Annotated in this window: 55 protein-coding genes and 1 pseudogene (2 of these 56 running past the window's edge); 7 read left to right on the forward strand and 49 right to left on the reverse strand. The window is 44.1% G+C overall.

The annotated features are described in order from the left end of the window. From MHB82_RS16275 to MHB82_RS16310, 8 genes are all read right to left on the reverse strand, one after another. Positions 1 to 122 carry the beginning of an ABC transporter substrate-binding protein gene (locus MHB82_RS16275; RefSeq protein ID WP_341175287.1) on the reverse strand. Its footprint begins 895 nt before the window's first position, so 122 of the gene's 1017 nt are visible here — the first part of the coding sequence; its start codon is at positions 120 to 122; the stop codon falls past the left edge of the window. Between the two features lie 35 nt (positions 123 to 157). Further along, the gene (locus MHB82_RS16280; protein ID WP_341175288.1) at positions 158 to 1024 is read right to left on the reverse strand and encodes a fumarylacetoacetate hydrolase family protein; all 867 of its coding nucleotides are present in this window, start codon (positions 1022 to 1024) and stop codon (positions 158 to 160) included. Further along, positions 1021 to 1863 (reverse strand): creatininase family protein, encoded by an 843-nt coding sequence (locus tag MHB82_RS16285; protein WP_341175289.1) that lies wholly within the window; start codon positions 1861 to 1863, stop codon positions 1021 to 1023. Before MHB82_RS16285 ends, MHB82_RS16280 begins: the two co-directional genes overlap by 4 nt. 72 nt (positions 1864 to 1935) lie before the next feature. Further along, positions 1936 to 3123 (reverse strand): amidase, encoded by a 1188-nt coding sequence (locus MHB82_RS16290; protein WP_341175290.1) that lies wholly within the window; start codon positions 3121 to 3123, stop codon positions 1936 to 1938. Positions 3124 to 3144: 21 nt separating this feature from the next. Further along, a complete protein-coding gene (locus MHB82_RS16295) occupies positions 3145 to 3957 on the reverse strand; it encodes a cysteine hydrolase family protein (protein WP_110822783.1) in 813 nt (270 codons plus the stop codon). Between the two features lie 63 nt (positions 3958 to 4020). Then, entirely contained in the window at positions 4021 to 5049 is a 1029-nt protein-coding gene (locus tag MHB82_RS16300) for an ABC transporter substrate-binding protein (RefSeq protein WP_341175291.1), read from the reverse strand. A 26-nt stretch (positions 5050 to 5075) separates the two neighbouring features. Next, complete coding sequence (locus MHB82_RS16305) at positions 5076 to 5954, reverse strand: ABC transporter permease (protein WP_110822781.1); 879 nt, start codon at positions 5952 to 5954, stop codon at positions 5076 to 5078. A 30-nt stretch (positions 5955 to 5984) separates the two neighbouring features. Then, the gene (locus MHB82_RS16310) at positions 5985 to 6782 is read right to left on the reverse strand and encodes an ABC transporter ATP-binding protein (RefSeq protein WP_341175292.1); all 798 of its coding nucleotides are present in this window, start codon (positions 6780 to 6782) and stop codon (positions 5985 to 5987) included. Between the two features lie 273 nt (positions 6783 to 7055). Here MHB82_RS16310 and MHB82_RS16315 point away from each other — a divergent pair, with 273 nt between their 5' ends. Further along, entirely contained in the window at positions 7056 to 8654 is a 1599-nt protein-coding gene (locus MHB82_RS16315) for a PucR family transcriptional regulator (protein ID WP_341175293.1), read from the forward strand. A 204-nt stretch (positions 8655 to 8858) separates the two neighbouring features. On the opposite strand, the gene MHB82_RS16320 is transcribed toward MHB82_RS16315, so the two are convergent. The 4 genes from MHB82_RS16320 to MHB82_RS16335 form a co-directional block, all read right to left on the reverse strand. Then, positions 8859 to 9005, reverse strand: coding sequence for a hypothetical protein (locus MHB82_RS16320; RefSeq protein ID WP_341175294.1), 147 nt, complete (start codon positions 9003 to 9005; stop codon positions 8859 to 8861). Between the two features lie 324 nt (positions 9006 to 9329). After that, a complete protein-coding gene (locus MHB82_RS16325) occupies positions 9330 to 9596 on the reverse strand; it encodes a hypothetical protein (protein WP_341175295.1) in 267 nt (88 codons plus the stop codon). Positions 9597 to 9710: 114 nt separating this feature from the next. Beyond that, positions 9711 to 9992, reverse strand: coding sequence for a hypothetical protein (locus MHB82_RS16330; protein ID WP_341175296.1), 282 nt, complete (start codon positions 9990 to 9992; stop codon positions 9711 to 9713). Then, entirely contained in the window at positions 9989 to 10441 is a 453-nt protein-coding gene (locus tag MHB82_RS16335) for a MerR family transcriptional regulator (protein ID WP_095357790.1), read from the reverse strand. Before MHB82_RS16335 ends, MHB82_RS16330 begins: the two co-directional genes overlap by 4 nt. Positions 10442 to 10609: 168 nt before the next feature. Here MHB82_RS16335 and MHB82_RS16340 point away from each other — a divergent pair, with 168 nt between their 5' ends. Continuing rightward, positions 10610 to 11461, forward strand: coding sequence for an aldo/keto reductase (locus MHB82_RS16340; protein WP_341175297.1), 852 nt, complete (start codon positions 10610 to 10612; stop codon positions 11459 to 11461). A gap of 213 nt (positions 11462 to 11674) precedes the next feature. Here the strand turns inward: MHB82_RS16340 and MHB82_RS16345 are convergent, their stop codons facing one another. The 6 genes from MHB82_RS16345 to MHB82_RS16370 all read right to left on the reverse strand — a co-directional run bounded on the left by MHB82_RS16345 (position 11675) and on the right by MHB82_RS16370 (position 17730). Further along, positions 11675 to 12043, reverse strand: a complete 369-nt coding sequence (locus MHB82_RS16345; protein ID WP_341175298.1) for a MarR family winged helix-turn-helix transcriptional regulator — start codon at positions 12041 to 12043, stop codon at positions 11675 to 11677. Between the two features lie 278 nt (positions 12044 to 12321). Continuing rightward, the gene (locus tag MHB82_RS16350; protein ID WP_341175299.1) at positions 12322 to 13338 is read right to left on the reverse strand and encodes a hypothetical protein; all 1017 of its coding nucleotides are present in this window, start codon (positions 13336 to 13338) and stop codon (positions 12322 to 12324) included. A gap of 18 nt (positions 13339 to 13356) precedes the next feature. Continuing rightward, positions 13357 to 14355 carry a hypothetical protein gene (locus MHB82_RS16355; RefSeq protein ID WP_341175300.1) on the reverse strand — a complete coding sequence of 333 codons (999 nt, stop codon included), beginning with the start codon at positions 14353 to 14355 and terminating at the stop codon, positions 13357 to 13359. A gap of 23 nt (positions 14356 to 14378) precedes the next feature. After that, positions 14379 to 15299 (reverse strand): helix-turn-helix transcriptional regulator, encoded by a 921-nt coding sequence (locus tag MHB82_RS16360; protein ID WP_110822772.1) that lies wholly within the window; start codon positions 15297 to 15299, stop codon positions 14379 to 14381. Positions 15300 to 15389: 90 nt separating this feature from the next. After that, positions 15390 to 15578, reverse strand: a complete 189-nt coding sequence (locus tag MHB82_RS16365; RefSeq protein ID WP_095286843.1) for a hypothetical protein — start codon at positions 15576 to 15578, stop codon at positions 15390 to 15392. Between the two features lie 220 nt (positions 15579 to 15798). Beyond that, entirely contained in the window at positions 15799 to 17730 is a 1932-nt protein-coding gene (locus MHB82_RS16370; protein ID WP_341175301.1) for a fructose-1,6-bisphosphatase, read from the reverse strand. Positions 17731 to 18084: 354 nt separating this feature from the next. Between MHB82_RS16370 and MHB82_RS16375 the strand changes: the two genes are divergently transcribed. Next, entirely contained in the window at positions 18085 to 19248 is a 1164-nt protein-coding gene (locus MHB82_RS16375; protein ID WP_341175302.1) for a glycoside hydrolase family 27 protein, read from the forward strand. After that, a complete protein-coding gene (locus MHB82_RS16380; protein WP_110822769.1) occupies positions 19249 to 19452 on the forward strand; it encodes a hypothetical protein in 204 nt (67 codons plus the stop codon). A gap of 47 nt (positions 19453 to 19499) precedes the next feature. On the opposite strand, the gene MHB82_RS16385 is transcribed toward MHB82_RS16380, so the two are convergent. Then, positions 19500 to 20315, reverse strand: a complete 816-nt coding sequence (locus tag MHB82_RS16385) for an AraC family transcriptional regulator (protein WP_095357781.1) — start codon at positions 20313 to 20315, stop codon at positions 19500 to 19502. A 201-nt stretch (positions 20316 to 20516) separates the two neighbouring features. On the opposite strand from MHB82_RS16385, the gene MHB82_RS16390 reads away from it, so the two are divergent. After that, positions 20517 to 22052: a carboxylesterase/lipase family protein gene (locus tag MHB82_RS16390; RefSeq protein WP_341175303.1), complete on the forward strand. Its 1536-nt coding sequence runs from the start codon at positions 20517 to 20519 to the stop codon at positions 22050 to 22052. A gap of 145 nt (positions 22053 to 22197) precedes the next feature. Here MHB82_RS16390 and MHB82_RS16395 read toward each other — a convergent pair whose 3' ends face one another. Both MHB82_RS16395 and MHB82_RS16400 read right to left on the reverse strand, forming a co-directional pair. Beyond that, positions 22198 to 23508 (reverse strand): MFS transporter, encoded by a 1311-nt coding sequence (locus tag MHB82_RS16395; protein ID WP_341175304.1) that lies wholly within the window; start codon positions 23506 to 23508, stop codon positions 22198 to 22200. Positions 23509 to 23680: 172 nt separating this feature from the next. Beyond that, the gene (locus tag MHB82_RS16400; protein WP_341175305.1) at positions 23681 to 23968 is read right to left on the reverse strand and encodes a hypothetical protein; all 288 of its coding nucleotides are present in this window, start codon (positions 23966 to 23968) and stop codon (positions 23681 to 23683) included. A 250-nt stretch (positions 23969 to 24218) separates the two neighbouring features. On the opposite strand from MHB82_RS16400, the gene MHB82_RS16405 reads away from it, so the two are divergent. Beyond that, positions 24219 to 24884: an ArsR/SmtB family transcription factor gene (locus MHB82_RS16405; protein WP_095357777.1), complete on the forward strand. Its 666-nt coding sequence runs from the start codon at positions 24219 to 24221 to the stop codon at positions 24882 to 24884. A 78-nt stretch (positions 24885 to 24962) separates the two neighbouring features. Here MHB82_RS16405 and MHB82_RS16410 read toward each other — a convergent pair whose 3' ends face one another. The 6 genes from MHB82_RS16410 to MHB82_RS16435 form a co-directional block, all read right to left on the reverse strand. Then, entirely contained in the window at positions 24963 to 25538 is a 576-nt protein-coding gene (locus MHB82_RS16410) for a TetR/AcrR family transcriptional regulator (RefSeq protein ID WP_341175306.1), read from the reverse strand. Between the two features lie 21 nt (positions 25539 to 25559). Then, on the reverse strand, positions 25560 to 26666 hold the full coding sequence (locus MHB82_RS16415) for a flavin monoamine oxidase family protein (RefSeq protein WP_341175307.1): 1107 nt from the start codon (positions 26664 to 26666) through the stop codon (positions 25560 to 25562). A 50-nt stretch (positions 26667 to 26716) separates the two neighbouring features. Further along, entirely contained in the window at positions 26717 to 27487 is a 771-nt protein-coding gene (locus MHB82_RS16420) for an SDR family NAD(P)-dependent oxidoreductase (RefSeq protein WP_095357774.1), read from the reverse strand. 122 nt (positions 27488 to 27609) lie between these two features. Continuing rightward, a complete protein-coding gene (gene trxA / locus MHB82_RS16425; RefSeq protein ID WP_341175308.1) occupies positions 27610 to 27927 on the reverse strand; it encodes a thioredoxin in 318 nt (105 codons plus the stop codon). Between the two features lie 216 nt (positions 27928 to 28143). After that, positions 28144 to 29106, reverse strand: coding sequence for a zinc-binding dehydrogenase (locus MHB82_RS16430; protein ID WP_176475951.1), 963 nt, complete (start codon positions 29104 to 29106; stop codon positions 28144 to 28146). A gap of 181 nt (positions 29107 to 29287) precedes the next feature. Next, positions 29288 to 30181: a LysR family transcriptional regulator gene (locus tag MHB82_RS16435; RefSeq protein ID WP_095357772.1), complete on the reverse strand. Its 894-nt coding sequence runs from the start codon at positions 30179 to 30181 to the stop codon at positions 29288 to 29290. 151 nt (positions 30182 to 30332) lie between these two features. On the opposite strand from MHB82_RS16435, the gene MHB82_RS16440 reads away from it, so the two are divergent. Next, positions 30333 to 31382, forward strand: a complete 1050-nt coding sequence (locus MHB82_RS16440) for a YeiH family protein (RefSeq protein ID WP_341175309.1) — start codon at positions 30333 to 30335, stop codon at positions 31380 to 31382. Positions 31383 to 31505: 123 nt separating this feature from the next. Here the strand turns inward: MHB82_RS16440 and MHB82_RS16445 are convergent, their stop codons facing one another. From MHB82_RS16445 to MHB82_RS16550, 22 genes and pseudogenes are all read right to left on the reverse strand, one after another. Then, positions 31506 to 32468: a glycosyl hydrolase gene (locus MHB82_RS16445; protein WP_341175310.1), complete on the reverse strand. Its 963-nt coding sequence runs from the start codon at positions 32466 to 32468 to the stop codon at positions 31506 to 31508. Between the two features lie 29 nt (positions 32469 to 32497). Further along, a complete protein-coding gene (locus MHB82_RS16450; RefSeq protein ID WP_445671232.1) occupies positions 32498 to 34177 on the reverse strand; it encodes an ABC transporter substrate-binding protein in 1680 nt (559 codons plus the stop codon). 93 nt (positions 34178 to 34270) lie between these two features. Then, positions 34271 to 35209 carry a carbohydrate ABC transporter permease gene (locus MHB82_RS16455; RefSeq protein ID WP_341175311.1) on the reverse strand — a complete coding sequence of 313 codons (939 nt, stop codon included), beginning with the start codon at positions 35207 to 35209 and terminating at the stop codon, positions 34271 to 34273. Between the two features lie 14 nt (positions 35210 to 35223). Beyond that, complete coding sequence (locus MHB82_RS16460; protein WP_095357767.1) at positions 35224 to 36183, reverse strand: ABC transporter permease; 960 nt, start codon at positions 36181 to 36183, stop codon at positions 35224 to 35226. A 220-nt stretch (positions 36184 to 36403) separates the two neighbouring features. Further along, positions 36404 to 38566 carry an alpha-galactosidase gene (locus MHB82_RS16465; RefSeq protein WP_341175312.1) on the reverse strand — a complete coding sequence of 721 codons (2163 nt, stop codon included), beginning with the start codon at positions 38564 to 38566 and terminating at the stop codon, positions 36404 to 36406. Positions 38567 to 38620: 54 nt separating this feature from the next. Beyond that, positions 38621 to 40222 carry a glycosyl hydrolase gene (locus MHB82_RS16470; RefSeq protein WP_255247792.1) on the reverse strand — a complete coding sequence of 534 codons (1602 nt, stop codon included), beginning with the start codon at positions 40220 to 40222 and terminating at the stop codon, positions 38621 to 38623. Positions 40223 to 40450: 228 nt separating this feature from the next. Beyond that, entirely contained in the window at positions 40451 to 41998 is a 1548-nt protein-coding gene (locus MHB82_RS16475) for a response regulator transcription factor (protein ID WP_341175313.1), read from the reverse strand. Then, positions 41998 to 43776: a sensor histidine kinase gene (locus MHB82_RS16480; RefSeq protein WP_341175314.1), complete on the reverse strand. Its 1779-nt coding sequence runs from the start codon at positions 43774 to 43776 to the stop codon at positions 41998 to 42000. Before MHB82_RS16480 ends, MHB82_RS16475 begins: the two co-directional genes overlap by 1 nt. A 282-nt stretch (positions 43777 to 44058) precedes the next feature. Further along, positions 44059 to 44964, reverse strand: coding sequence for a shikimate dehydrogenase (aroE, locus tag MHB82_RS16485; RefSeq protein WP_341175315.1), 906 nt, complete (start codon positions 44962 to 44964; stop codon positions 44059 to 44061). Between the two features lie 28 nt (positions 44965 to 44992). Further along, positions 44993 to 46180, reverse strand: a complete 1188-nt coding sequence (locus MHB82_RS16490) for an MFS transporter (RefSeq protein WP_095357762.1) — start codon at positions 46178 to 46180, stop codon at positions 44993 to 44995. 45 nt (positions 46181 to 46225) lie between these two features. Continuing rightward, positions 46226 to 47416 (reverse strand): MFS transporter, encoded by a 1191-nt coding sequence (locus MHB82_RS16495; RefSeq protein ID WP_095357761.1) that lies wholly within the window; start codon positions 47414 to 47416, stop codon positions 46226 to 46228. Positions 47417 to 47849: 433 nt separating this feature from the next. Continuing rightward, positions 47850 to 48869: a LacI family DNA-binding transcriptional regulator gene (locus MHB82_RS16500; protein ID WP_341175316.1), complete on the reverse strand. Its 1020-nt coding sequence runs from the start codon at positions 48867 to 48869 to the stop codon at positions 47850 to 47852. Between the two features lie 236 nt (positions 48870 to 49105). Then, complete coding sequence (locus MHB82_RS16505; RefSeq protein ID WP_341176650.1) at positions 49106 to 49444, reverse strand: HAD family hydrolase; 339 nt, start codon at positions 49442 to 49444, stop codon at positions 49106 to 49108. Further along, positions 49425 to 49901 carry an HAD family hydrolase gene (locus MHB82_RS16510; RefSeq protein WP_341175317.1) on the reverse strand — a complete coding sequence of 159 codons (477 nt, stop codon included), beginning with the start codon at positions 49899 to 49901 and terminating at the stop codon, positions 49425 to 49427. Before MHB82_RS16510 ends, MHB82_RS16505 begins: the two co-directional genes overlap by 20 nt. Before the next feature lie 286 nt (positions 49902 to 50187). Continuing rightward, positions 50188 to 51150 (reverse strand): hypothetical protein, encoded by a 963-nt coding sequence (locus MHB82_RS16515; protein ID WP_341175318.1) that lies wholly within the window; start codon positions 51148 to 51150, stop codon positions 50188 to 50190. Next, positions 51119 to 51640, reverse strand: a complete 522-nt coding sequence (locus tag MHB82_RS16520; protein WP_110822761.1) for an RNA polymerase sigma factor — start codon at positions 51638 to 51640, stop codon at positions 51119 to 51121. Before MHB82_RS16520 ends, MHB82_RS16515 begins: the two co-directional genes overlap by 32 nt. A 239-nt stretch (positions 51641 to 51879) precedes the next feature. Further along, the gene (locus MHB82_RS16525; protein ID WP_095357757.1) at positions 51880 to 52248 is read right to left on the reverse strand and encodes a hypothetical protein; all 369 of its coding nucleotides are present in this window, start codon (positions 52246 to 52248) and stop codon (positions 51880 to 51882) included. Beyond that, positions 52232 to 52597, reverse strand: a complete 366-nt coding sequence (locus MHB82_RS16530; RefSeq protein WP_095357756.1) for a YolD-like family protein — start codon at positions 52595 to 52597, stop codon at positions 52232 to 52234. The genes MHB82_RS16525 and MHB82_RS16530 overlap by 17 nt, the downstream gene beginning before the upstream one ends. Beyond that, positions 52594 to 53811 carry a DNA polymerase IV gene (locus MHB82_RS16535; RefSeq protein WP_181429983.1) on the reverse strand — a complete coding sequence of 406 codons (1218 nt, stop codon included), beginning with the start codon at positions 53809 to 53811 and terminating at the stop codon, positions 52594 to 52596. Before MHB82_RS16535 ends, MHB82_RS16530 begins: the two co-directional genes overlap by 4 nt. A gap of 246 nt (positions 53812 to 54057) precedes the next feature. Further along, positions 54058 to 56559 carry an FAD-dependent oxidoreductase gene (locus MHB82_RS16540; protein WP_341175319.1) on the reverse strand — a complete coding sequence of 834 codons (2502 nt, stop codon included), beginning with the start codon at positions 56557 to 56559 and terminating at the stop codon, positions 54058 to 54060. Then, positions 56556 to 56873, reverse strand: coding sequence for an ArsR/SmtB family transcription factor (locus MHB82_RS16545; RefSeq protein ID WP_227779475.1), 318 nt, complete (start codon positions 56871 to 56873; stop codon positions 56556 to 56558). The genes MHB82_RS16540 and MHB82_RS16545 overlap by 4 nt, the downstream gene beginning before the upstream one ends. Before the next feature lie 186 nt (positions 56874 to 57059). After that, positions 57060 to 57671: pseudogene (locus MHB82_RS16550) on the reverse strand (Type 1 glutamine amidotransferase-like domain-containing protein); it runs 54 nt beyond the window's last position.

A 57671-nucleotide genomic window follows, 5' to 3' on the forward strand; every position in this document is an offset into this window, starting at 1 on the left:
CTTCCCCCTGTAGCAGAGGCATTCTCAGCAGTTGGCTGATTCCCGCAAGCCGCCAACAATGTGGATAAGGAAAACAATGCTGCCAGTAAAGCTAAAGTTCCTTTTTGTCTGTATTTGTTCATCTCATTACCACTCCCCAAGAGAAATTACGGATGATTTACTCTACTACTGCTACCGGATTTCGAAGCGTCATAAAGCCACTGATTCTACACTCGGCGACATCTCCTTGCTGAATCCGGGCGGACCCGGGTGTGCCTGTCATGATCACATCTCCCGGATAGAGAGTCATCATCTGTGAAAAATACGAGACAATGAACCATGGATGATACATCATGTGAGACACCGTATTGCTATGAATAACCTCATCATTCAACACAGTTTCAACGACGAGGCTCTGCAGATCGCCTATTTCGTCAGGTGTTATGAGTTGTGGTCCAAGACTGAAAAATGTATCGAATACCTTGGATCGCTGCAGGAATCTGGGGTTCCGTGCGTGAATGTCCTGGTTAGTCATATCCAGCGTTGCAGCAAAACCTGCAATGACCTCCTTCGCACGTTCTTCCGGCACATTTTTGCAGGTTCGGCCGATGATAATGCCAAGCTCTGCTTCTGATGTCACATTCACATCCTGAGCCGTCAGCTGGATATACTCTTCCGGCCCGATCAGGCTTGAGTCCGGCTTCATGAAGCAGACTGGCTCACGCTCTGGAGGAGTAGATGCGAGATCGATCGCTTTTTGCACATAATTCATGCCAATTCCCCATATTTTACGAGGGTGGCGGAAGAGAGGAGCGGATATGGCTCCTTCTAAAGGTATGAAAGGGATTGATGAAACTGCTCTATCCCCGTGCCTCTGATACCACTGGATTAGCTCCTCTAGCTGGCCTTGCTGCAAAATCTCCATAACCGAGGTGCCCCATGAGCTTCCTTCCGCCCTGTTGATCTCCTCCAGAAGAAAGAATCGTTCCGCATGTTCAATTGCGGCCTGTTCACCATCGCCGTGTTTCAGACTGACGAGCTTCACGGGGTGCTTCCTGCTGGCTGTTGAACCGGTTCAGTCCCGCGGACATCGGTGATTTCAAAATCACACAGTTCCTCCAGCGCCTCTGACAAAATCGTTGAGATTCTATCCTGAATAATACTGCCTTTCTCCGGCGTGGCCGTCGTAGCATCACCGGCAATGCCGGTAGTAGAGATATCAGCCATCTTCCAGGCGAAACGAATTTTCCCTTCTAATGTAAGAAAGCGGTATGAGGACATATCAGGAAGCTCCTTGACAAGGAACTCCTCCTTCACCCAGTCCGGTTTGATGGACATTACGAGAGAAGTCTCATAATCACCACCATGAATACCGAATTCCAGTTCCTCGGAAGTGAGGAGATCCTCCGCCACATTCAGACTGCTGGGACTGAGATAGAAAACCATCATCCCCGTTCTGATCCGTATTTCTCGTGATACTGTATTTAGCAAATCCACGTTGCCGCCATGGGTATTAAACAACAACAGCTTGCGAAAACCACTGGCCTTCAGACTTTCTGCAATGTCCAGCATGATGGCATGCAGTGTGCTCGCCGATAAGGAAATGGTGCCAGGAAGCCCGATATGTTCATTGCTTTTGCCGTACGAGATCGGAGGCAGCAGCCAGATCTCCTTATCCGCCCGCACCCGCTCCAGCGTTTGTGTTAATGTCGCTTCCCCAATCAAAGTGTCCGTATATACGGGCAGATGGGGGCCATGCTGCTCCACAGCTCCGACTGGGAGAATAACCAGCGCCTTATCCTTTGGCAGTTCTTTGACCTGTTTGCTTGTCAGACGGGGCAAAAATCGTTCCTCCCACGCTGTTCCTTCATATCGTTGAAACATAACTGACACCCTTTCTCCTGCGGCTTTAATGTTTTTACGCGTAGCTCCATGTCCATATATCGAATGATGCTCTTATCCTTTTACTTCTGAATTTACTGCTGAAAGAAAGGATCTGGCCCATTCCAGCAGACGTTGATCCTGTCCCGGACCGACAATGATCGAAATACCGACCGGGCAGCCCAGTACCTCCGCAGCCGGAATCGTAAGCTGCGGCAGACCCGACAAGCCGGAAATGCAGGTTAAACGCATCGTTTTCACTCTTCGTTCTTCAATTAAAGGCCCGCCCAAGCCCAGCTTCGGGGCCGCTCCAGTCGTCGTCGGAATCACAAGCACCGTATCCGTTCTGAGCAGGTCAGCCATGTGCTTGCACACCTCAACCCGGCGTTTGGCTGCCTTCTCCTGATCGGCAAGTTCAACAGTGCTTGCCCAGGAGAATCGCCCGGCCGTATCTGGTCCGAAGGTCGGCTGCTCACGTTCAATCCACGCCCCGTGCTCCTGCCATATTTCATAGCCCTGGATCGTCCTGAACATGGTCATCCATTCAGGTAGACCCTGCGGGGCGATGCGAACCGTTTCATGGTTCGCAGCCATGCCGCAAAGCAACTTCAGGTAAGGGGTAAGTGCCTCTTTGCTCTCCGTATCAGCAAGCTCCCACGCATCCTCACCGATGAGCACCCGGCTGAAGCCTGTACCCGAGTCTGTCTGCGGCAAAAGCACTTCTCCTACCCGGCACAGCGTCTCGAGATCACGTGCCATCCAGCCGACGGTGTCGAAGCTGGGAGCGAGTGGGATAACACCTTTCTCGGAGACAATGCCATGCGATGGACGCATTCCATAAATTCCACAGTACGAGGATGGAACACGGACCGATCCTCCCGTATCCGTTCCAAGGGAGAAGTCAGCAAGCCCAGCGGCGACAGCAACCGCCGATCCGCTAGATGAACCGCCAGGGATACGATCGGGTGCCCTTGGATTCACTGGTGTTCCATAATGAACATTTTCACCATTCAAGCTGAACATCAGCTCATCCGTATGCGTCATCCCCGTTAGCCTAGCTCCTTGCTGCAATAGCAGGTTGAGCGTTTCCGCGTGTTCCGTTGCTGGCCCGTGCGTCTGGAGCCAACGTGGATTACCCGCGCCATTTGTATTGCCACGGACGGCAAATACATCCTTGACCATAAAGCTGAGTCCTTTCAGCCTACCCTGTCCTGTGGGTTCAACGATCACCTGGTTGACAATGGCGTTCCATTGGTCCTTCATTGCTTCATCCCATCCTTCCGCTCAGCCTTCTAAAGATGCCAGCTCTTCCGAGGTGTTTCTTTCTATAGGAGTCGCTGCCCCGCTAAGCTCTTGTACCAACCAGGTGGAATCCGTAACGAAGCCATAACATTGCTTGATATTGTACAATGTCGCTTCTATGCAGAAATCCGGGGAGCTTGTTGCTGAGCAATCCTCCAGAAGTATGCCATCATATCCGAGACAAGCCGCGTCCTGCAGTGTATGCATGACACACTGATCGAGATTTACCCCGGCAAACAACACCGTTTGAATATTGAGATTGCGTAGAATACTGTCCAGTGGTGTATCCCAAAACCCGCTCATGCGATATTTATCCACATAGATATCATCGGGGGACGAATCCAGACCATCGACAATTGCCGTTCCCCAACTGCCTTTCTCCAGCACTTTGGAGCCGTTCCCCGGCAGCGGGTCCCCGATGCCGTTGCCCCGACCATCCGAATTGTACACGTGGAGCACGGATGGCGGCACGTTCATTCGGTCTTCCCGGTTGCCCCAGTTCACCCAAATAACAGGCACTCCCGCTTTGCGCAGCTCGGGCATCAGTCGGTTCAGCCGGCTGACCGGGTTTAGGAGCGGAGAGGTATCGACCCCAATGGAATCCAGCCATCCACCCGGTGTACAGAAATCATTCTGCATATCGATGACAATAACTGCCGTATGCTCGAGATCAAATATGACTTCCTGCGGCTGTGCAGGGAGGGTTACTGACTTGCCGTACTTTTGCGTTCGCCTCAGATCCACCAGCGTTTCGGACACTTGCCAATAGCTCTTTCGATTTCCAAGTTTGAACATATTAAGTCCCCTCATTTTTTCTGAAATTTCTGATTTGAAGCTTTACATACTTTTGGTTCAGGTTTATGGCTTCATCAGATACTCCGTTGTAAACGCCTGGGTAACATCTAGTGCCTTCGTCAATCCTTCACCCTTGATCATCTGATCCTGGAGGGTACTCCAGCGTTCCTTTGTCATGTAACCAATACCATTTGCCTCAGATTCCTTGTTAAGAATAAAGGGCTTTTCCTGCACTGCTTCATAATTCATTGCTTCTACCGTCATATCGGGATTGTAGGTTTGAATAAACGGGTTTACCTTTTCATAGTTGTCTAGATAATAGCTCCAACCTTTCTGACTTGCCTGCACGACAGCTTCAACAACATCAGGGTGCTCTTTAAGGTAATCTTCCGTCGTAAAAAGAACGTCTGCATAGTTCGCATAACCGGAATCGGCGATTTTCAGATAGTCCACCTCAACCCCCTGCTGAGAAAGTGCGTAAGGCTCATTCGTGATGTAACCCTGATTGAGCGATCTGGGGTCATTGATAAAATTGACCAGCTGCCCGTTATACTTCATTTCTTTTACATCTGTCAGATTGTATTGGCTCTTGATATATTCCCAGTAAGGCACCGCTGTACCGATGTATACGGTTTTGCCGTTCAGGTCTGTGAAATCCTGAATGTTCTCCCCCTTGTGGTACATCAGAACCTGCGGTGTGCTTTGAAAACCGGCAAGGATACCGACAACAGGGATTCCCTGTTCCCGCGCCTTCAAGATTTCATCCGCATAAGAGATACCGAATTCAGCTTTGCCTGCAGCGACAAGCTGCATGGTTGACACCTCGGGGCCTCCTGGCTGAATCGTCATGTCGATTCCTTTTTCCTTATAAAAGTTCTGCTGCAATGCCGCAAAATAGCCTCCATCTTCCCCTTTGGCGTACCAGCCCTCGATCAGTTTTACCTGCTTCAAATCTGTTCCGGCCTCCCCTCCCGCCTGGGCGGCGGATTCTAGAGCGGAGGAATTGGAGCATGCGCTCAGAAGCAGTAGGATCAAAGAAGCAGCCGACAGCAGCCATTTCTTATAACGAAAGTTCATATGATGTTTGGACATGTTGGATCTCTCCCCCGGTTCTGGTATCATTTCATTGCTGATTCATGCCAGGACTTCAAAAGTTTGTTCGACACCATGTTGATGATTAGGAAAAATGCGATTCCTAGGGCCGAAGCCGCTAAACCGCAGGCGAACAGATAAGGCGTTTGCAGGCGGGTTGCCGCAACGGTAATCCCGTAACCGAGTCCGCCTTGTCCGCCACCAATGCCTGCAATGTATTCACCCACGATCGCTCCGACAACCGAACTGGAGCATGAAATTTTCAGTCCTGCCATAATGTACGGAAGTGCCGCCGGAAATCTAAGCCTCCAAATGGTTTGCAGCTTGCTTGCATTATACAAATAGAATAAATTCTTCATGTTCTGATCCGTTGAGTTCAATCCGATCAGCGTATTCGATAAAATCGGGAAAAAGCTGATTAAGAATGAAATGATCACAATGGCATTTATTCCCGCTCCGAACCAGATCACTATGATTGGCGCTACCGCAACGACCGGAATAGTCTGTAGGATAATAGCGTAGGGATATACGCTTTTTTCCACCGTTTTGGACAGGGCCAGTAGAATGGCCAATGAAATACCGAGCACTACACTGATCGTAAAACCGATCAACGCCTCAACAATGGTTGTGCTTACCGACGTAATCAGATTCGCGCTGTTCTCAGCAGCGGCTGCGGCAATATCGGATGGCTTGGGCAAGATATATGGGGGCATTCCGAGTATCCGCACAATTAATTCCCATCCACCAATAAACAGGACAAACACGACGATTGGCGGCAGAATTTTTTTCAGCAGTCCAATGACTGGGCTCTCTTCTGCCGGATAATGGCTGCGGGCATTGTCCTTCCCAGAAGCTCGGATACCTGGTGTCGTTTCAACGGCTGGATTAGCTACCATCTCTTCCATGTTGCTTCCCTCTCCTCTCATTTCTGGCTATCAAAGATTCAGTACATTGGACACGCTGCGTACATATTCACCGAATTCAGGTTGGGTCCGGAATTCATCATCCCTCGGATAGGCAAACGGAATATCAATGAAATCCGAAATTTTACCGGGACGAGGCGTCATCACCACGACCTTTGTTGATAAGAACACACTTTCGAACACGTTATGCGTAATGAACAGAACCGACATCTTCTTGTCCTGTTCCCAAATATTTAGCAGTTCATTCTGCAGCGTCTGCCTGGTAATTTCATCAAGGGCGCCAAACGGTTCGTCCATTAACAGCAGCTTGGGACGAGATATCAACGCTCGTGCAATAGATACTCTCATCTTCATTCCGCCTGACAACTCACGCGGCAGCACTTTCATATAATCCTTCAGGCCTACCAGCTCTAGAACCCGCTCCCCTTCGGTAATCCGCTCCTTTTTGGATACGCCACGCAAAGTAAGAGGCATGGTGACATTATCAATCAGCTTGGCCCACGGGAGCAGGGTATGCTCCTGAAATACAAAGGCAATTTCATTCTGTTTACGCGCTTCCTTTGGGGAAGTACCCAGCACGGTCAGATGACCGGAGGTCGGTTCCGTCAAACCGGCAATCATATTGAAAATGGTAGATTTCCCGCAACCGGAAGGACCGACAAAACATAGGAATTCTCCTTCCCCCACATGCAGATTCGCATGCTGCACAGCTACAGTGCCATTGGGGTAGATTTTGCCGACATCATCGATTACAAGCATGGAACGACTGTCCTTTTGGGTCGCTGCCTGTTGATTTTGGGTGAGCTGCATCTGAATCCCCTCTTCTCTTTGAAGTTGTGTCCTATCATATAGCCAAAAAATATTCGTGTAAATATACCTTACACAATTTTGGTTTTTTATCTAATGGTATACGCTTTACGTTGGTTCAAAAACAGAACATTCTTTGTTTTAGGTTAACTTATGTGACATATATATAACGAAAGGGATTGCAGAAATTCGACAAGACCCTATATAATTGCTTAAAAAGTTACGTGATGTCCGGTACCTGATTCAGATATGTATCGTTTGGGAGGATGGATTGACATGCAATTAACTATAGAAGAGGCGTTGGCGGTGTACCCGTTATCGGAAGGGAAGTTGGCAGCCGGTAAAAAAGGAATTTCTCGAACGATTAGCTCCATCAATTTGATGGATGCGCCGGATGTGATCAACTGGATGAAAGAAGGGGAACTCTTGTTGACTACAGCGTATGCGATTAGGGATTCACCCGAGGAATTTGTTAATTTGCTACAAAAGCTGAATGAACGTGGGGCCTCCGGGCTTGGCATCAAGCTTGGTCGATACTGGGCGGAAATACCAGAGATTGCCCTGCTGGAAGCCGATCGGCTGGGCTTGCCCCTAATTGAGCTGCCCTTTCAATTCACCTTCTCCGAGCAGATCACCGCTCTCTACCAATCCGAGTTCCAACGCGATACCCGCCGGCTGAATGAATTGCTTGAAACACAGAAGAAGTTGGTTGATTTTGCGATGCAGGCGGATGAGTACACCAATTATTTTCAAAGTATCACAAGCATTTTAGGGGTTCCTTTAGCCATCGTTACCTCTGAAGGACAGACCTTGTATAACATGACCCGCTGTTCCGATATGGAGCTATTGAGCGATTGGCCCTGGAATCAGGACAATCGGTTTTACAAGTCGGCGAGCAACCTGTTGTATCGGGTCCCCCTGCTGAAAAACGGAAAGTCATACGGTTACTTGCTGATACAAACTGAAAATCTGCTGGAAGCACATGAAATGGAAGGCATTTTTCACCAAGCTGCCGTGATTCTTTCCTATCATCTGGAGGTCATCCAGAATCAGGAGGCCACTGCGGCAGGTAGTCGTCTTGGCGCAGCCATGGAACGTTACTTAAAGGGGAACGCCTCGCTGAAAACGGTGCTCGAATTTGCCGAAGCATTGGGAAGCACATTTTGGAGCACGCCCTACGTATGCATGGTATCTTCCTCAAGAGCGGATGCTTGGGACCATGAAAGTCAGAGGCGCAAACTGAGGGAGATTCAGAATAGGCTTCAGGACCATCCCAAAACGTCCTCCTTGGAATCCCATCATTTTTATGTGATGAATCGCATGTATTCACTCTTCCCCCTTCTAGAAGAAGAGGCCAAGGATCGAAGGAAATATGAGAATTCGGTACGTTTGTATGCTGATTTGATGCATTCATGGGACCACGGAACCAGGACATGTTTTATCAGTAAAGTGAGAACGGGCATGGAGGAGTTCATCGACGGCTTCCGGGAGTGCCGGGAGGCTGAGAGAATCAGTACAGAGCTTGGTTTAAGCGAACCGGTTGTCATGTTTGCTGACCTGGAGTTTATTTATCTCTTCAAGCATATTCCGCAGGAGGTTATGGTCCGGTATTGCTCTTATTTATTCCGTCCACTGCAGGACAAAGAAGAGGAGTACACCAGTGAGATGATGCACACACTTGAAGCCTACTTCGCCAACAACGGCCAAGTGAATGAAACGGCACGTGAGCTATATATCCATCGCAATACCGTACTGTACAGGCTGGAGAAAATTTCGGGGCTGCTGAATCTGGATTTGAAGAATACCGATCATCTGCTGCTCTTAAAGCTGGGACTTATGTTTAGGCACTTGATGTCGCCTGATAGACAAATTTAAAAAAGGTCAATTGTCGTCGCGCTCCATTCCACCCCAATAAAAAAAACCTCAGCAGGTTTACCGAGCTGAGGTTAATAAATTCACTATACTTGTTCACGTTTCTCTTTATCTGCTGCCACTCTAGTGTCTTTTGATTCCGCTTGAATTTCACATCAGGTGCTTCGAATACTCCCTAATTGACTACTAGAGCCGCACCTAGCTTATTCATTTAATAACTTCCACCTTTTTATCCCCTGCTGTCTTCGCTACCTCTAACGTTGTATTACCTTGGATCGCGACGATTACGCCAGCAGCCAGCAGAGAAACGATTAAAGCTGCGCTGAGAGTTGTGGACATTTTCTTCTTGACCATAACCATACCTCCGGTATCTATTATGTAATAAGCAACTATAGTTTGACGAGTCTAGGGTGACTACATGATTACAAAAAAGAATTACAATATTTCACTTTTATTGTGAAGTAACCCACTTAATGATTGTATTATAACCCAATGTAAATGATTGTAAAGGGATTTTTCCCTAGGTTAGACAAACAAAATATTCGGCGCGGCAAATAAAGCTGTAGACTTTAACTCCGTTAGTTGGCCTCTTCCAGCACAACTACATGGCTAGAATGAAAGAAGCAACAGTTATATTTCACGCCCCTCCGCCTTGGCCACCGTCAAATATGCCCAATCTTATCCGAGCCTGATCGGACCGCATCCATCCGCTTGGAATTTGATGACAGCCTCATCATACTGCTTTTTCTGCGCTTCGCTTAGATTGGCAACGTATCGCTGTCTCGCCTGTTCAAATTGTCCTTCTGTACCGTAACGATAGTAAAAATAAGGGCTGAGGATTCTTTTTGGAATCTTAGCATTTTCTTCTATGACACATTGAGGATCAGATAAGAGCTGCTCGATCAATGGTATGTTGTGCTGTGTAATATGCTCAGTAATAGACATCAGGCTGTCCTTAAATTCCTCTTTCCCGAATAACTCATACCATCTCAGTTCAGAATGCTGATAGTAGCTTTCCGGTAGACCCGTATGTGCCTTTTGCTTGTTATGCGTGACTTTTCAGTGCACCATTACTTCCATACTCGTTCCAGCTACATTTTGTCTATTGGCCTGAAGATAGATGGATATCAACAATTCCTGTGTTTTCATCTCGAGTGCTATGCGGGATTTTACATATTTGAAGCCAGCGAGTGGTAACAAATCCTGCAGTGATTTTAACGTAAGCTCTATCAATTCATGAGCCGATGACTGTTCGTTAAAAGTATACTGACCAAGAATGGCGTTCATGCTTGCATCTATACTTGATTCCGCACTTGCACTTTGACCTGCGTTTTTGTTCATAGTAGATCATCAGCAGAGGATGCGTAAAATACGTCTCCATGCATATGTTTAATTCGATCCCAGTTAGCGGGATTGGTTGTGTCTAGGGAACGGTTCTCCATTATGGCTTGATATAAAGCGGTCTTTTCTTCCAAATGCGCTAAGTGCTGTTTGGCTTCTTCAAACTTAGCAAGAGCTGCCTCTCTATGCTCCATCATAAGTGTGTACCGTTGTGGGATCGTTGAATCTCCTTCGAGACAGTAATCAACATACATTTTAATATTTTCAATCGGCATCCCGGATTGTTTGAGACATTTGATGCCATGTAACCAGTTGATTGATTCTTCGTCAAACATTCGAATATTATTCTGATTGCGCTGTACACTTGGCACCAAGCCTTTATCTGTATAAAAGCGAATAGCGTGCTCGGTGAGTCCTGTTATCTGCGCGGCCTCTTTGACGGTATGCATGTGAAGACCTCCTTGAAAAATATAAATTCCGAAGATGCTTGCCTTCGTGTAACACGAAGGTGATAGGCTCATTGTAATGCAACTCGACCATGAAGGTAAACCCAGTTGAGGTGCCCGAATTCGAATCAAGGGCCATTGCATTATATTTAAATATTAGGAGGAATTACGATGCAAACCGTAACATTAAACAATGGGGTAAAAATGCCGGTTATCGGCTTTGGTGTTTACCAAGTTCCGGATGCTGAAGAATGTGAGAATGCAGTATATGAAGCGCTGATGGCTGGTTATCGGTTGATCGACACTGCATCCGGTTATTTAAATGAGGAACCGGTCGGACGTGCGATTAAGCGCAGTGGCGTGCCTCGTGAAGAACTGTTCATCACGACCAAGCTCTGGGTCCAGGATGCCAGTTATGAGAGCGCTAAGCTTGCTTTTAACAAATCCTTAAATAAGCTGCAGTTGGATTATCTCGATTTATATCTTATACACCAGCCGTTTGGCGATTACTATGGTGCTTGGCGTGCAATGGAAGAACTGTACCATGAAGGTAAAATCAAGGCGATCGGTGTTAGTAACTTCCTGCCAGATCGTCTGATGGACCTTATCGTGCATAATGAAATCGTGCCAGCTGTTAACCAGGTCGAAACTCACCCGTTCTATCACCAAACCGAGAGTGCCACTTTTATGAAAAAACAAGGAGTTCAACATCAGTCGTGGGCTCCATTCGCTGAAGGGCTCAATAACATGTTTGGCAACGAAGTGCTGATATCCATTGCTGCAAAACACAGTAAGTCTGTCGCGCAGGTCGTGTTGCGCTGGCTTGTCCAGCGTGGAATCGTTGTCATTCCGAAATCAGCGAAAAAAGAACGGATCGTCGAAAACTTCAACATCTTCGATTTTGAGTTGGATACCGAAGATATTGAACAAATTACGGCCCTTGATACGCGGAAGAGTCTTTTCTTATCGTATCACGATCCGGAAGTCGCCAAGATGATGGGAAACTGGAAGATTGATCTTTAAACCATATTGTAATGTGCAAAAAAGAATGTTGATCTGTCAGATCAACATTCTTCATTTTTTTAATCATCCAATTCGTAAGCAGACTATTTAAGGACTGGTAATTGAAGAATTCTACATCCATATAACCTTGTTGTGTTTCGCGGTTCGGGTTGTATATCCCACAAGTTTTCACCATGCAAGTTCCAGACCGATCTCAGCCATATGCTGGATGCATTAACCGACGGTTCCCATATTCGTTACCAACTTTTCAAGTTTATCAGCGTCATCCATCGTTAACGAATTGAACTGAGTATCAGCCAAGTTATACAGATTGGGAAGTATACAATCTATTAAGTGTCTACCTTTATCCGTTAGTTGTACGAATATCACTCGACGATCCGAATGACAAGGAATCCGAGTTAGCAGCTTTTTATTCTCCAATTTATCCAAGATATACGTCAAAGCACCACTAGTCAAAGAAACATGTTGAGAAATCTGTTGAATTGCTTGTTTCTCTTCATGTTCAAGCGATACTAACACAGAAAGTTCCGTGAAATTGAGATCTGCTTTCTTTAACTCGCTCCGAAATTGGTCCTGAATCATTTTTGACATTTGAATGAAATGAAGACATGCTTGATATCGAAAATTATTCATTGTTTTTCACTCCATTTCATATATCTCAGTTTTAAGATTCTTTATTTAAATATTACTCGTTATATGTACTTTTGTCAATTTCAGATCAAGCTCAGCATCAAAATTTCTTGTTACTGATAACTACAAAAAGCCTCCATATTCAATTCCCCAGGATGCCAGATAAACGCAAAAAAACCTCCCAGGCTTCAAAGAGCTCGGTTCGGTTTTTATTCACGGCATGATGACAGCTATCTCAGTCCAACATCTTTAAAACGATTGCCGATGGTTTCGGGAAAGGCCTGCTTAATCGCATCAATGGCACGTTGTTCCGTCTCTCTCGCTTGATGGATAAGCGCTATCACAGACTGTACACACTCCGGTTCTTTGACATCCCATAAGTTGGACTGATCAACCCAACCAATCATCTCCAAATAAAGATCTGACAACGACGTATATTCTTGTATGACCTGAACCATGTGGTCAGAGAGGTATCCAAGCTCTGTAATATAGGAGGCAATATTCTCTCTTGATTTGCCATAATATCGGAGGACTGCAGCAGCTTGCCTTGGTTCATAAACTCTTGATTCCAGTGCTGAAGCAATGGCAGAATATGCAGCAGATCCACAGGCGTAATCCTGAGGTGGCAGCATGTAATCATGGATTTCCCATTTGTATACGGCCTGAATCAACGATTCCTTGCAGACCTCCCATACATCTACCGTTCTACAGGATTCAAGCACTTGATAATACCAATAAGGCGTACTATTTCGCCCAAAAGAATCGTAAGGCAAACGAGTAACGTCTTGGCCTTCGCTGTTACAGAGGAGCAAAATCTGCTCCACATCATCATACCCGGCAGCAATAACAAATTGGTCATGCCATACTATAGCCCCCACACCCCGATCAATGGATGACTTAATGTCCACCAATGCCTGTTTTTGATACAGTGGAAACGTCGGTGCAAATGAAAACCCTGCTGCCTGGCTGGCCGTTACTCCAATAAAATCAGCAGCTACAAAGTTCTCTGCCATCCAGTTGTAGGCTGAGATTGATTCTTCGGTCAAATGCCGATCTACGACCAACCGAAACACAGTTGCTGTCATGCCCGCAATCATGTGACGCGGGAATTCGGTCCACTTCTTATGTATTAAAATGCGGTGCATCACATCTGCATATGAACCCATACCGCTACACCTCATGTTTGGATCCTTAGAATACTGCGCTTGTTTGGCCTGAATCAAGTCCAGATAAACTTGTTTTGTCATGATCCTTCCTCCCTCTGTCTATCTTGCCGAGTGCGCCCCCCATCGTGGCACAGTAGAACGCTTACGATCAGGGAATTTCAAGGATATTACGCGAAAATGATTGACCGCTTGCTCTTCTAGTGCTTTCGCTTCCATTAGAACTTGTGCCAGTTTGTCCGCTGCATCCAGCTCCAGGGTCCATTTATCCTCCTGCTGAATCATGAATTCCCTCATCTGGTGAATTAACGTTCCAAGCTGGTCATAACATGAATAAGCTTGGTCCAGCTCATCCCATATTCCTTGCATATCCTGCAGGTACATTCGAATTTCATCACGAGACTGACAATAAGATTCTAAAAGATAAGTTACCCCCGTTGGATCATAATCACCACTTCGTAGAGCTTGCACCCATACGTCATATGCCAATCGGCCAGAAGCGATGTTTTGATCTGGTAGTAAGCGATAAGGGATATCCCAGTCCTCGATAGCAAGTCGTAAGGATTCCAACAACATATCCTGTTTGGGTATTGGAAGTTGCTCACCAAAGACCTGACAATACCAGAAACCTGTGAAATTTAGCCCAAAATTGTCATATAGCAAAATCTGAGGCTCCTTACTCGACCCATCTTGTAAGTAAAAGATACAATCATCGTCATCATATCCATGTATAACGCCGAACTCCGGAATCCAGTAAATTACTCCTTTTCCCTCGTCCAGACTTCGCTTAACCCATTGCACTGCATCTCGCTGATAATAATTGAATGTAGAATGGCGCGTACGTCCTCCATCCCAGATCGTGAATATTCCCAGGTTGTCGATTCCAGGACGGTGTGCTTCTCCCCATTGTCCATACGCCGTTACCGACATGGGAAGAAGCCTGCGATGCACCGAAAGTTTAAAAGCCATTCCTGTATACCCGGAGAGCAAATATTTTGCACCTTGAAACTGACCTGTATGGGTCAATATAGCATGCAGACTATCCACAAATGATTTAGACTCTCGCTTTAACATCAGGTTGTTTAGCTGTACTTCTGCCAAGATAAGTTCTCCCTCCATGGTCTTTACTTCACGTGAGCATGATTTGAATTATGAAGTCTGTTAAGTATTACGTTTGCATGGCTCTGCATCTTGTTTCTTAGCCACCCAGGAGATATTAATTCCTCCCACTCACTTATAAGTAAATGCTGCATGAAAGCCTCTGTATCATAAAATTCTATAAAGTGAATTTGATCCTGTTTGTCTCGAATGCGGTATCCTTGCCACTGCTCTGTTTGTTGCACTTCTTTTAAGCGAATCTCAGCTACAAATGGTTTTCGAACAGGTAGAGGTTCTTCCCATCCACTGAGCTGCATGTCTGAATTACATTCGAATGTTTCATCCGTCAATCGCACATGAACGATACCCTCCAGCCGTATGGCACTTTGCTGTACAGGATCCGTTTCATAGCCAATGACGTAATCAGCATTGTACTGGGATATGATCTTCAATGGACACCAAGGAAACTGCCTTTCTCCGGAAAAGTCTCGGTAATACATATGTACTTTAAGTGATTCTGTTATGGCATGGGATAATAATTCAAAATGCTGAAGAAGCTTCGGCGATGCCGCGAATGTGGGTAGTGGTCGGCTCAATATCTGCTGCTCTTCAGCCGTAAATCGCTCTAACAGATGCGCCACACGCTTTACCACATCAGATTGTTCGTGATTAAAATGCCGATAACGATGAGCCAAATACTTGAGGACGCTCTGTTCTTCTTCTGTCATATATAAATGGGGTAATCGATAGGTCTGGTCCTCATAACAATACCCTCTATATTTCGCAAGATATAGTAAAGGGGCACGTAATGAAATCGCCATATATTCAATATCACGCTGTGCCTGACGCCGGGATATTTCAAATTCACGGGCAAGCCAGCTGCTGTTCGGAAAACGTCCGCTTCGAATCTGCTCGTCAAACCAGTGAATACGATGCATATTACTCATCTTTACAGGCCCCCATTGATTCCACATTGTGCTAAACGTAAACCCATTATACCAAACGAATGGCCCGCTCCGAAGAACAGGCCTGTTACGTTATACGGTTGCTCTATCCACTCTGGATTGTACAGCCTTGGAACATTTTTTGCATACTTTCAGGCTGGTACCATCTGTTTTCGTTTGCGAATACAACAGTTTAATACGTGTGCTGCTGCATACCGGACATGTTCCCCGCCCCCTGGAAGGAATATTCCACAAGACGCGTCCTCTTTTGGTTTTTGCCAATGGTGTGAACCTCTTTTCAATGTAGTTTGTGTGTTCACCGTTATTATAGAGGTCATGGTACGACATAGAATGTCGCAGCAGTTCGTATTGAAATCAGATTGATCTATAAAAAATGAAAAGCTCGCACAGGCAGGGTAACATGACTTCCCTGCCCAATACGAGCGTCTACACCAAATTGCACTCAAACCGTTTGATCCGAGTGGGTACGTTTAGCAATAGTTCATTTCATCGAGCGATATTCCAGTAAATCCGTCAAATTCGAGATCTTCTGCAGCAGCTTTTCCCCGATATTGGTTTCCCTCACCAGTTTCCGCGCCAGTTCTTTGTCCACCAGTCTTTTTATAGATAATACATCCGTTCCGTTACACAGTACATCTTCTTTTGAATTAAATTTCTGATGGGCGACGAGCTGCATGCCAAAGGAATTATACAACAAGGTATATCCCGCAATGCCCGTTGTGGATTGATAAGCTTTGGAAAATCCACCGTCAATGACGACCATTTTCCCGTTTGCTTTAACAGGGCTCTCTCCACGAATTTCTTTAACTGGCGTATGTCCGTTAATGACATGTCCATGATCCGGATTCAAATCGAACTCCAGCAAGATCTTTCGACAGATCTCTTCCTTTTCACGCAAATGGTAGTAAGGGTTCTTTCTCTCCTTATGGGCTTCCTTATCTTGGATAAAGTACCGTTCAAAAGTGGTCATTTCTCTCTTGCCAAAGAGCGAGGAACATTCCCCTGTCCAGATGTACCATACCATATCTGTTGCCAGATCATCTGTCTCTTCCGGATGCGCAAAGGCGTAACGTAGGTTCTCTTCAAAAACATCGAGCAGCTGACGGCCCGCATACGTCTTGTCTTCAATCTGCATTTCTTCCATATTCCCTTCTTCATCCAAAGGAATACAACCGTGGATTAACAAATTCCCGTTGTATTTTAAATAAAGGCTGCCCTTTTTCATAAGGAAATTCATATGCCTTGCCAGCTTCTCGGAATGCTGAACGGAGAAAAGCAGCTTCTCCATCACCTGGCGTTCTTCCTCCAGCAATTGTTCAGGGTTCTGTGGATTTACGGTTCCAAAACAGGTGTTTTCCAGCTGGTATGTTTTTCCGCAGATGTTGATTTCATTTTTGTCGTAATCAATCTTCTCCAGCAGAAGTCTTTCAGACATATTAAAGTCTGGGCGTCTTTTGATAATCGGGATTTCAAGCTTAAACTGGATCATGGCGATGGCTTGGTGAATCTTGGTGATCTGCAGAATTTCCTGCTCCGATACGTTATGGCCACCCTGCAGCTTAGGTCTGAAAGAAGGATTATCTTCATAGTATTTCTCCGCCAGGTTTAACAGTGGGCGAAGATTGATTCCGTATACATCTTCGATGATGTCCAAATTGTCGTATCTCGCGCAGATCCGGATAATATTCGCAAGGCAGACCAGAGAACCTGCATAGGCGCCGATCCAGAGCACATCATGGTTTCCCCACTGAATGTCTACAGAATGATAGTTGATTAACGTATCCATAATTTTATCGGGGTCCGGCCCCCGGTCATAAATATCGCCAACCACATGAAGGTGGTCAACCACCAGACGCTGGGTCGTATAAGCAAGGCCGATAATGAGATTGTCCGCCTGACCCAAAGATATAATTTGCCTATATATTTCCTCGTAATACGGATCCTTATTGTTGGTCGTATCCGTCTTGTATAGAAGCTCTTCTACAATATATACATACTGTTTCGGCAGAGCTTTCCGCAGTTTGGAGCGTGTATATTTGGAAGAGGCATAAGAAACAAGCTTAAGCATGTTTTCTATCGTTTGTCTGTACCACTGGTTCAAGGCCTGTTTATTGCTCAGGTCCCCTATAACCAGCTTTATTTTTTCTTCCGGATAATATACCAATGCCGCAAAATCATTAATTTCCTGCTCCGTCCAAACCTCACGGAACAATTCTTTGATTTTCTCTTTAACGGTACCTGAACCGTTTCGTAGTACATGCTGAAAAGCCTGGAACTCCCCGTGCAAATCACTGACAAAATGCTCGGTTCCTTTTGGAAGATTGGAGATCGCTTCAAGGTTGATAATCTCTGTTATGATTTTTTCTTCCGTATCATATTTCTCAGCAAGTAGATCTAAAAATTGCTCATCCAAAACAGATGTCCCCTTTCAAGGAATTATCGTGATGTATAGTTGGGTCCAATCTTTGCAAATGCAATTATAACCACTCTATATATGTTTTTTACCAAACACAGAATTCCTTCTAAATGCGATCCGCAAAGGTCATTATACTCCAGTTTCTCATGGTTCAACAAATTTCATTGAATGAATGTACTTGGCGTTTGCTTTATTTAAGTCCACTGGACAACATCAGTCCATATGGAAGCAACGTCAAGCTATGGCTGAATTCATATTTATCGTTTAAGTTCATTGTAGTTATTTTGAAATAACAATTGTGTTTACACTATTCATACTTATGAAACTAGGATTTAGGAAGGAAGCGAGATTATGAGCAATCATTCGTTAATGGGGTTTGCCCCTGCACTAGGATGGAATTCATGGAATACCTTCACGTGGGACATTAATGAACAATTGATTCGGGATGTTGCCGATGTGTTTGTTACGGAGGGTTATCTGGACGCCGGATACGAGTACATCGTCATTGACGATTGCTGGAGTCTGAAGGAACGTAATGCAGATGGTAATCTGGTCGCAGACCCCGCTAAATTTCCGAGTGGAATGAAGGCGCTTGCAGATTATATCCATGACAAAGGTCTCAAATTTGGCATGTATTCCTGTGTTGGTACACATACTTGTGCAGGTTATCCAGGCAGCTTCGAGCATGAATTCCAGGATGCTGCGTTATTCGCCGAGTGGGGCGTGGATTATTTAAAATATGACTACTGTTTCAAGCCGCGCCATATCTCAGGTGAGCTGTTATACAAGCGCATGAGCCTTGCACTCAAAAACTGCGGGCGGGATATCCTATTCTCTGCCTGCAATTGGGGAGAGGACAACGTATATGAGTGGATTCGTGAGTCAGGGGCTCATATGTATCGCTCCACCGGTGACATTCGCGACAACTGGCAATCGGTCAAGGACCTGGCTCTGTCTCAGCTCGGCAAACAAAGCTACACTGGCTCCTTCTGCCATAATGACATGGACATGCTCATCGTTGGCATGTATGGCGGAAGCAACAACGACTTTATTGGAACCATCGGCGGCTGTAACGACACTGAATACAAAACCCACTTCTCGCTCTGGTCCATGATGGGATCCCCGCTTATGATTGGATGTGATGTACGCAAGGCCAATCAGGCAACCAAGGATATTCTGATGAACCCGGACCTGCTTGCCATCAACCAGGATGCGGAGGCACCCGGAGCCTATCGCATCAAACCCGAGCCTCAATGGTTCCATACCGATGATGTATTCATGCTGGTGAAGGTGCTGACAGACGGTGATCTTGCCATCGGATTCTTCAACTTGAGTGACAGTCAACGCGAGCTGTCCCTTCAATTCTGGGATATGGGGCTGCCTTACGCTGCGGGTTATTCCCTGACACTCTACGATTGCTGGGAACACAAGGAGCTGGGTGTATTCCGCGAGCGTTATGCACCGGTGGTTGGGGCTCATGATTGTCTCGTCGTGCGAGCCAAATTGGTGAAATAAATGGCACAGAGCAGGCTGTGCACCACTTGCCAGGTTCCACTCTCGTCGGATGATGTGGGTATCTATCTCAAACTGGTCTCTCGCACAGCCCAGCAATTCCTCTGTATCGATTGTCTCGGTGTGAAGCTGAATTGCGGGCGGGATCCGATTGAGAAGCTGATTCGTTACTACCGTGAATCCGGGAACTGTGCACTTTTTCGATAAAAGCAATATGTAATCTGTCTATCCGTTAGTGTACTGAACGTTTTCCCTTAGAGTTCTGCTTGTTTCTGATGTAACAGCATATAGGCTGATGGTGTATGTGATGTTGCCTTTTTGAATACTCTGGAAAAATAAAGCGGATCATTATACCCAACCGAATAGGCTATGGATTGAATGGACAATCTGGATGACTTCAGTAGCTCACAGGCGCGCCGGATACGGCAAGCCGTTATATACGCCGAGATGGATTCGCCTGTAGCTTCTTTGAATCTGCGGAACAGGTAGCTTCGCTCCAGATTCACGGCCTGTACAATCTCCGCAACCGTCAAGGTCGATTTCCAGTAGTTCTGCTCAATATAGGTCCTCGACAGCCACACATAATCTCTGGCTTCCTCCTGCGTCTCGCATGGAAAATACTCCATGTAATAGGATAATAACAGGTGCAATCGTGCATCTGCCCTAAACACTTCACTTGGTGATGCCCCCGCATTCCAAGCCAGGTGAAACCAGGGTTCCAAGGTTTCCGGCGCAGCTGGCAGTACGGGGTGCTGGACCGAGAACTGTGTCAACGCTATAAGTCGTCCTGCGTCTCGTCCATTGAACTCCATCCATACGTATTCCCACGGGTCGGCGGGATCGGGGTAGTAATAGATTTCTTTTTGCGGAAAAATAATAAAGCTCTCTCCCGCACCGAGCCGAAATTGCTGGCCTCCGGTTTCCAGTGTACCCTGCCCTTGCATGATATAATGCAGCGCATAAACATCACGCACGCCCGGTCCCCACTGGTGAAGATTGACGGGTTTATGGGCGCCGCTTATAAAATAAACCTGACTCGCCCTGCTCCCGTCTGTCCATAATGAGTCCACATCCGGCTCCTCCCTTCTTGATACCAGTCATTATATATGATTTTGTGGAGTTTTGATTTATTTTGATGCTAGAAACTTCCTTTCAAGTTGCTTATGATCGGAATAGTGGTCTCATAACCAAACAGAGATATGTAAGCGCAACCACACACATCTTGGATCGACATGAATAAGGATGCTCAATTCAGAGAGGAGAATGTTGTGTTGCTTAGAATCGTTCAGGTAGAAAATGGCCAAGTTCAGGGGCTGCCTGCCGCAGACCCACGTGTTACAAGTTTTAAAGGTATCCCATTCGCCGCCCCACCGGTAGGCCAGAACCGCTGGCGTGCACCACAACCTGCATCCGATTGGGATGGGGTGCTGCAAGCTTTTGATTTTGCCCCCACCTCTATGCAGGCCCCGACCGTCATTGACGATAATAACATCTATACGCGAGAGTGGTCTGTTGATCCCGATCTGCCGATGAGTGAGGATTGTCTATATTTGAATGTGTGGACACCTGCCAAACGAACGGATGAGAAGCTGCCTGTGTTTGTCTGGTATTTTGGCGGTGGGCTTCAGGTGGGTCATACTGCTGAAATGGAATTTGATGGTGAGCGCATTGCCCGCAGGGGCATTGTCGTGGTTACCGTCAATTACCGTCTGAATGCGTTTGGTTTCCTGTGCCACCCCGAGATTAGCGCTGAATCCCCACAAGCACCTGCGAACTTTGGTCATCTGGATCAGCAGGCAGGTACGGCCTGGGTGAAACGTAACATCTCTGCCTTCGGCGGTGATCCGGATCAGATAACCATTGGTGGACAATCTGCAGGCGGCGGCAGTGTGCTAAGTCAGATGACTTCCCCGCAGAACAAAGGCCTGTTCCAGCGAGCTGTCATCATGAGTGGAATTGCGACCGAACTGTATCCCAATGTGCGTGTACCTTCAGTCCGCGGGACACTGCGGGATGCTGAGCAGAAGGGCGTTGATTTTTTCCGTTTTCTGGGCGTATCCAGTTTAGATGAAGCCAGACAGCTGGACGCGGTCACGTTGCGGGATAAAATCCTGGAATTTCAAAGCTTCTGGGGAACAGTCATCGATGATCAGTTCTGTACGGGTGATCCGTTCATTCGTTTCATGCAGCATAAGCGCGAACTCGTTCCCGTTATGCTTGGACATACCTCTTCCGAGTTTTGGACCAAGCCTGCGGTAAGCAGTATGGAGGAACTGAAGCAAACGGCAACCGAACTGTTTGGAGAGGATGCGCCCGTCTTTTTGCAGCGCTGTGGAGCCGATACTGAAGATCTCGATCATGTATTAAAGCTGGCATCGATCCGCATGATTGAGCATGCGATTCAACTTGTGATCCGCTCCAATAGTGGTCATCCATCCGAGACACCGCTCTATTATTATAATTTCGACGCGGAGATTCCGGGCTGGGATCAGCCAGGCACATTCCATTCCGTTGATCTGTGGTTTTTCTTCGAAACTCTCGCCAAATGCTGGCGGCCTTTCGTCGGTAAACATTATGACCTGGCACGCCAGATGTGTAATTATCTGTCCAATTTTATCGCGACAGGCGATCCGAATGGTCTGGATTCCACTGGCAAACCTTTACCCTATTGGATTCCAAGCAGTACCGAGCGGCCTTACCGCATGGAATTCGGTGATACGTCCCAGTTACAGCGTGCAGAGCCGGGGCCTGTACTTGAATTGGTCATTAAACAGTATTTCAAAAAGCAGAATGAGCCTGTTGTGTAAACATTCATCCGTGTATATGAATCAGACAATGAAGAGCCATGCAAGTATGCACGGCTCTTTACGTTGTCCAGCCTTTTATTGCTTACTCTACTTAGTCAAACCATAGATTATTGATGCGTTTGAAAAAGTATAAATCTGACTGAAATCAAACCTTTTGCTTTTTGCGGGACCAAACGACAACTGGAATAAGCAGCAAGGAAAGGAACCCTCCGATAAAAGAAAGGGTTGTGTAACTGGATTGGGCCACGACCACACCCGATAATGCTCCACCAGAAGCACCAGCTAGTGCGATTAACACATCCACTGTTCCCTGTGTTTTTGCCCGTGATTGAGGGGGTGTAGCGTCAATAATAGCTGCTGTTCCACTAATTAATCCAAAGTTCCACCCTAAGCCAAGAAGTGCAAGACCAAGAATGAGAAGTACCATTGAATCGCCTGGAGCAAGCGCAGACACCAGGCCAGCTAAGAGCAAGGTTATACCTGAAGCGTAGGACATTAATGTACGCCCGTATTTATCGACAAGTGCACCGGTAATCAAGGAAGGCAGATACATTGCTGCAATATGAATACCAATGACAAGACCAACATCTCCTAAACCATGCCCATGATGCTTCATATGAACCGGTGTCATGGTCATAATGGCTATCATGACAATTTGAGTTAGTACCATCACTGCAGCTCCTACGATGATACCAGATTTATTAACAATTGGTTCTTGAGGAGTTGTTCCATCCACACTGTTTTGGATGTCTTTTGCACGCTGTGCTTCTGCTATAGCTTTGGAGACGATAAATGGGTCCGGTCGTAAAAAAATGAGAAGAACCACTCCGGCAATGATATAAGCCAGGGACGCGAGCATAAATGGTCCTGTAAGGGCTGGTGCCCCTAGTGAAATGGCCACTTGCCCCGTGATGTTTACGAGATTCGGTCCGGCTACTGCACCAAATGTTGTGAAAACCATGGCTGCACTAATGGCTTTGGCACGCTGTGTGGGCTGAGCCAAGTCTGTACCCGCGTAACGAGCCTGTAGGTTTGTTGCCGTACCAGCACCATAGATTAACAATGAAATAAAGAGCAGCGGTAAATTGTCCATTACAGCAGCTAGTACAACTCCGATTGCTCCAATTCCTCCTCCGATGAATCCGGTCGCTAATCCTGCACGACGCCCAAAGTTCTGAGAAAGGCGACCAACCAATAACGCAGCACCTGCTGAACCTAATGTAAATAGTGCTGCCGGCACTCCCGCGAAACTATCCGTTCCTAGCATATCCTGGGCAAGCAGCGCGCCCACCGTCACGCCCGCAGCTAATCCAGCTCCTCCGAAAATCTGTGAAAGAATAACGATGATCATGGTTCTTTTATACAATTGACGCTGCTTCTCAGGCGACTCCACATATTTTGTTAGTGATTCTGAGATATTTTTTTTGCCGAAGGAATCTAATGAGTGTTCAGACATTTCCTGTTCTCCCTTATATTATATCTAGCGGTATTCAGAGTAATTTTTTGTTTTCCCATGATCGACTATCCCTCCATATATGATTTGAAAAATCTAGAGTTCCCCGCATTACTTTCCCCAGACACCTCATTAGATTGATGTCATAAACTGACACAACTGAATGTAATGCTTATTAAAATCTATTATAAATTCGAATCTCTGGTTCAGCTTGAAGCAAGTCTTTCAGTCCAACAACAACATCATTCGTGAAAAGGTCACTTTCTAAGTATGCATTAGCTTCAGCCTCGCTGTTAAAGCCATGAAGAACTTGTACATCTTCATCACGGACTAACAATTCCTTAGATACGGCACCAGCAATACCTGAAAGAAATGGCTCTTTATATTTTGTATAAACATTTACAGCCGCCTCTCGTTCCTGTGCATTAATTATGAGTGTAATTTGAAGATATGCTTTGGCCATGATTGTAAAACCTCCATTAAATAATGTATTGATTGCATAATTCAAATTGTCAATCAATTAATTGAATTATATTTCACTATGAATTACTTCGTCAAGTAAATATCTTTTGACCGGTTCTTGATTACATGGAAGAACATGATACAATTTTATTAATCAATTGAATCAATTCAATCATTAAAGCTAATGATTGATGATAAACACATTTCATATCATGTCAGAACATTATTACTTAGAATAGAGGTTATTCACGATGGAAGATAAATTGGATACAGCAAAAGCATTAAAAGAAGAACTGTATAGACAGCTCGCCCGAATCGGCAAAAGTTTATCAAGCGACAAACGACTTGAAATATTGAATGTACTAGCTCAAAGCCCTAAGACTGTTGAAAAGCTGGCACAGTTCACAGGCATGAATATAGCGAACGTATCACGCCATCTGCAAATTTTGCTTGATGCCAAGCTTGTTAAGTTCACCAAAAAAGGGACATATGCCATTTATTCCATAGCAGATCCGGAAATTATTGATTTTATGTCTTCGCTTTGGCGTATAAGCGAGAAGCAACTTCCAGATATCTCGAAATTAAAAGATGATTTTATAAATAACCTCAATGATATTCAAACCCTCTCCATGGATGAAGTCATGGAGAAAGTTGATAATGAATCCATCATCTTAGTGGATCTACGTTCGAAGGAAGAATTTGAGACAGGACATATTCCTGGAGCCATTTCAATGCCCATGGATAAGCTGGATATCATGCTGCGAGAACTCCCAAAGAACGCTGAAGTCGTTGCTTACTGCCAGGGACCCGTTTGTGCATACTCAGCAATCGCTGTAGAAAAATTGCAACAAGAAGGTTTCAAAGCCTACCGTATGGATGCAGGTATCAATGAGTGGCAAAGCCATTTCATCAATTAAGCCTTCTAAACAAAAACCACCTAATCATCATTTTGATGAATAGGTGGTTTTTGTATGCAAATAGACTTCTTGCTCTGTTTATTGAACTACCGATGATATATAGCCAGAGACGAGCGAATCATAGTATCCTATGTCACCCGAAGTTCTGGATAACAATTGAGCACCTTGTACAAATGCGATAAGTGTCTTAGCTTGTCCCAGAGCAGAATTAGAGAACGAGAATTCGCCACTTGATTTCCCTTGTTCAAGTACATCATGGACCCAAACCGTATTGGCTTTGAAAAACTGGTTTAATTCATCACGAATTTCAGTCGGAAACGAATTCAGTTCAGCAGCCATCATGGAGCACAAACAGAGCTTGGTGTTGTTTTCCAAAGTTTCACGATAGAGTTTGAAAAAAGATTCTAACTTCTGCTTTCCACTCGGATCTTGATCGTTTATTTGTTGAAGTTTATACATAAATTCTTTGCGGTATCGTCTCAAAACAGCCTGAACCAAGTCTTGTTTAGATGGAAAATGATAATGAATACTCGCTTTACGTATTCCAATAGCATCGGCAATGTCAGCATAGCTAAATCCATTATACCCCCGCTCTTGAACCAGGATGAGGCCTGTATCCATAATCTCCTGTAATGTATTTCTTTTAATAATCATTAACGATCTCTCCATTGTCATTTATTGAATGTACCGTTTAATGATTTCATTTGCGACTCTTTCGGCTGATTGTAGAGCGCCTTCAAGATGACCTCCTTGCTGTGATGCCATTTCGGTTCCAGCGAAAAAAATATTCTGTAACGAATCTTTTTTGTTTATTACGGGACCGTAATTTGGAAAATCGAGCAGCGGCTCTGAGTCCTTCTCTACTGCAGTGTGTATATCTGAAGACCAATCTTTGTATAGAATTGCTTTTACATGTTTAGCTGATGGGCCGAATAGATGTATCAGTTGATGCATCACAAGTTCAATGATCTGTTCTTTTTCCATACTTAAACGCATCCTAGCAGAGAGGCCAAAGAAGCCAAAAAGTGCACCTGAACCACTAGAAGGTGAGGCATCATGTATTTCCTGTAGAGGACCTACTCTACTTGAAACAAATCCGGAAAGTCCTTGATCACGCCAGAAGGGGTTATCGTAAACCGCTACAATCTTCGCTTGACCACCCATCCAGGTCGGTTTATTTATTAAATTGGATTGTACTTCAACAGGCATTTTGGGTAAGAAAGAGATATTTTGTTCAATCACCCTAGGCGGGAGAGCAATGATAACTGAACTTGTATGAAATTCCTTCTCATGCGTTTGAACTTTCACCTTGCCATTGCTCTGCTGATGAATAGCAGTAACTTTAGCATTCAAATGAATGGTTTCGGTTGGTAGTCTGGCAACTAATGCATCAATAAGTGCTTTTACTCCACCTACAAGCCGAAATGAATAATCCATCGCTCCTGCGGGCAAATCATGCTGTAATGGCGGCTCGGTTCGGGATCGTTCTACCAACATTTTTCCTTCAGTGAATTGTTCAAATGTCTGCAAACCAAGCTCTTTGACTAAGCGGTCCATTGCATATTCATAACGTGGCCAGTACCAAGTCGGTCCCAGATCAAATGTTCCTAATGCCGGATCCCCTTCAACCGCTAAGCTCAGGACCCTTCCTCCAATGCGATCCCTCGCTTCCAAGACCATGCATGGGATTCCTTGTTCATGAAGTAAATGAGCAGCACGAAGCCCACTTAAACCTGCTCCGACGATGATTACAGACTCATCCTTGTTATACTGCATTTTCATTCGAATACCCCTTTATAATGATAGAAAAATCCAGACTACTCCATAAAGAATTAACGAAGGCGAGCAGTAACGCCGCCATCTAAAGGCATAACTACACCTGTAATCCAGGAGGCCGAGTCACTAGCCAAGAACAAAATGGCTTCAGCAACATCATTTGTTGTTCCGTTTCGTCCGATGGGATGAAATGCATTGAAACTTGGCAATACTTCGGCGACTTCTTCTTCACTCATAAAGGTGTTGTAAATTGGGGTTTCAACAACGGCTGGTGCCACTGCATTCACTCGTATATGATCCCCAGCAAATTCCACTGCCAAGTTTTTAGTCAAAGCATGTCTACCTGCCATCGCTGCTGAATATGCAGAGGATGGTGTGGATTCAACCGCACTAATGGCCCACATTGAACCGGTATTTACGATTGCTCCGCCACCTCTTTTTTTCATCTCAGGGATCACGGCTTGTGAAGGATAGAAAGTCCCTTTAATGATTGTATCCAAATATGATTGCAAATCATCTTCCGTGTGGTCCAGAAATGGGGTTGGGTTGAATTTTCCTGTGTTATTTACTAAGATGTCCACCCCGTCAAACGCTTCAACAGCTGCTTGAACCAATTTTTTCGAGGTTTCTGGCAAGCTTATATCCCCTGAGACAGCGATAACTTTTTTGCCAGATGGGTCAATTTCCAGGGCAGTCTTCGCTAAAACATCTTCACGGCGTCCATTAATGATTACATTAGCTCCTTCTTCAAAAAAACGTTGTGCAGTTGTTTTACCAATCCCTGTTCCTCCACCAGTTACAATTACCGTTTTATTCTCGAATTTCATCTTTCTGCATCTCCTTTTTTTATCTACCAGTAGGTAGTTTGAGTTTATATTTTCTGTCTTTCATATGTTTTAAAAAATAATCAGCAACAATGTAGGTTGCTGCTGATTCCCTTATCCATTAATTATTGGATAAGGTTAAGAATTTTGGTTTTGAGTACATCTCTTTGATGGATTCCAATCATTGTTTCAATCAGTTTGCCATCCTGAAACAAAAGTAACGCTGGAATGCTCCGAATACCAAATTGCGAGGCAAGCTCAGGTTGTTCATCCACATTAACCGTAGCAATTGTAGCTTTTCCTGCTAGACCATCAGCTAATTCGTGAATGATGGGAAGCTGAACTTGGCATGGACCACACCACGCTGCCCAAAAATCGATAAGCGTAATGCCTGACTCTATTTGTTTTTGAAAGGTCTGACTATTTAATGAAACTGCACTCATAAGGAATACCTCCTATTATATATATTATTCAATCGATATTATATTCAATTGATTGATTGAATTATAGAACAGCAAAAAACTTATGTCAACATCGTTTTATATTTACTATTTATTATGAACTCCCCCCGTCTCAAGTTTGTCGACCATTCTTAAGTAAAAAAACACGAAGGGAATTCGTTCGAGGAACACTAAACATAGCAAGGTAATTTCACATTTTTATTCAGACATACTTAAGACTGCTCGAAATCTTGTCTTTGCTGATATCATTTTTTCATATGCTTCACTTGCCCGTTCTAGAGGAAACACTTCAATGATTGGCCGTACATCAGTCAAAACGCTAAACTGGACTGCTGCTTCAATTTCTTTAGACTTTCCAGTGAATGTTCCCTTCACAGAATGAGACCCCTTTAAGAAATCCATTGCTGATAACTCTAGACGATCCCGTGATCCCGCTACAATAATCAGTTCGCCGCCCGTATCCAGGCCATGAATAAGAGAAGAAATTACGCTAGCATTTGGTGCCGTGGCAAGAATAACTTTTGCTCCACCAAGTGTTTTTAGAGCTGTGGCGGGGTCTTCTTTTTCCGAATCAATGTAAATATGTGCCCCGAGTTCTCTGGCCAAGCCTTCTTTATCCCCTCCACGGGATATTGCCACTGTTCGGTAACCAGCTTTGTTCGCATATTGGACGGCAAGATGTCCCAATCCACCAATGCCCGAAATGGCAACTACATCACCTGGACGCGCCGGACTATTTCTTAACGCACTAAATGTAGTTTCACCGGCACACAGTAAAGGAGCCGCCTCTTCAGAAGAGACTTCGTCGGGTATAGAAACGAGCGCATCTTCATATGCGATCATGAACTCTGCGTACCCACCGTCGATGGTCAATCCTGTCACTTGATCGTGTCCACCATGATACCCCAAGCCTACACGCTGCCCAATCTCCCACTTTGTCGATCCATTACCTCGCTCATCAACTATACCAACGACTTCGTGGCCAGGAATTCGCGGATACGCTGGAGCAAATCCTTTGATTGTACTTGAATCCCCGCTACAGATTCCGCATGCTTCTATTCGAAGAAGTACTTGCCCTTCTGCAGGTTCAGGTACCAAAATTTCAACCAATTTCATAGGTTCTCCTTTGGCCGGAACTTGAATTGCTCTCATTTTCTTCAATCGTTTTTCCCCCTATTTCGGTTAGTAATAGTAGTATAGAGAAATAATCAATATTATTCAATTGAAAGATTGAATAATTGATCAATTTAACTTCTCGTACTACAAGTCCGAAATACAGCACCATTGTCTATATATCGAAATTGTTGATCAATATAGAGTGTTATCCTGTAAGTGATTTAGATCAGATAAAATGACCATCCAGTTTCAGCATTCTTTCCGCGAAAACCTCGTTTGCTCTGGTAGGAATATGACCTATCCGGCGAACTAAGGAAAAGTTTCGTTCAAGGTGGATATCTGGAATGGTGATTTCCTTCAACATGCCAGCGGATAACTCCCTTTTTACAACCCAGCGGGACAACATGGCGATGCCTAATCCAGAGAACACCGCTTCTTTGACGCCCTGACTGCTGTTGAACACATAAGAACGGTTTACCCGGAGTCCTGTCTGAGCCAGAAATCGATCACTAAATGATCTGGTTCCTGATCCCATTTCGCGAAGTATCCACACTTGATCTTGCAATTGTTCCAGATCCGCATTCACCGAAGCGTTAAGAGGATATCCTTCCGCTGCCACAATAATCAATTCGTCCTTCATGAATGGTGTCACGGTCAGATCTTGGGCCTCAATGTCCTCTTCAATCAAACCAAAATCCATTTTATTATCTCGAATTGCTTCCACAACTTGAGATGAATTACCGATGAATACTTCCATGGCTACTTCAGGGTATTGCCTGGCAAATGACGAAAATAGGCGAGGTAAAACATATTCTCCAATCGTAAAACTAGCTCCAATCTGCAATGAGCCACTAACATCATCCTGCAATCTGGCAATATCCAATTTCGCCGACTCATATAGATTCACCATTTCCTTGGCACGTACATACAGCAGCTCCCCAGCCTCCGTCAGTTTCACCCATTTGGGCGAACGATGCATTAACTTTACATCAAATTCCTTTTCTAATTTACGAATGTGTAAGCTAACACCGGGTTGTGATAAATGCAATAGTTCTGCCGCTCTAGAGAAATTGCGCTGTTCTACTACAGTTATGTACACTTTCAAGCTTTCCACGATCATTTAATACATCTCCCTGATAGGATTTAACCCAAATATCACTCAATCATTATGATTCGTTATGATAAGCATTTCATTCTGGTATTTCTCTTTTCAATCATAACTAATTATAGTTACAAATGAACAAGAAATAAAGAAATCGGACGTGATATCCATGAATTCAACTTCTGTCATGCAACAAGAGAAAAAGAATAAACAAGGGTTTGTGCTGGGAATTGGGCTTACTCTAATGCTTGCGCTTGCTGCCAAATATGCAGCCAATTTTCCTTTTCTACACATCATGGGCCAGCTTGTACTTGCCATTTTGTTTGGCATGATCTGGAGAGCGGTTAGGAAAGTACCTGATCATATGGTAAGCGGAATTTCCTTTTCAGCTAAAAAGCTTTTGCGATATGGAATCATTTTGCTTGGCATGCGGCTCAATTTGAAGGACATTCTTCATGCGGGACCCAAGGTTGTCTTGATCTCCTTCCTGAACATTACCATCACTATTTTTGTTGTGTATGGCATTGCAAAATTTTTCAACGTCGAGAAACGTTTGGGGCTATTAACTGCTTGCGGAACAGCGATATGCGGAGCCGCAGCAGTTGTAGCCATTGCACCTCAGATCCAAGCCAAAGACGAAGAAGTCGCCATCGGTGCAGCTACTGTAGCGATTCTAGGAACAATTTTCACGATGGTTTACACCCTTCTATATCCATTTCTACACTTGTCTGCATCCGAATATGGCGTGTTTTCAGGTGCTACTTTACACGAAATCGCACATGTGATTGCAGCTGCAGAACCTGTGGGTCAAGATGCTGTTGACCTGGCTGTCATTGTTAAATTAACGCGTGTAGCCATGTTGGTGCCCGTCGCTATCTTGATTGGATTCTGGACGAATCGATTGGATCGATCCAAAAATTCAGGAAACAGCAAGTTGAATAAAAGAAGCCTGAAATCCCTCCCGATCCCTTGGTTTATTTTTGGATTCCTCATGATGAGTGCTCTCAATACGCTGCAGGTTATTCCTTCAGATTTGACGAATCTAATCATTCTTGCCGCTTATATGCTGATTGCTATGGCCATGGCTGGTCTGGGTCTTAGTGTAGATATAGTTACGTTTCGGCAATTGGGCCTAAAAGCTTTTGCAGCCGGCTTTATTGGCTCCATCGTTCTTTCACTCATCGGATATGTATTTTTAAAAACATTTAATCTTGGCTGATGGAAAAAGTATGTGCCATCTATCCCACCTTAGAACCCCATTAGCTGGACTAACCTTACTATGATAACTGAAAAAAGCCGCTAATATAGCGGCTTTTCATGAAAATTCTCTTGCCTAGCAATATCAATAAAGCTTTGGCAGTTTGTCCAGTGTAATAGCATAGTCACAATGATATGCGCTGCGTAACTCATTATTGGTCGTAAACTTCTCTGTCTGCCCAAAATCACGGGACCACGTCATAAACCATAACCATGGAATACGCGATTCGGATAAGTTTCTGATGCTTGGTACGGGTCCAATCTCACCGATGGCAGCCAATTTGGGGGTGCGTGTGACGCCTATCAGTTCCTCATACTCCTCACGTAAATCGGTATGTTGATGGGCCGGGGGATACATATCCCTTGAAATGATGTCTACCACGTCATCTCCGACATAACCTTCAACTAAAGGTGAATTCCAAACCCAAATCAAATGATTCAAACCATGATCATTCGTATATCGCTTATACATGATACGGTACAACTCTTTCGCAATAGCCGGACCTTGACTCCCCCACCAAAACCAGGTGCCTTCCGCTTCATGAAAGGGTCTCCACAAGATAGGGATGCGTTTATCACGAAATTCCCGGAGAATATCGGCCATATGGTCCATGTCGGACAACAAAGCTTTGTGTTCTTGGGTCCCCTCTACAATGGCTTTCCTCACATCATAATCTGTATGTTCTGTATAAAAACTTTTGTCCCGTCCACCAAGAGGAGAAAACCAATGCCATGTAAATGTAATCAGTCCTCTTTTTTTCTCCGTCCACTCCCAAGCTTTTTGTAGTGTATCCTGATTTTCAGCGACTTCCAGCAAACACTCTTCACCACTATCGTCATAATTGATATTTGGAGAATAACCGAGGAGCTCAAATCCGCATAGCGCAGGCCATTTCCCTGTTACCTGATTAACGTAGTTCAATTCTTCCTGCGCCATGGTTTGTGTATGCTGTCCTGTAATGATGCCCTTTCCTTGAATCTTGCTCAAATAGTTGAGCACTGACCGTACTTCTTCCGATGCATTAGGATTGCAAGGTATCGTTTTCATCTTTGCCTGCCTTTCTGATCATGGAAGGGTTATTGACCACTCCATAGTTTAACGCGATCTTTCACATACTGACCAAAAGCCTCTTCCATCTCTTCTACTCCTGCTTTTTCCAATTCAGCCATGTACTCATCCCAGACTTTATCGAAATTTTCCGGTTTGGCCATAACTGCCTCAGGAATTCGTTTCCAAGTGATATCCTTCATTTTGGCCATTAGAATTGTTGCCTGACTATCACTTGGCAGTGCAATATTGTATACCGCACCGGCCTTCCTTTCAGGAAACTCCTCTTCTTTCGGGAAAAGATCTCTCCAGTGCTCGACTTGGTAAGCAGCCAAGGCTTCTTTTTCAGGTCCACTATAGGTGGCTGTCAGAAGATCACTGTTCGTTTTCGTAAAGTAATTGCCTGTCGAGTCCTCAATGCCATCCCCATAATGAACCGAAAGGTTCCAATACAGTCCAAGACCGGATTCCTTCATGTAGGCACTACCTTCACGGTCCATCTTTTCTTGAACTTCCTTCGGTACAATTCTTTTTCCGTTCTCGACAACATAGTCTTGTCCCTCGATCCCCCAGTTCATCAGAATCTGACCTTCTTCTGAAGCGAGGTAATCCAAGAATTTGATGGCAGCTACCGGATCTTTGCATTCGCTGGAAATCGCTATTCCATATCCCCCATCAAAACCAGCGGACCAGAAATTTGTATCCTTATACTCATCAGACAACGTTACTGGATAATGACCATAAGTCTGGTCAAATTTGCCCGCAGCTTTCAGTGCTTGTTGAGCATCGCCATAATCCCATGCAGGGTCGATCAGACCAAGCACACGACCGGATGACACTTTAGATTTGAACTGATCCGTCTTTTGCACGAAACTTTCCTTATCCAGTAAACCGATATCATTCATATGGTTCAACCAGCGGAAGTATTCTCTCTCCTCCGAACGTCTAAAATGGTAAGTTACATCGAATGTTTCTTGGTCCACATAGTATTCACCATCATCCGGCGCGCCTGTCGTAAAGAATCCCATGTTCGTCACCTGATACATATGCCAGTCATCCGCATTAATGGTGAGTCCGATATTTTTGTTGCCGTTTTCATCTGTTGGGTGTTTAGCCAAATAGTCTGTAATTACCTTTTCATAGTCTTTTACTGTACGGATTTCGGGATATCCGGCTTCCTTCACAACACGATGCTGCAGCTGGAAACCACCGTCGGCTTTGAACTTTCGTTCTTCGATGGCAGACCAGGTTGGAATTGCATAAATGGCCTGATCCTCTAAGCTGTACTTGGCACGAACGATTTTATCGCCAAGCATTTTTTTAATGTTGGGCGCATGTTCATCAATTAAGTCAGTTAGGTCAAGGACTGCTCCTACATCCACGAGCTTGCCCAGATCAGCCTTTGCAGCTATAAGATCGGGAACTTCACCGGTGGCGGCCATGATCGATACCTTTTGCACAGGGTCTCCCACTGCGAATTCAGCATCCAATACGACGCCTGTTTTCTCTGTAATGACTTTTCCTATGCGGTCCTTCATATTGTTCCAGTTAGGACTCCCATCTTCTGAAAAGTAAGAAAGCGTAATCGGATCCGATCCGTTTCCAGCGGCGGATTCCCCTCCACTGCTTCCACTGCAGGCTGCGAGCTGACTGAGTAACAGACCCGCTGAAAGTATGGCTGCCGTTGTTTTTCGGGTTCGCTTTTTCAAAACAAACACTCCCCATGAGATACAGATTATTTAAGGTGAATAGACCAATAACATATCGCTTGAATACTAAGTCATTGACGTTTCAGTGTCTCATTAGCTTTTAACAGCACCCAGCGTCATGCCTTTAACAAAGTACTTCTGCAAGAAAGGATAAACAATGAGAATAGGCACGGTTGCGATGATGGTAATCGCCATTTTCACAGCGTCAGGAGACACCTGCGACATCAATTGGGACATGTTTTCCCCGCGTATATTGTTAGAATTCGTAGTTGTACTCTGAAGCACTTTCATAAGCTCATACTGCAAGGTCGTCAGGGAATCATTTGACCCATTATAAAGGTACGTATCAAACCAAGAATTCCATTGCCCCACAGCAAGGAACAAGGCTACAGTTGCAAGTGCAGGCTTGGTAAGCGGGAGTATGACACGCCAGTAAATGGTGAAATCATTAGCCCCATCAAGCTTGGCTGATTCTTGCAGTGCATAAGGGATGCCATCAATAAATGAACGGATAATAAATATATTGAAGGCGCTTACGAGTCCGGGCAAAATATAAACCGCGAATGTATTAATCAGATCCAGATTCTTAATAAGGATAAAACCAGGAATCAACCCGCCGGACACATACATGGTAATCGCCAAAAATACGGAAACAAAGCGTCTTCCCTGAAATTCTCTCCGAGCCAGTGTGTAAGCAACCATTGACCCGCTTATAAGACCCGCGAGTGTCCCTATAAGCGTTCGAAGAACTGATATTTTAAAGCCGGTGATCAACCCTTCATAACTAAAGATGAGCTTATAATTTTCCAGAGTGAATTGTCTAGGAAAAATAGATATTCCACCCCGTACGGTATCCACGGAGTCGTTGAACGAAATAGCAAGCACATTCAAAAAAGGATAAAGAGTCGCAATAGTGACAATTCCTATGAATACATAAACAAAGGTGTCGAAAATCAAGTCTTGGGGAGATTTTGCGCCAATCTTCGGTCGTTTGGGTTTGACAGAAGAAGGTGTCTGCTGGAATGCTTCCATGTCTGTTCCTCCTCTTACATAATGCTCTCGTTAGCGAATTTTTTGAAGAGGCCATTCACGACGAACAGCAAAATCACGCTAATTACCGAGTTGAAGATACTTATAGCGGTACCGAAGGAATATCTCCCCATGGATAAACCATAATTCAATGCATACAGATCCAATACTTCGGAATAATCACTGACCATGTGATTGCCAAGCAAAAATTGTTTTTCAAATCCGATTCCAACGAGATGGCCAATCGACATAATAAACAGTACGATAATGGTTGGTCTGATGCCCGGGAGTGTAATATGCCATATTTGTCTTAATCGACTGGCTCCGTCGACCCTCGCTGCCTCATACAGTTCAGGCCCAATCCCCGAAATGGCCGCCAAATAAATAATGGCATTCCAACCGGTCTCCTTCCAAACATCCGCTCCGGTCACTATTCCCCAGAACAAATTCCCCTTGGCCATGAATTGTATGGGCTGGTCTATTAAATTCAGCCCCAAGAGCAAATCGTTTATCGCGCCTCCGTCGGTTGACAGCATTTTAATGACGATTCCAGCGGCCACGACCCAAGACACAAAGTGAGGCAGGTAAGAAACCGTTTGTACGAAACGCTTCATAAACTGAACCCGCACCTCATTCAGAATCACGGCGAACAATACTGGAAACACGAATCCTGCAACCAGTCCCATAAGGCTCATGGCCAGCGTATTTCTTAGCACCAGATAGAAGTGTTCATCCTGAAAAAGTGCCTGAAAATGATCGAATCCAACCCATTTCTGATCGAAAAACCCTTTGCCCGGTCTGTAGTTTTGAAATGCCATCGTCCAACCCCATAAAGGCAAATACTGAAAAACAAACACCCAAATCACAAATGGAAATGACATCATGTACAAGTACTTTTGATTTTTGAACACTTTCCACTTTTGTGATTTTTTTTGTTGATGCATGCGAAACTTTTTCTCTTCTGTTATCGCTTTCATTTCATCCCCCCCTTTCTTCTCTCATCATAAAGCGATTACAATTTTGGCAACATATCAGAGATCCATTACAATTTCATTCAAAAATCTATACTCTTTTCAGCAAATTCATTAATATTTTCATAAAGTGATATATAAAAGTCCTCTGCAGTTAAACAAGGCAGAGGACTTTTTAGGACATTGAATAGTATTAATTAAAAAATTCTATATTTACTTGATCTTCTCAATGAGCAGCTCTTAATTTGAACCACACACTGGTGTAATCTCCTGTAAGAGGCGGGATAATCAATCCTGCTTGCATTAAACGGTCCCCATGGAATGATCCCACGTGTCCACTCTCTCCACTCACCTCATACGTATACGAATGATCCAAGCCTCTGAGCTGAAGAACATCCGTAGCAGGATTGGGCTTGGCTAACACTTGAAAATAAAATACGATCGCTTCACATCGATCTTCCGAAACAAACATCCAGGAGGTTTCATTGCCTTGAAAAGGACTTCGAAGTCTAAATAAATCACCCTTTTGTATGAGGGATCGATGTTCCTTATACATGGCCACCTGTTCCTTCACCTGGATTTTCTCAGCATCGGTGAACTGGGTCAGATCAAGTTCATAACCAAAATTCCCCGACATTGCGACGTCTCCTCTGAATTTAAGCGAGGTTTCCCGGTGGACTTGATGGTTCGGAACGGCAGAGATATGAGCGCCGATGGTACTAACGGGATACACCAGGCTTGTTCCGTATTGGATTTTCAGCCGTTCAACGGCATCCGTGTTATCACTTGTCCACGTTTGTGGCATGTAATAGAGCATTCCGGGATCAAACCGACCTCCGCCGCTGGAACAGCTCTCAAACAAAATTTGCGGAAATGCAGTAGTCAATTTATTTATAAGTTCATAGAGTCCAAGTACATACCGATGTGCAATCTCCTGTTGATTTTCGGGTAAAGCCGCTGCGGAGCAGATTTCGGTCAGTGGGCGGTTCATGTCCCATTTCACGTAGGAAACAGGTACATTGGCAAAGATATCAGCCATTGCATTGTACAGATAATCGCGGACCTCCGGCCGTGAAAGGTCCAGCACCAATTGCCATCGCGCTTCGGTCCGCCTGCGGCCTTCTGCGTGCAGACACCAGTCCGGGTGTTTTCGATACAGTTCACTGTCGGGTGAGATCATTTCAGGTTCAAACCATAAACCGAATTGCAGGCCTTGACGTTCAATTCGTTCAGCCAAGTCACGCAAACCGTTAGGAAGCTTTCGACGATCTTCAACCCAGTCCCCGAGAGAGCTGTTGTCGCTGTCACGTTTGCCAAACCAACCGTCATCCAGCACCAACAGTTCAATCCCTAGTTGAGAGCCAGTTTCGGCAATGGCTTCAATCTTATCTGCGGTAAAATTAAAATAAGTAGCCTCCCAATTATTCACAAGGATCGGGCGCTCCTTATCCCTATGTACTCCGCGGCATAAACGGTTACGATAGAGTCGGTGATAGATTCGGGACATGCCTCCGATCCCTTCATTTGAATATACCAAGACAGCCTCAGGGGTTTGGAAGGATTCACCGGGAGCTAGCATCCAGCAAAAATCAAACGGATTCAACCCGATGCCCAAACGAACGACTCCAAAAGCATCGACTTCTGCTTCAGCATGAAAATTACCGCTATACACCAAATTCACTGCAAAAACTTCACCATGCTCCTCATCGGCACCCGGGCTAACCACAGCCGCAAAAGGATTGTGCTGATGACTGCTCATTCCGCGTCTACTCCCAAGGCTTGTACCTCCTGGGCCCAGCGGCCTGCGCTGAAGCTGGGCTTCTCGTGCCCAGTGTCCCGCAAGGTATAATAACTCATAATTGCTCTTACCATATAAATCGACATTGGCGCTAAGCGCACGTAAAAGTCTAACGGTACTCTGACCATTGTTCTTAAATGACGCAGATCTGGTAATAGCCCCATCCATGAAGATGCTATATTGTAGTAAAACGGTCAATCCTGAATATGCATCCTCCAATTCCAGCTCCAAGGTATCTGCTTCATGATCCGACTCCGTGTACACATAAGGCAAACCTTCAATTCCCGGTTTACCGGCTCCTGTGGAATACCCTTTGTAGCGAAGCTCTGTGATTCGGCTTCCGTCTTCAAGCTGAACTTGATAGGCAGGCGACCTGAAATCACCTGCTCCATATTGCGGATACTCCTGAGGCATAGAATCAGGTTCCTTTTTTTCCAACCTCGGTACAAGGTTCTCTAAATTCCCTTTCTCAGACAACCGTTGACCCCAGTATACCAATAATGGAAAACCGTCTACGATCTGAATAACATAACTGGTTACACGGGATTGCAGATGAAAAATATGCTGTGACTCGTCAATATAAATGGCCATACACTATTCACTCCTGTTAAACTGGTTTGTTCCTGCTCAATAATAAAATGAATGCTATTTCCATCTAGGACTGCCGTACAATCCCTTGGGAAGTTCATCCAGTGTGATCACGTTGTCATGATTGTAGACTTTTTTCAAATGTTCCTTTGTATTCGTTTTTCCGTCACGCAGAACATCGCCAGTCCAGGTATTGAAATAGCTCCAATGTGCACCGTATGTCTGCAGCAGATCAGGATCGGGAATAGGCCCATTTTCGGCGAGTCCCACAAGTTTCTTATGCTTGCTCAGAAACAAGAGCTCATCGTACTTGGCAATGTTCGGGCTGTGATCACCGGGTGGATTATAAATGTCGACACTTACCATATCCACCACATCATCTCCCGGGTACCACTCCTCCTTAACAGAGTTCCAAACCCAAATGAGGTTGTTTAACTCATGCTTCTCCGTCAATCGTTCGTACATTAATCTATACAATTTTTTGGCAGGTTCAGGACCTTTGGCTCCCCACCAAAACCAGCCGCCCTCCGCTTCATGCAGCGGTCTCCAAAGTACGGGAATATGGTGTTCCTGCAGCCGCTTCAATTGAGCAGCGATCGCATCAATATCCCGGATTAAAAGCTTGTAATCTTCCGATTCCGGATGATTCAGGGCATACTCTACATCGAATGTTGTGAATTCTGTATTAAACCCCCGCCACCACTCGTGGCCTGGTTCATTGCCGCCGATTCCTTTCGGCGCATTCCAGTGCCAGCTTAAGGAGACAATTCCTCCACGCTTGTACCACTCCATCATCTTTTCTACCTCATTCGAGGTGCTTCCGTTTTCCACACGGGATGGAGAATAATCCATCAAATCACTGGAAACCAGTGCAGGGTACTTACCAGTCTGCTGGTATATCCACGTTGCGTCCTCTAGGGTTTGCTGCCCTGATATAATCTTTTTTCCGTACTGGTTGGTCATAAATTTCATTAATGCTTTGGCTTGCGGGGATGCTTTGGAGTTGCTTAAGGGATCCATCTTTGTTTTTTGCGTGGTTATGCGGGGTTCTACACGTTCAAGCTTGATATACTCAATGCCATAGTACCCCCACCCCCGTAATATTTGAATGGAGTTATTACCGCTGTTCAGAAGCACCTTTGTCATCTTTTTTTCTGCTCGGACCGTCCCTGGCTTTGGCGCACTGAGCGTCAGCTCGCCGGCTCCCGAACCATTTACTTGGATGGAAGTCGCTTTATCCCCATTTCCTTCTGGGATGTAGTATCCCAAACTTAACTCATAAAGCCCATTTTCCGGTGCTTTAACCTGGAATGTAGTGCTTCCCTTCTGAGCTGTGGCCTTTTCATCCTCTTCAAAAAAATAAGAGATATAACCTGTACCATCATAGAGATGGTCCTCCGCTTTGGCTGTTGTCTCATCGCGTTTCTTGATCCCGTACCCTTCGATTGAAGCATCTTTGAATGTGGCAATTATGGCCTGGTTTTGATCAGAAGAAGTATGGGGTTCAACAACAAATCCCGGTACCGTAATAGCTGCTTCCACCCTGGAATGAGTAAAACTCAACATGAGGATATACAGAACGAAAATGGCCGATCCAATCATAAAATACGTATTGTTTGATGTTGAATATCTAATAGGTGAACCTGATTTTCCCTTCATTTTATTGCCTCCCCTCTGTTCATGGCATTTCTGTTATCGCTTTCAAATGATTGTATTCCCTCCTTTCGTATCCACTATATTGGCACAGGGACATCCAGGACATATCATAAATCTCAGATCCTTTCATTCTAAAATTATCTATGTTTTCAGAAAACCTCATTTTATTTACATACTAATAACAGAAAACTCCCCTACTATTCGTTAATTCCATTAGTAGAGGAGTTTTGCTCATTCTTTTTTCTGATAGAAAGAAGGTGATCTTCCTTCCAGCTTTTTAAATTTACTATAAAAATAATTGACGTTTGAATATCCTACCCTTTCAGCGACTTCGTATACCTTCATATCCTGAGCCAGTAATTCCTTCGCTTTTTGGATCCGTATCCGGTCAAGATATGCGTTAAAATATTCTCCTGTATAACTTTTGAAAAGTTGACCCAAATAGGAGCTGCTGTAATTAAACAAGACGGCCAGCATTTCCAATTTTAGATTATCTCCATAGTGGCGATCTATATAATCCAGCAATCGTTTCATTTCATTATCCTTGCTGTTATAATCTGCACATTGGGCCAGCCTCTCCATGACAACTGATACTCGGTCAACGAGATCCCGCATATAACGGGAATGATATACTTCAGCAAGAAATTGGGCCGGCTCGCCTGGATAACCACTCATAGACCAGACACGTGGATGGACTTTTCGAACCGTTTCATTGGCCAGGTAGAAGAAACGGTCACGAATCTGCTTTTCCTCTGCTTGAGCAGCCACTTGCTGCCATGCTATTTCGTTTAAAAAAGAAGAGATCGCACTTGCATGTCCAACATCGACCAGGTAAGGGAGCCTGAAGGCCTCTTCTTCTTTGCTGGATAGGTAAGATCCTGAATGTTGATCCGTTTCCTGTCGATAAGATTCTGGTGTTTCCTCGGTCAGGAGCCTTCCCCTATCGTAAAAGAAACTATATTCCAAAAGAGATCGTGCCGTTTTGAAAGAATGAATGATGTTATCTAGTGACCGAACAGGCTGGCCCAACGCTATGTCCATTTCGAATCGAAGCTCTCCCGATAAGAGTTGAAGGTTCTTATAGAGTTCACTCCACCCTGCTTCGCTTACAGGAGAGCTACCAAGCAGCAGGACGATGTACGGAGCGAAATATAATACGACTCCTTGACGCCCGGAAGCATAGGTTCTGCTCACCACATCCTTGAAATTCTGAATTTGTTCGCTTTCTTCTTGGTCCAGGCCAGAGAAGGCAATTAAAACAATTTGATAGGTTGTCCAGTTCACTTCAAATGAGTTTGACCATTCACTCAAAAGGGAATCATCTAACGCATGTTTACCGGTTAGTAATGAGTAAAGTATCCATTCTGGCGTATTTGTTTGTTGTAACAGGCTTTTTTCGTGCACCTTCGAGAGCTGTTCGTGAATCTTTTGGAGAGATGCCGACAGTTCTTCCTTGTTCACCGGTTTCAACAGATAAGCATCGACGCCGAATTGAAGGGCCTGGCGCGCATACTCAAAATCAGCATAACCACTGAGAATAATAACATGACTGGGCCAGCCACGGTGGCGGATTTCCTGAAGGAGTTCAAGTCCGTCCATTCCCGGCATACGGATATCCACCAACAATACATCAGGAATCGTTTTTTCAAATATCCGAAGCGCTTCATTCCCACCAGCTGCTGTTCCAATCACTTCGAACCCCAATTCCTTCCAAGGTATTAACGTTTGTAACCCCAACCGTAGTTTGGGTTCATCATCAACAATGATCACTGAAAACATTAAGTTCGACCCTCCTTCGGTATGCAAAATGTGATACAGGTGCCTTTCTTCTCTATGCTATTGATGGTGAGCCTTGAAGCTGTACCGTAGGTGAGTTCCAATCGGTCATTTACGTTACGAAGACCAATACGATCCCCTGACTCATCGGAGCCCGTTAACTGTTTTTCTAGCTGGCTCATTTTCATGGGTGAAATACCTGCGCCATCATCGTGGATTTCGATCAAAAGCATATCCTGATCATTAAACTTAGTCCGAATAGTGATCAGCGTTGGGCCCTCTTTGCGATCTAGCCCGTGGACGATCGAATTTTCAACCAAAGGTTGAATGATCAGCGGTGGGATTTCTATCTGTTCGGTTTCCGGATCGATTTCCATACTGTATTGAAGCCGGTCTTCATATCGAAATTTTTGTAGTTCCAAGTAACAACGTACCATATTCAACTCATCCGATAACGGAATCTGACGGCTTCCGACCTCCAAACTGTTTCGGAGCAACATGCTTAGCTGCCATACGGCTTGGGCCAGCACCTCTTCCCCGCGAAGATGAGCTTCCATTCGGATGGATTCAAGTGTATTAAACAGAAAGTGGGGATTGACCTGACTTGCCAGCATCTTGAATTTGATATCATTTTGTTTTTGTAATAATAACTGTTTCTGCTGATTGCTTTCTTCGACTTCAAACATCAGTTCACTGATCCGGTGAACCAGATCATTGAATTGCCGAGATAATTGTCCAATCTCATCTTTTCCGTCGAGGTCTAGGTATGTATCCCAGGATACCGTGCCTACTCGGGACATATGTTTACTGAGTCGGAGCAATCTTCTTGCTATAAAGGATGCGGAGATATAAACAAGCACTATTGCAATGATTAGACATCCACCTATCACCAAAGTAGCCAAACGTATGATAGCGTTTGCATCTTGCAGAATGTCCGATACCGTAAAAACGGAAATAATGCGGAATCCATTCCAGCTGTTTTGAGGAGTTACGTTTGCGATGACCACCTTGGATTTCTTTCCATCCATGACAGCTTCGTAACTGCCCTGGGTTTGAGACATCATGTTGCTCCCCCCGTGTACAGAAGCGAGACTCTTACCGTAAAGATCTGGCCGATTGGCCGCAACGATATGGTTGTTGTCATCCACAATCATCGTGGAAAATGTCTCCTGAGACAGAATTGAATTCAGTAAATCAGAATTCACGTTAATAACCAAAACACTCTCATTTTTCAGATCATCCAGATTGATTTTTCGAACAAGGCTGAGGTAATGTTTTTGATCACGCTCATCCTCAATATAGCCCCAACCAGCCAGCCCCTTTTGACTTAAGGCAGACTTGAACCATTCAGACTCTTTTGTTCGGTCATCTGGCTGCATAAATTCCCAGTTATTAAGCATGGTTGGATTGTCCGTGTATAACCGTATTGACTTAATCTCTTTATACAGCCGCATATAATCTCGAATGTCCGTGTATTGACGATAGGTTTGAATAATTTCGTTATAGCTTTCATAGCTTCGGCTCACTATGGATTTCATCCGGTTATCATTGGAGAGTTGATAGGAAATATCTATGGCTACATTAATTACCTCCTCGGTTCTTTTTTGGACACGTTCTACGTTATTCGTTGCTTGCTCAAAGGCGTTCAGGATCATGACTTCCCTCAACTTGCTTGTTAGATAGATACCACTTACTAAAAGCGGGAGTACAGCCACCGTTATAAATATCAAGGACAGCTTACTTTTAAGTCTGATGTCATTTAGTCTTCGCATAAAACGCATAGCACGATCCTCTTTCCTACATTTAGTTCTCCTTTTAGCATAAAACCAAATGTACTCTTCTCTTTTTAGATAGTCAATGAAACATTTTGATGAGGTATGGTTAGCAATGACCTAACGTTCTTTTCCATTTCGGCAAAGGTACACGCTTCTTATCCACTGCATGGGACATAACGTAGTTCCCTAAAAAATCAAAAAAGCCGCTAATAATAGCGGCTTCGATGGAAGCATTTTTTTGTTCCTAGACAATAGGTCTACGAATTGATGACATGCCCTGATCTCTTTTTATACTTCTTTACCAAATACGATTTCTTTAACTTCTGAAATAGGCATATCTTCCCCAGTAAAAAGTTTATAAGAAAGTGCGCCCTGCCACAAGACCATACCGAGACCATTGATCGCTTTGGCACCAGCAGCTTCGGCCTGTGTTAGTAGTTTGGTTTTGCGAGGATTATAAACCACATCTGTCACAATCAAATCTTTGCGCAATACATCAGTCATCTCATCAACGATACTTAATTCGTCTAATGGTTTCATGCCCAAGCTTGTTGCGTTTGCCAAAACAGCACTTTCAGCGATTTCTTTGCGAAATGCTTCTTTATCTTCTAAAGGAAAAACGTTAGCCTTCACGCCAAAGTCTTTCATTTCGTTGTTAATATATGCTGCATTCTCTTCTGCTGCGGAGAAGAATTTGTCATTTCTTGCGAAGATGCTGATCTCTTTAATGCCGGACTGCACCAATTGTATGGCGATTGGTGTTGCAGCACCTCCAGAGCCAACTAAAGTTACTTTTTTCCCTTGTAAGTCGACTCCATGTTCTTCAAGATTTTTAACATAACCTAATCCATCCGTATTATATCCGATCAACTTGCCATTTTTGTTTACAACCGTATTGCTGGCTCGTGAGAACTTCGCAGTATCATCTAACTCGTCCAAATACTGAATGACATCCATTTTATTAGGCATGGATACATTGAATCCTGCAACGCCCATCGCTTTCATACCCTCAACTGTTTCTTTCAACTTGTCCGGTCCAACCTCAAAAGCCAAATAGGCATAATTCAAGCCACTTATTGTATAACCCACATTATGCATTTGAGGGGAAACGCTATGTCCAATTGGTGTAGCGAGTAATCCAACCAAGGTTGTTCTCGCATCTATTTTTGCAAGGTTTTTATCGTAATTATTCATTGTAAAGACTCCTTATACATTATATTTATTAACGAAACACTTTTTTGCTACGAACAAGCACATATGCTGCCAGCAATGCACTCAGAAGTGCAATAATCATATCAAGTACAAGTGTCATCGAAATACCCACCTGTCCCACCAAGAAGCTGGAGATGAAAGGAATCAATATGAAAGCAAGACTTCCTGCTATATTTACATATGACGTTGTCGTTCCTTTGTTCTTGACGAAAAATTGTGTCATCACAGTGATAGCCAATTGGAAGGTACCCGAAGTAGATAATCCTAAGATAAACGTCATAATAATAACAATTGGATATGATTGAACAAAGAACAAGCTCAGCATGGATAAGAAGGCAATCAATGGGTATAGAATCATAACAGTGATTGGTTTAACGAGCTTATCCAGTACAGCTGCAAGCAATAGAACCGACACCAATGCTCCAATACTAAAGTAACTTAGAAGCTGTACCGAAACATTTTCACTCAGTCCAATAAATTTAGATCCCAGCTCTGGAAGCCATGTTTGCCAAACCACAAACAATGAGGTGGACGTAAATCCAATCAAAATAATGGCAAGTCCTTCTCCCCAGAATTTCGGTTCTTCCTTGAAACGACTTTTTCCACCTTCACTTTCTACTTCATCTTTAGAATTGGTTTTAAATGCTGGGAACGGCATAAAGATCAAGTAAATTCCACTGATCAAAAACAAGGCACCCAGAGCGTAAAACGACCAACCCCATGAGATATCGTTAGCAACTAGAATTGCAAGAATGAATGGCAGTAAAGTAGCTCCAATGGACATGATCGCTTTGACAAGGACCGTCGCCGAGCTGGATTTCTTAGGAAAGGATTCAATCAACGCAGGATATGTTCCTGAATCAAGTAATGAATTCGCTATCCCGGCCGTGATAGCCAATACAAACGCCACGGGGTAACTTGTCATTAAAGGAATACCCACCAAGAACAGTAAGTACAGAAAACTTCCTGTGATGATAATTGGTTTACGACCAATTTTGTCGGACAACCGGCCGGCAAAGAATAAAGCAATCAGCTTACCAATACCAATTGCAGAAACAAGCAAGCTGATCTTTTCAACTGGTCGATTGTAGTTTTCGGATAAGGCACTCATATTGGAGGCTATAATAATATTGATCATCCCGAGCATAAAATAATTCAAGTACATGCCAAGGGACGTTTTAATATATGGATTCTTCATTTCATTTCTCTCCTCTTATATTAAAAGCAAATATTTAGTGAGACTTTATTTGATAGTAATCTTTCTTATTTGCTTGGATAAATAAAGCGCCAGACATGTACTCATCACAGCAATACATAAGTCAAAAACAAATACTGCGGATATGCCAATATATTTAACGAGTAAACTTGTGACAAATGGGATAACCATGAAAGCCACACTGGCAGCAGCACTTACGTATGAAACGCTTACCCCTTTTTTTGCCGGAAATAAATCAATCATTACCGTCATAGCTAATTGATACATTCCTGAAGTAAACAGTCCAAGGAAGAATGCGATAAACGGCGCCAACAAAGGATTACGGGACACAAGCAGCACAACCAAAAAGAGGGTTGCGACACCTGGTGTAACGATCATTGCCGTAATAGGTTTAATGAATTTCTTCAACAAGAATGCAAGCACCAAAACACAAATTAATCCGCCCATGCTGTAAAAACTAAGTAACTCTACTGCACTCTTCTCATTTAGAAGTAAAGCTTGTTTACCATAAGTAGGAAGCCATGTCTGAATAACAGATGACAAAGACACAGAAAAAAAACCGATGATGACCAGAGCAGAACCTTCTTTCCAGCTATACAAGTCGGTCCTTTGCTCACCGGAATCTGTCTCACTTCTCTGCTTGTCAGGATTCTGGGTAGTCATTCCAGGAAATCGAATCGTTACAAAATACATTCCTAACAGAGCAAACAGAAACGCAGGTATGAAAAATGCATAACCAAAAAACAATTCTTTAGACATAAAAAAGGATATTAATGCCGGTAGAATGATGGCTCCTATTGACATGAATGCTTTTATTAACACAATTGCCGTACCTGCTGCCTCTTTGAAGCTTTCATTCAAGGCTGGATAAGCACCAGAATCCAAAAGCGAATTACTGATTCCGGCAAAGAAAGCGAATAAGAGAGCAATCTGGAAGTGAGTTGATAATGGTGTTCCGACAAGAAAAACAGCGTATAACACAGCAGCTGCAATGATCAAAGGTTTTCTTCCATAACGATCGGATAATTTACCTGCAATATTAATGGTTAGTAAGTGGCCAATCCCAACAACAGAAATAAGCAAGCTAATATCTGTTTGGGCAACATGTAATCGCTCCGATAAAAAGGTCATATTGGATGCGAGCATGATATTGACCATTCCTAGCAGTAAATAACTCAGATAAATCCCTAATCCCATTTTTAGATACGGAAATTTCATTTGCTGTCCCCTTTGCGAAATACAACTTCAACAATTCGTTAAAATTTCATTCCTTTGCCCCCTAATGATACAATTTTGTACGCCTATATTCGGAAATATACCTTGATGTATAAACCGTGGTATATCGATGCACAAAAATAATAAAAAAATATAAGTATCATCCTTTTAAATCAAGGGTTAAATCTAGTATATCGATATACTAATGTTGCGCAGAACCTACTATACTCCCCTAAAAAAAATGTGTCAATATTGTGATTAATTTCACAGTTGTTTCGTTATCACGTTTAGCGTCCTATGGGGACGTCCTTTCATTTGAGTAATCGAATGATAAATCAAAAAAACACCTTTCAGCGATACTTGGAACGTTAGAGTAACGATCCTTTTCTCACTGAGAGGTGTTTTTGTGTTTTATCCAATTTGGAAAAAATTTATATTATTTAGATGTTTCTCTGACGACTAGCTCCGGCTTAAGAATAATCCGTTGAAGTCCTTCACTTTCACCAATAATCTTACTATGCAGAAGCTTGGCTGCTTGAATCCCGATCGATTTAGGGAAGGATGAGACCGTTGTTAGTGGTGGGTGGTAATTTTCTGCGTCTGGTATGTTATCAAATCCGACGACATCTACATCCCGTCCCACAACCTTCCCCTCTCTAGTTAACACCTTCATTACTCCGAAGGCAATCAAATCACTAAAGCAAAAAATGGCTGTAGGAGGATTCGGTAAACGTAATAAAACGTTCGCGGCTTCCTCTCCGCCTTCGCTTGTAGGGTCGCTGGCTATGATAATACTCTCTTCGAGTTCTAAATTATGATCCATGAACGCCTTCCGGTATCCATCCATTCTTTTCGTCCATGTCGAAGATTCTTTAATGCCACCTAGAAAAGCTATTCTTCGATGTCCTTTTTTTGCCAAATGTGTGATAGCCAGGTACGTTCCTTCTTCATAGTCGATACCCGCATAATCGGCATGAATATTATACATTTCCCTATTCGCCAGCACTAAAGGAATTTTCAGATTATTTAACTGTTTTACGGTCTTTTCTAAGCTTATGGAGGATGGATTCAGGATCAGACCATCAATCCTGTGTTCAACCATCGTTGAGATTAAATTTTGCTGCTTGCTTGCATTATCTGAGGTTGTACCGAGTAACACCGTGTAACCGAATTCCTCAAGTTTGTCCTGCGCTCCAATCAGAAATTCTGAGATGAATTTATTTGCAATATTAGTCACAATCACGCCAATCAAATTTGAACTTTGTGATCGCATATTGGCAGCTACTCGATCATAGATGTAACCTAATTCCTCAATCGAACTCAACACTTTTGCACGAGTTGCTTGTGGAATTCTGGGATTATTTCTAACCACCAGAGAAGCAGTCGTTGTAGAAACACCGGCGTGCTCCGCTACATCCTTCAGGGTTACTCGTTTTTTTGAATTTGTGTTTTTCATCTATTCCACCAACTTTTATCTATGTTAATATATTTTCTTATTTGAATCGTAGTAAAAATATTTTTTTATATCAAAAGCTTCAACAAGAATTTTACTACATATTCTCGTCTACAACCACTTTCGGTGATGTTATTGCTTTTCACAGGAACGTGTTCTTCTTCTGCAACTCATTCGTATATAGAGAAGTTGTATCAAAGCTGACGTTTCAGTTCGTCAAAATACTTCACTGTAGTGGGTTATATCACAAATTTTCCAATAGCATTAGCCACACCATCATTATCATTTGAATCGGTTATGTAAACGGCGCATTTTTTCAGTTCAATGATCGCGTTCCCCATGGCTACAGGAAATCCGGACAGATGGAATAGGCCTAAATCGTTAAAATCATCCCCAAACACCATCACATTTTCTGAATTTACCCCAATTTCACTTAACACCCATTCCACGGCTTTTTCCTTTGAAGCTGATTTCTGCATGATTTGGATCAATACGCCTCCATCCGTTGCGATCACGTTTACATGGTCACCAAATTGCTCGCTTAGATCCTTCCATGTGTTACAACCTAGAACTAATATTTTTGGTCGGGGATAGAGAGTCTATATAGTGTTGGTCAACAACTTGAGGTTTCAGATCATTCGGACGGATACCGAATTGAGTGCATTGCGAGTCCAGAATTGGTTTTCTTGTGTACCATGAATCATTAACCTCGTATGAGATTATGGATTGAGGCATGTTTAACTCGATGAATGTATTAATCTGTTGGTTGATCTCCAGAGGGATAGGAATATGGCGCTCATTTTGTTTGGATTTGCATGTAACTAAAGCGCCATTGTAATAAATCATGTAATCTACAAACGGAAACTGCTTCACAAATTGATTTGCCGCTCTTGGCGGCCTTGCCGTGGCAATTATAATATGTATCCCCGAATCAAAACATCGTTTAACAGCCTGAACATTCCTGGGCGATATCGATTTATCACTTCCGAGCAAAGTTCCGTCCAGGTCCAGTACAATGGCCTTAATCGTAGACATCCGAATCCTCCTCACACAGCTAAATTGGTAAAATAATACTACGCTTTAAGAGGTATCGTCAACGAGAACAATTATGTTATCCACTGTTGAACAACTATTGATCTTGGCCTTATTTTCATCGTTTGTTTCTACAGAGGACTATGTGCTGTAAAAGTTAAAAAAATAGATAGCAGAAATTATACACAGATAAAATTCTATAGAAAAAACGACATTCTCTTTACAGAGTATTGTCGTTTCTCGATTTCTGGTTTCACTCATTATCAATAAACTTAATCACTGCATTGCTTTATTTGCCTAAACCATCCCAGAAGGTTTGGAAAGTACCTTTCTCCACCTCAAAAACGACGGGTACATTACCGTACCGCACCAGTCCTTCTTTGAACAGAACCAGTGGGACTTGTGTCTTGTCTTCAAGCGCTAGGTAGATGATCTTACGATCTTCCTGACCATAAAGATTCTCTTCCAGGTCTGAAGTCATGGCTAGTGGTTTGGACTCATATAGTGCCGAAATGAATTTTTCCAATGATGGGTCCGCTGCCAACGGCTGTAACTGTGATAAGCCATTACTCCAGCTTTCAAAGGTCTCCCATTGTGCAGAATGGATGTTACCTTCGAGATTCAGCTTGCCAAACAGATCGACACCGCTCCCGATCGTGATATCATTGTTCTTGTCAAACAATTGAGCGTATACCTGACCATCCACTTCAGTGGTTGACATGATTCGGAAGTCCTTATCGTAGCCATCAACCCTATAGATATCTGCTTCACCAATGTTGGAGGCCAGCTCTTTATATTCATCCTGACTACTCAACTCATGAATGCCACCCGTTGTAGTACCCAGTTTTTCTCCGCGCAATGCCAGCGCATCCTCACCGTTAAGCGACGTTGGGGACTGCGTATAGACATGCCCTTGGTATACAACCAGTTGAAGCATATTTGCCTTTGGACCGCTGCTATTTGAATTGGGGAGTTCCGTCTTCGGAATCACTACCGGATCATATGTAACGTTCGCAGCCATTTGTGTCCCCGGTTGTGTCGAACCGTTCCACTGCTGCCATAAGCTTGGAGCAGCCAGTCCGATGCTGGCAGCAATGACAACACTCGCTGCAATGTAAAGAGGCTTGCGCTGGCGTTTTGGTTTATGGTGCCGCACATTGGAGATGTGCTCCATGCGTTTTCTCATCTGGTCATTTGTTTTCATCTGATCCACCGCTCTCTTATAATTTCGTTTGAATTGTTCCTCGTTCATTCGGTTCCTCCCCTTCAAGCTCCAGTTTTAACAGCTGTCTCCCCCGCTGTAATCGCATCTTCACCGCTGACTCGCTAATCTGTAAAATTTCACTGATTTTTCGGACTGGATAATCCTCGTAATAATACAGATGAACCACCGCTCTATACTTGATGGGCAATGACAGCACGAGTTCAATGAGCACCCGGTCTTCAGGGTCATCGGTGGTTAGGAATTCTGCTCCCTCCAGATGGACCTCCCGTTTGCGCCAGCCTCTACCTAATAAGGATTTGCAGTGATTGGTGATGACTCGGATCAACCATGCTTTCTGATGCTCTGCATCGTTGAACGTAGGGGCTTTTTCCATTAGCTTGATGAAGGTATCCTGAGTAGCTTCCTCCGCGTCCTCTCGTCTACCCAGGTGTACCATGGCTATTCGGAACAGAGTATCCGCATAAGTCTCATAAATGTTCATCACATGATCGCCCAGTTGGGGCACGGATCGCCGCATGGTTGTTCAGCCCTCCTTTATACCTCTAACACTCTTAAGGACGGCATTTGGTCACATTTTGTTGAAAAGTTTCAGGATGTTGAAGAAATGATTGGATTCCGCATTCAAATTACAGACAAAAATACCGACCCTCAAATTTCAAAGGTCGGTTTACCCATTCGGGAGAAGAAAACAATGGTTATAATTGCATTATGGTCCACCCTTTGCAGTTATATACCCTTCTGCTCTAACTCTAGTTGTTATTTGGACAATTCAGTAATATCAACGTTCATATGCTCCGTAAGCATTAAGGTAACATCCACTTTCACTTTGCTCCATAATAACGTCATTTTATGAATGTAACCTCTCACCGAATAATTTACCGTTAGACTTAGCTCAGACCTCTGTTCATCAATGATTTTAATATGGTGTTCCTTTAAACTTTGTTTGGATCGGTACATCTCTAAAGCGATTTTCTTTTGGGTACCGTCTAAGTAATCAACATAGACCGATTTCATCTTAAAGTTTGAAGCGTATATTTTATGCTTATCTACCTCCAGAGCACTTAACAGATAGGGAAGCTCTACCAGCCTCTTTACGAGTGCAAGTTCCTCAGAAGTCTGTCTCACCGTACACGCCTCCTTCTTCAAGTTTGACCGTGACCAATTGATCAAAATCGACCCATTCAAATCCATTGTGCATTTCAATTTTGATTTTCTTTCCAACGGTACTGACTGAAGTAATGATTCCGTGTATATATCGATTGCCCGACTCATTAAACACTTCAATGGTGGCTTGTAATGTATAGTTGAGCGACATATCTACATTTTGAGCAATGATCTCCCACTCATCCTCATGAATTAGCGGTTTAGCTTGAACATGAATTTGAGTACGATGCTGTATGATTCGTTCTTTATGTTGTGGAAGCATCATGCGGCTCGATTCCCATAATCCATTGGCCTCAAGTTTTTTGCTCATTTGTAGTGCCCCCCAATTTTAGATGCTCTATCGATTGCCTGACCAGCAGCTGTAATGGAGCTTGCTCGAAGTATGGCAATGTCGCCAAATCGATCCTTAATGTCGTCCATCACCTGATCAATAGCCCGTTTGTGCTCCTGATCATCAAAGAAAGATAGTTGATATGTATCCGCGTCGGATAATTGAGAAAGGGATACGCCTACACGGCGCACCGGTTGCCCATCCCAGTGTTGATGAAATATGCGTTTGGCGATCTTGCACACATCAACGGTTATGTTTGTTGGATCAGACAGCTTAACCTGCCTGTGAAAGCCTGTTGGATGGTCAAAATCCGCTCCGGACACACTCACGGAAACGACACTACCCATCAGTCCTTTTTTACGAGCTCTTCGGCATACTTCAGTACAGATATCGAGGATTACCACTTCGATCTCCCAAGCTTCTGTGTAATCTCTAGGCAGGGTCATTCCGTTTCCAATATCCTTTTGTGTACTGTGTGTGTTGACGGTTACCGGCGAGTTATCGAGTCCATTGGCGATGCGCCAGATCACCTCTCCATTAACGCCCCATTTACTTTTGAGTTTGGTAAGTGGTGTGTTCGCCAAGTCTCTAATGGTTCGGATACCCATCTTCCACAGATGTTTTTCCATTCTTGAGCCAATCCCCCACATATCGCGAATGGGCTTATCTCCAATGTGGAGGTGTAATTCTTCTTTCTTTAAGTGGAAAATGCCCCCTTTGACCTTTTTAGCGATCATATCGCAGCACAATTTACTGATGATTTTGTTTTCGCCAATGCCCGCTCTTGCGTAAACCCCTGTTTCATTATAGATCTTATCTTGAATTTGCTTGGCTAGATCGACGGGATCATTACCGAATAGATGCATAGACCCTGTAAAATCAGCGAATAATTCGTCTATACTGTACGGCTCAACCAGATCGGTAAACTCCTCAATAATGGACATGATTTGAGTGGATACTTCAATGTATTCTTGCATATGAGGTCTAACAATGATTAGTTCAGGGCACTTCTGAAGCGACTGCCAGAGTGGTTCTGCGGTGGATACACCCCTCGCTTTGGCTAATGGACAAGCAGCAAGAATAATGCCAGAACGTCTTGCTGGGTCGCCTGCAACGGCAAGTGGTCTATTTTTGTATTGAGGCATTTTCGCCTTTTCGACTGAAGCATAAAAGCTCTGCATATCAATGAGCATAATGGTTCGCTGCTTAGTCAACACTGAAATCACTCCTGTACTTTAAGAACGTATGTTTGTATATATTATAAACCGAACACACGTTCTTTATGCAAGAGGTAAATATTTATATTCATCGGAGGGATGGTCCTACTCAACTTTCATAAGCGTGTCTTACGACAAAGAAAGACCTTGAGGGAATAACCCTCAAGGTCGATCTGAGACTTTTTCATGATTGATTTAATTAATATAAAGTGCATATCCCTTCTATATAAACAGATTATGGTTTGATTTGTCAGCCTGGCCCAGATAGTAACCTACACCACCAATCGTAACCTGATCCATGATCTCTTCCCGCTGGATACCCATCAGATCCATAGACATCTGACAAGCAACCATTTCAACACCTTGTGCTAACGCAGTTTGAATCAATTCTTCCAGAGAGGCGACGTTGTTTTTCTTCATAATGCCGCGAATAACTTTAGGACCGACACCAATCATATTCATTTTGGATAAGCCTAACTTGTGACTACCACGTGGCAGCATAAGATCAAACATACGGCCTATCATGTTTTTGGATACCGGTCCCGGCTGATGCTTGCGAATAATATTTAGTCCCCAGAATGTATAAAACATGGTTACTTTGCGCCCGCTTGCAGCTGCGCCATTAGCAATAATAAGAGAGGCTATGGCTTTATCCAGGTCGCCACTGAAGACAACCATCGTACTGGCAGGTTCCACATGTTGAGCTTCAGAAGAAGATGATTTGACCATTTCTGTCTGCTTGGTTAGTACTGCTTCAATGATACCGTTCTTACCACGTTCCAACTGTATGAGTGCTGCACCAGACATTGCTGCCCATGCCTTTACATCCTCGTAAAACCCTGGATCAGAAGCTTTTACCCGCAGCGTTTCTCCATCGGATAGTTGATCCATCTTCTGCTTTACTTGTATTAACGGACCAGGGCAGCTCAATCCGCATACATCCATTTCTTCATCGATACGCAATGGCTGAGAAGAGAGTTGATCCGTCTGATGTAATGTATTTTGCTTTGGATGAGAAACATGATCGTTATGATTCTGATCATCTGTAACCTCATGCTTTTGGCCAGAATACGGAGCTGGTTTAAATTGCGCTTGGCGATACGTTTTGAATCCACCACTCAAATTATTAACGGTGAAACCGTGCTGACGCAAAATTTGTGTTGCAGTATATCCCCGTAAACCTACTTGGCAGTATACCCAGATTTCTTTAGAGATATCTAGCTCATCCATTCTCTCACGAAGCTCATCCACTGGGATATTTAATGATCCGGGAATGTGGCCATTCCGATGCTCCAGCTCGCTACGTACATCTAGTAGTATGGTTTGCTCCGGCTGGCGCATAGACAGCTGATCATAAGTGAACGTTTTGACACGTCCGGCCATAATATTCTCTGCTGCATACCCAGCCATATTAACCGGATCTTTTGCTGATGAATAGGGCGGTGCATAACTCAGTTCAAGTTCAGTCAAGTCGCTTATATGACCCCCAAAATGAATAGCAACCGCAATGTCATCAATCCGTTTATCCACTCCTTCAAATCCAACTGCCTGGGCACCCAGGATTCTTCCTTCAGGGGAAAACAGCAATTTCAGAGTAATTGCACTCGATCCTGGATAATACGATGCATGAGAAGCAGGATGAACAATCACCGTATGATAATCCACGTTATGACGTTTTAATACCTTTTCATTGCTGCCCGTGGTTGCTCCAGTCAGTCCAAACACTTTAATAATAGAAGTCCCTTGTGTTCCTTTGTAGGTAGAATTAATGCCAGCAATCCGATCCGCAGCAATACGTCCTTGTTTGTTGGCAGGACCTGCAAGCGGAATGGCTGTCTTGGTTCCATGGATGTAATCACTGACTTCAATTGCATCACCAACCGCATATATATGCGGTATATTGGTTTCCATGGCCTCATTAACAATGATGTGTCCACGTGTCCCCAAGGAAATACCACTGCTTTGCAGAAATGAGGTATCTGGCGACACGCCAATCGCGAGAATCACAAGATCTCCTTTTAAAATGTGACCATCTGCAAGCTCGACCCCGATGCCATGCTCCAGTGAACGAAAACCCTTTACACGCTTGGAAAACTGCAAATTAACACCATGCTGCTCCATTTCTTGTGCCAGTGAAGCTGCGAGTTCAGGATCAAATGGAGTGAGCACTTGTTCGTTACCCTCAACCAGCGTTACATGTAGTCCAGCTTCCCTCAAATTTTCTGCCATTTCTACACCGATAAATCCACCACCAATAACGATTGCTGACTCGTTGTTAGATGCACTTATTGCATCTTTGATTCGATCAATGTCTGGAATGTTACGCACTGTATAAATCAATGGATTATCTATACCCGGCAAATCAGGGATCACCGGACGTGCACCTGGAGACAGAATCAACTCGTCATAGGTTTCTTCGTATTGACCGCGCTCCTCGCTGTTCACTTGAATCGTTTGTTGTTGTGGATTGATTGATATGACCTCACTCTGTGTACGTACATCAATTCGGAAACGATCTGCCATTCCTTTAGGTGTTTGTACCAGCAAACGGTCACGCTCAGCAATCGTTCCGCCTATATAATAAGGTAAGCCGCAGTTGGCGAATGAAATGTAGGGCCCCTTTTCAAATATGACTATTTCAGCATGTTCATCCAGTCGGCGTAGGCGGGCAGCTGCTGACGCCCCCCCCGCTACTCCACCAACAATGACTACTTTCTTACTCATGATTCACATTCATCCTCTCCAAATAAAACAGTTATAATCTGTTCAATACGTTGGTTTGCAAGTATATAATTCACTTCGAGGCCATTTCGCTCCGTATCAACAATTCCTGCACTGCGCAGCTTCTGCAAATGCTGGGAAACGGTTGATTGCGGCAGATCCAGACACTCCTGCATATAGGAAACATTACATTTCTTTTTACGCATCAGCCCACGCACAATGCACAGGCGTATAGGATGAGAAAGGGCCTTCAGTAAGTTAGCAGGTTCCTCAAACTGCTTCAAATCACCGCTATCGTTAAAACCGAGTTTATCCAAAGTTAACCCTCCTGTATCGTTATATTAGAATAATACGATATAGTAAAATGAAAGTCAAACGCCTGTATTTGTTATTTTCTATCCTTTGTATTGAATGCTCTTCTTGGATACGTCTAAGCTACGTTGATCTCGCTTCCTTGACTAACAAATTCATGAAACTTACTTATGTCACCAACAGTGTGAATTTCATAACGTAAAATGCCTCCAATGCCCTTGGGAAACAACTTCTACTGTTCCATCGATCACTTTGATGGCGGTTTGATCATTAATCGCATATGTAGGCCCTTGAATTTCAGCGGCCCAGCTTTCAGCAGCACCCATGGTGTTTTCTGGAAGCATTTCATGATCAAGATGCGGAAAAATTGCAAAGTCAACCAGGCCCAGTGTCGCATCACCACCGCCAGGTGGAATCAGCCAACAAAGTATTCCCCAATGTTGGGTGCCATCACCATACTACCCGCGCTCATTCCCACATAAACTGCCTGGAGCAATGGTAAGAGGTCTGCCAATCCAGACTTCCGCATCCAGTGGTTCAGGAAGAGGGCGTCGCCGCCCGCCACCAGCAGGACGTCTATTTCCTGAACCAGCGGCACCCAGCGGTCTTTACTGATGCTTGGCAGCGCGGTGAGCTCTAACACACCAACAGACTTCCAGCCCAGGTCAACCATGGGGTTCTCGGATTTCCCGCTGATGAACTGCCAGGTATTGACGCCAGGTCCGACCCAGGGGTGTCCGTACATTGCGGTGGGAATACACAGTGCGTTGGAGTCGGCGATCGGCTTGTCCAACATGTCCACT

Origin of the sequence: Paenibacillus sp. FSL K6-2862, assembly GCF_038005125.1 — a bacterium.
Classification (GTDB): Bacteria; Bacillota; Bacilli; order Paenibacillales; family Paenibacillaceae; genus Paenibacillus; species Paenibacillus illinoisensis_A.

What these genes read in the sequence shown, in the direction of transcription:
- MHB82_RS16325 (WP_341175295.1), bottom strand. Translation starts at nt 9,596, where the DNA reads ATGTCTATTACTGAGCATATTACACAGCACAACATACCATTGATCGAG.
- MHB82_RS16445 (WP_341175310.1), bottom strand. Translation starts at nt 32,468, where the DNA reads ATGAAAACGATACCTTGCAATCCTAATGCATCGGAAGAAGTACGGTCA.
- MHB82_RS16500 (WP_341175316.1), bottom strand. Translation starts at nt 48,869, where the DNA reads ATGAAAAACACAAATTCAAAAAAACGAGTAACCCTGAAGGATGTAGCG.
- MHB82_RS16410 (WP_341175306.1), bottom strand. Translation starts at nt 25,538, where the DNA reads ATGATTATTAAAAGAAATACATTACAGGAGATTATGGATACAGGCCTC.
- MHB82_RS16290 (WP_341175290.1), bottom strand. Translation starts at nt 3,123, where the DNA reads ATGAAGGACCAATGGAACGCCATTGTCAACCAGGTGATCGTTGAACCC.
- MHB82_RS16305 (WP_110822781.1), bottom strand. Translation starts at nt 5,954, where the DNA reads ATGGAAGAGATGGTAGCTAATCCAGCCGTTGAAACGACACCAGGTATC.
- MHB82_RS16415 (WP_341175307.1), bottom strand. Translation starts at nt 26,666, where the DNA reads ATGAAAATGCAGTATAACAAGGATGAGTCTGTAATCATCGTCGGAGCA.
- MHB82_RS16335 (WP_095357790.1), bottom strand. Translation starts at nt 10,441, where the DNA reads ATGCATACCGTCAAAGAGGCCGCGCAGATAACAGGACTCACCGAGCAC.
- MHB82_RS16310 (WP_341175292.1), bottom strand. Translation starts at nt 6,782, where the DNA reads ATGCAGCTCACCCAAAATCAACAGGCAGCGACCCAAAAGGACAGTCGT.
- MHB82_RS16330 (WP_341175296.1), bottom strand. Translation starts at nt 9,992, where the DNA reads ATGAACAAAAACGCAGGTCAAAGTGCAAGTGCGGAATCAAGTATAGAT.
- MHB82_RS16490 (WP_095357762.1), bottom strand. Translation starts at nt 46,180, where the DNA reads ATGAAGAATCCATATATTAAAACGTCCCTTGGCATGTACTTGAATTAT.
- MHB82_RS16520 (WP_110822761.1), bottom strand. Translation starts at nt 51,640, where the DNA reads ATGCGGCGATCCGTGCCCCAACTGGGCGATCATGTGATGAACATTTAT.
- MHB82_RS16420 (WP_095357774.1), bottom strand. Translation starts at nt 27,487, where the DNA reads ATGAAATTCGAGAATAAAACGGTAATTGTAACTGGTGGAGGAACAGGG.
- MHB82_RS16465 (WP_341175312.1), bottom strand. Translation starts at nt 38,566, where the DNA reads ATGGCCATTTATATTGACGAGTCACAGCATATTTTTCATCTGCAATCC.
- MHB82_RS16400 (WP_341175305.1), bottom strand. Translation starts at nt 23,968, where the DNA reads ATGGCCAAAGCATATCTTCAAATTACACTCATAATTAATGCACAGGAA.
- MHB82_RS16440 (WP_341175309.1), top strand. Translation starts at nt 30,333, where the DNA reads ATGAATTCAACTTCTGTCATGCAACAAGAGAAAAAGAATAAACAAGGG.
- MHB82_RS16515 (WP_341175318.1), bottom strand. Translation starts at nt 51,150, where the DNA reads ATGAACGAGGAACAATTCAAACGAAATTATAAGAGAGCGGTGGATCAG.
- MHB82_RS16395 (WP_341175304.1), bottom strand. Translation starts at nt 23,508, where the DNA reads ATGTCTGAACACTCATTAGATTCCTTCGGCAAAAAAAATATCTCAGAA.
- MHB82_RS16540 (WP_341175319.1), bottom strand. Translation starts at nt 56,559, where the DNA reads ATGAGTAAGAAAGTAGTCATTGTTGGTGGAGTAGCGGGGGGGGCGTCA.
- MHB82_RS16535 (WP_181429983.1), bottom strand. Translation starts at nt 53,811, where the DNA reads ATGCTCATTGATATGCAGAGCTTTTATGCTTCAGTCGAAAAGGCGAAA.
- MHB82_RS16340 (WP_341175297.1), top strand. Translation starts at nt 10,610, where the DNA reads ATGCAAACCGTAACATTAAACAATGGGGTAAAAATGCCGGTTATCGGC.
- MHB82_RS16360 (WP_110822772.1), bottom strand. Translation starts at nt 15,299, where the DNA reads ATGAGTAATATGCATCGTATTCACTGGTTTGACGAGCAGATTCGAAGC.
- MHB82_RS16480 (WP_341175314.1), bottom strand. Translation starts at nt 43,776, where the DNA reads ATGCGTTTTATGCGAAGACTAAATGACATCAGACTTAAAAGTAAGCTG.
- MHB82_RS16285 (WP_341175289.1), bottom strand. Translation starts at nt 1,863, where the DNA reads ATGTTTCAACGATATGAAGGAACAGCGTGGGAGGAACGATTTTTGCCC.
- MHB82_RS16475 (WP_341175313.1), bottom strand. Translation starts at nt 41,998, where the DNA reads ATGTTTTCAGTGATCATTGTTGATGATGAACCCAAACTACGGTTGGGG.
- trxA (WP_341175308.1), bottom strand. Translation starts at nt 27,927, where the DNA reads ATGAGTGCAGTTTCATTAAATAGTCAGACCTTTCAAAAACAAATAGAG.
- MHB82_RS16460 (WP_095357767.1), bottom strand. Translation starts at nt 36,183, where the DNA reads ATGAAAGCGATAACAGAAGAGAAAAAGTTTCGCATGCATCAACAAAAA.
- MHB82_RS16320 (WP_341175294.1), bottom strand. Translation starts at nt 9,005, where the DNA reads ATGGTCAAGAAGAAAATGTCCACAACTCTCAGCGCAGCTTTAATCGTT.
- MHB82_RS16455 (WP_341175311.1), bottom strand. Translation starts at nt 35,209, where the DNA reads ATGGAAGCATTCCAGCAGACACCTTCTTCTGTCAAACCCAAACGACCG.
- MHB82_RS16295 (WP_110822783.1), bottom strand. Translation starts at nt 3,957, where the DNA reads ATGTTCAAACTTGGAAATCGAAAGAGCTATTGGCAAGTGTCCGAAACG.
- MHB82_RS16345 (WP_341175298.1), bottom strand. Translation starts at nt 12,043, where the DNA reads ATGATTCAGGACCAATTTCGGAGCGAGTTAAAGAAAGCAGATCTCAAT.
- MHB82_RS16495 (WP_095357761.1), bottom strand. Translation starts at nt 47,416, where the DNA reads ATGAAATTTCCGTATCTAAAAATGGGATTAGGGATTTATCTGAGTTAT.
- MHB82_RS16300 (WP_341175291.1), bottom strand. Translation starts at nt 5,049, where the DNA reads ATGTCCAAACATCATATGAACTTTCGTTATAAGAAATGGCTGCTGTCG.
- MHB82_RS16380 (WP_110822769.1), top strand. Translation starts at nt 19,249, where the DNA reads ATGGCACAGAGCAGGCTGTGCACCACTTGCCAGGTTCCACTCTCGTCG.
- MHB82_RS16470 (WP_255247792.1), bottom strand. Translation starts at nt 40,222, where the DNA reads ATGAAGGGAAAATCAGGTTCACCTATTAGATATTCAACATCAAACAAT.
- MHB82_RS16350 (WP_341175299.1), bottom strand. Translation starts at nt 13,338, where the DNA reads ATGACAAAACAAGTTTATCTGGACTTGATTCAGGCCAAACAAGCGCAG.
- MHB82_RS16375 (WP_341175302.1), top strand. Translation starts at nt 18,085, where the DNA reads ATGAGCAATCATTCGTTAATGGGGTTTGCCCCTGCACTAGGATGGAAT.
- MHB82_RS16405 (WP_095357777.1), top strand. Translation starts at nt 24,219, where the DNA reads ATGGAAGATAAATTGGATACAGCAAAAGCATTAAAAGAAGAACTGTAT.
- MHB82_RS16435 (WP_095357772.1), bottom strand. Translation starts at nt 30,181, where the DNA reads ATGATCGTGGAAAGCTTGAAAGTGTACATAACTGTAGTAGAACAGCGC.
- aroE (WP_341175315.1), bottom strand. Translation starts at nt 44,964, where the DNA reads ATGAATAATTACGATAAAAACCTTGCAAAAATAGATGCGAGAACAACC.
- MHB82_RS16530 (WP_095357756.1), bottom strand. Translation starts at nt 52,597, where the DNA reads ATGAGCAAAAAACTTGAGGCCAATGGATTATGGGAATCGAGCCGCATG.
- MHB82_RS16510 (WP_341175317.1), bottom strand. Translation starts at nt 49,901, where the DNA reads ATGTCTACGATTAAGGCCATTGTACTGGACCTGGACGGAACTTTGCTC.
- MHB82_RS16315 (WP_341175293.1), top strand. Translation starts at nt 7,056, where the DNA reads ATGCAATTAACTATAGAAGAGGCGTTGGCGGTGTACCCGTTATCGGAA.